General features: G+C 50.4%; 36 protein-coding genes (1 of these 36 running past the window's edge). 18 read left to right on the top strand and 18 right to left on the bottom strand.

Annotated elements, in window-relative coordinates; all coding sequences use genetic code 11:
- Positions 1–82, bottom strand: the start of a protein-coding gene (locus J0A66_RS18160; protein WP_206575273.1) for a hypothetical protein. The gene continues 224 nt to the left of window position 1, outside the view; 82 of the gene's 306 nt are visible here — the first part of the coding sequence; it begins with the start codon at positions 80–82; its stop codon lies beyond the left edge, outside the window.
- A gap of 600 nt (positions 83–682) precedes the next feature.
- Here J0A66_RS18160 and J0A66_RS18155 point away from each other — a divergent pair.
- On the top strand, positions 683–3,493 hold the full coding sequence (locus tag J0A66_RS18155; RefSeq protein ID WP_206575272.1) for a PASTA domain-containing protein: 2,811 nt from the start codon (positions 683–685) through the stop codon (positions 3,491–3,493).
- Between the two features lie 144 nt (positions 3,494–3,637).
- Here J0A66_RS18155 and mltB (J0A66_RS18150) read toward each other — a convergent pair whose 3' ends face one another.
- Entirely contained in the window at positions 3,638–4,636 is a 999-nt protein-coding gene (mltB, locus tag J0A66_RS18150) for a lytic murein transglycosylase B (RefSeq protein ID WP_241264290.1), read from the bottom strand.
- An 803-nt stretch (positions 4,637–5,439) separates the two neighbouring features.
- On the opposite strand from mltB (J0A66_RS18150), the gene J0A66_RS18145 reads away from it, so the two are divergent.
- The 7 genes from J0A66_RS18145 to eda all read left to right on the top strand — a co-directional run bounded on the left by J0A66_RS18145 (position 5,440) and on the right by eda (position 14,259).
- Positions 5,440–6,318 carry an NAD(P)-dependent oxidoreductase gene (locus J0A66_RS18145; RefSeq protein WP_206575271.1) on the top strand — a complete coding sequence of 293 codons (879 nt, stop codon included), beginning with the start codon at positions 5,440–5,442 and terminating at the stop codon, positions 6,316–6,318.
- Between the two features lie 185 nt (positions 6,319–6,503).
- Positions 6,504–8,774 carry a chondroitinase-B domain-containing protein gene (locus tag J0A66_RS18140; RefSeq protein WP_206575270.1) on the top strand — a complete coding sequence of 757 codons (2,271 nt, stop codon included), beginning with the start codon at positions 6,504–6,506 and terminating at the stop codon, positions 8,772–8,774.
- A 6-nt stretch (positions 8,775–8,780) separates the two neighbouring features.
- Positions 8,781–10,988: a heparinase II/III domain-containing protein gene (locus tag J0A66_RS18135; RefSeq protein ID WP_206575269.1), complete on the top strand. Its 2,208-nt coding sequence runs from the start codon at positions 8,781–8,783 to the stop codon at positions 10,986–10,988.
- An 11-nt stretch (positions 10,989–10,999) separates the two neighbouring features.
- The gene (locus J0A66_RS18130) at positions 11,000–11,344 is read left to right on the top strand and encodes a cupin domain-containing protein (RefSeq protein ID WP_206575268.1); all 345 of its coding nucleotides are present in this window, start codon (positions 11,000–11,002) and stop codon (positions 11,342–11,344) included.
- Positions 11,345–11,346: 2 nt separating this feature from the next.
- Positions 11,347–12,654, top strand: coding sequence for an MFS transporter (locus tag J0A66_RS18125; RefSeq protein ID WP_206575267.1), 1,308 nt, complete (start codon positions 11,347–11,349; stop codon positions 12,652–12,654).
- 4 nt (positions 12,655–12,658) lie between these two features.
- Complete coding sequence (locus tag J0A66_RS18120) at positions 12,659–13,591, top strand: sugar kinase (RefSeq protein WP_206575266.1); 933 nt, start codon at positions 12,659–12,661, stop codon at positions 13,589–13,591.
- 50 nt (positions 13,592–13,641) lie between these two features.
- Positions 13,642–14,259, top strand: a complete 618-nt coding sequence (gene eda, locus J0A66_RS18115; RefSeq protein WP_206575265.1) for a bifunctional 4-hydroxy-2-oxoglutarate aldolase/2-dehydro-3-deoxy-phosphogluconate aldolase — start codon at positions 13,642–13,644, stop codon at positions 14,257–14,259.
- Positions 14,260–14,729: 470 nt separating this feature from the next.
- Here eda and J0A66_RS18110 read toward each other — a convergent pair whose 3' ends face one another.
- Positions 14,730–17,711: a TonB-dependent receptor gene (locus J0A66_RS18110; RefSeq protein ID WP_206575264.1), complete on the bottom strand. Its 2,982-nt coding sequence runs from the start codon at positions 17,709–17,711 to the stop codon at positions 14,730–14,732.
- A gap of 504 nt (positions 17,712–18,215) precedes the next feature.
- On the opposite strand from J0A66_RS18110, the gene J0A66_RS18105 reads away from it, so the two are divergent.
- Positions 18,216–19,997 (top strand): sialate O-acetylesterase, encoded by a 1,782-nt coding sequence (locus J0A66_RS18105; protein WP_206575263.1) that lies wholly within the window; start codon positions 18,216–18,218, stop codon positions 19,995–19,997.
- Between the two features lie 297 nt (positions 19,998–20,294).
- Here the strand turns inward: J0A66_RS18105 and J0A66_RS18100 are convergent, their stop codons facing one another.
- Positions 20,295–22,085: a polysaccharide lyase family 7 protein gene (locus J0A66_RS18100; RefSeq protein ID WP_206575262.1), complete on the bottom strand. Its 1,791-nt coding sequence runs from the start codon at positions 22,083–22,085 to the stop codon at positions 20,295–20,297.
- Between the two features lie 672 nt (positions 22,086–22,757).
- On the opposite strand from J0A66_RS18100, the gene J0A66_RS18095 reads away from it, so the two are divergent.
- Positions 22,758–25,712 carry a TonB-dependent receptor gene (locus J0A66_RS18095; protein WP_206575261.1) on the top strand — a complete coding sequence of 985 codons (2,955 nt, stop codon included), beginning with the start codon at positions 22,758–22,760 and terminating at the stop codon, positions 25,710–25,712.
- A 172-nt stretch (positions 25,713–25,884) separates the two neighbouring features.
- Here J0A66_RS18095 and J0A66_RS18090 read toward each other — a convergent pair whose 3' ends face one another.
- Positions 25,885–26,616 carry a FadR/GntR family transcriptional regulator gene (locus J0A66_RS18090; protein ID WP_206575260.1) on the bottom strand — a complete coding sequence of 244 codons (732 nt, stop codon included), beginning with the start codon at positions 26,614–26,616 and terminating at the stop codon, positions 25,885–25,887.
- A 352-nt stretch (positions 26,617–26,968) separates the two neighbouring features.
- On the opposite strand from J0A66_RS18090, the gene J0A66_RS18085 reads away from it, so the two are divergent.
- The gene (locus J0A66_RS18085; RefSeq protein ID WP_206575259.1) at positions 26,969–27,808 is read left to right on the top strand and encodes an alpha/beta hydrolase; all 840 of its coding nucleotides are present in this window, start codon (positions 26,969–26,971) and stop codon (positions 27,806–27,808) included.
- 16 nt (positions 27,809–27,824) lie between these two features.
- On the opposite strand, the gene J0A66_RS18080 is transcribed toward J0A66_RS18085, so the two are convergent.
- The 3 genes from J0A66_RS18080 to J0A66_RS18070 form a co-directional block, all read right to left on the bottom strand.
- Complete coding sequence (locus J0A66_RS18080) at positions 27,825–28,709, bottom strand: EamA family transporter (RefSeq protein ID WP_206575258.1); 885 nt, start codon at positions 28,707–28,709, stop codon at positions 27,825–27,827.
- Between the two features lie 214 nt (positions 28,710–28,923).
- Entirely contained in the window at positions 28,924–30,408 is a 1,485-nt protein-coding gene (gene nhaC / locus J0A66_RS18075; RefSeq protein ID WP_206575257.1) for a Na+/H+ antiporter NhaC, read from the bottom strand.
- A 295-nt stretch (positions 30,409–30,703) separates the two neighbouring features.
- The gene (locus tag J0A66_RS18070; protein WP_206575256.1) at positions 30,704–33,433 is read right to left on the bottom strand and encodes a TonB-dependent receptor; all 2,730 of its coding nucleotides are present in this window, start codon (positions 33,431–33,433) and stop codon (positions 30,704–30,706) included.
- Between the two features lie 597 nt (positions 33,434–34,030).
- On the opposite strand from J0A66_RS18070, the gene ygjK reads away from it, so the two are divergent.
- On the top strand, positions 34,031–36,508 hold the full coding sequence (ygjK, locus tag J0A66_RS18065) for an alpha-glucosidase (RefSeq protein ID WP_206575255.1): 2,478 nt from the start codon (positions 34,031–34,033) through the stop codon (positions 36,506–36,508).
- Between the two features lie 172 nt (positions 36,509–36,680).
- Here the strand turns inward: ygjK and J0A66_RS18060 are convergent, their stop codons facing one another.
- The 7 genes from J0A66_RS18060 to J0A66_RS18030 form a co-directional block, all read right to left on the bottom strand.
- Positions 36,681–38,459, bottom strand: coding sequence for an IlvD/Edd family dehydratase (locus J0A66_RS18060; protein ID WP_206575254.1), 1,779 nt, complete (start codon positions 38,457–38,459; stop codon positions 36,681–36,683).
- Positions 38,456–39,091 (bottom strand): 2-dehydro-3-deoxy-6-phosphogalactonate aldolase, encoded by a 636-nt coding sequence (locus J0A66_RS18055; RefSeq protein ID WP_206575253.1) that lies wholly within the window; start codon positions 39,089–39,091, stop codon positions 38,456–38,458. The genes J0A66_RS18060 and J0A66_RS18055 overlap by 4 nt, the downstream gene beginning before the upstream one ends.
- A 22-nt stretch (positions 39,092–39,113) precedes the next feature.
- A complete protein-coding gene (locus J0A66_RS18050; protein ID WP_206575252.1) occupies positions 39,114–40,022 on the bottom strand; it encodes a 2-dehydro-3-deoxygalactonokinase in 909 nt (302 codons plus the stop codon).
- Positions 40,019–40,780, bottom strand: coding sequence for an SDR family NAD(P)-dependent oxidoreductase (locus tag J0A66_RS18045; RefSeq protein ID WP_206575251.1), 762 nt, complete (start codon positions 40,778–40,780; stop codon positions 40,019–40,021). The genes J0A66_RS18050 and J0A66_RS18045 overlap by 4 nt, the downstream gene beginning before the upstream one ends.
- A gap of 376 nt (positions 40,781–41,156) precedes the next feature.
- The gene (locus J0A66_RS18040; RefSeq protein WP_206575250.1) at positions 41,157–41,864 is read right to left on the bottom strand and encodes a FadR/GntR family transcriptional regulator; all 708 of its coding nucleotides are present in this window, start codon (positions 41,862–41,864) and stop codon (positions 41,157–41,159) included.
- An 82-nt stretch (positions 41,865–41,946) separates the two neighbouring features.
- Positions 41,947–42,852 carry an SMP-30/gluconolactonase/LRE family protein gene (locus J0A66_RS18035; protein WP_206575249.1) on the bottom strand — a complete coding sequence of 302 codons (906 nt, stop codon included), beginning with the start codon at positions 42,850–42,852 and terminating at the stop codon, positions 41,947–41,949.
- A gap of 4 nt (positions 42,853–42,856) precedes the next feature.
- Entirely contained in the window at positions 42,857–44,419 is a 1,563-nt protein-coding gene (locus tag J0A66_RS18030) for a sodium/sugar symporter (protein ID WP_206575248.1), read from the bottom strand.
- A 248-nt stretch (positions 44,420–44,667) separates the two neighbouring features.
- Between J0A66_RS18030 and lacZ the strand changes: the two genes are divergently transcribed.
- From lacZ to amaB, 3 genes are read left to right on the top strand one after another with little or no spacing between them, the layout of a single operon-like run.
- Positions 44,668–47,835, top strand: coding sequence for a beta-galactosidase, LacZ type (gene lacZ, locus J0A66_RS18025; protein ID WP_206575247.1), 3,168 nt, complete (start codon positions 44,668–44,670; stop codon positions 47,833–47,835).
- Between the two features lie 51 nt (positions 47,836–47,886).
- Positions 47,887–50,208, top strand: coding sequence for an aminotransferase class III-fold pyridoxal phosphate-dependent enzyme (locus J0A66_RS18020; RefSeq protein ID WP_241264289.1), 2,322 nt, complete (start codon positions 47,887–47,889; stop codon positions 50,206–50,208).
- Positions 50,209–50,241: 33 nt separating this feature from the next.
- Complete coding sequence (gene amaB / locus J0A66_RS18015; RefSeq protein ID WP_206575245.1) at positions 50,242–51,774, top strand: L-piperidine-6-carboxylate dehydrogenase; 1,533 nt, start codon at positions 50,242–50,244, stop codon at positions 51,772–51,774.
- A gap of 238 nt (positions 51,775–52,012) precedes the next feature.
- On the opposite strand, the gene mltB (J0A66_RS18010) is transcribed toward amaB, so the two are convergent.
- Positions 52,013–52,846 carry a lytic murein transglycosylase B gene (gene mltB, locus J0A66_RS18010; RefSeq protein WP_439098881.1) on the bottom strand — a complete coding sequence of 278 codons (834 nt, stop codon included), beginning with the start codon at positions 52,844–52,846 and terminating at the stop codon, positions 52,013–52,015.
- Between the two features lie 745 nt (positions 52,847–53,591).
- Here mltB (J0A66_RS18010) and J0A66_RS18005 point away from each other — a divergent pair.
- Genes J0A66_RS18005 through J0A66_RS17995 form a run of 3 tightly spaced genes read left to right on the top strand, consistent with a single transcriptional unit; the run spans position 53,592 to position 56,173 of the window.
- A complete protein-coding gene (locus J0A66_RS18005; protein WP_206575244.1) occupies positions 53,592–54,287 on the top strand; it encodes a hypothetical protein in 696 nt (231 codons plus the stop codon).
- Positions 54,284–55,111 (top strand): dCTP deaminase, encoded by an 828-nt coding sequence (locus J0A66_RS18000; RefSeq protein WP_206575243.1) that lies wholly within the window; start codon positions 54,284–54,286, stop codon positions 55,109–55,111. The genes J0A66_RS18005 and J0A66_RS18000 overlap by 4 nt, the downstream gene beginning before the upstream one ends.
- Before the next feature lie 18 nt (positions 55,112–55,129).
- Positions 55,130–56,173, top strand: coding sequence for a thiamine-phosphate kinase (locus J0A66_RS17995; protein ID WP_206575242.1), 1,044 nt, complete (start codon positions 55,130–55,132; stop codon positions 56,171–56,173).
- Between the two features lie 457 nt (positions 56,174–56,630).
- On the opposite strand, the gene J0A66_RS17990 is transcribed toward J0A66_RS17995, so the two are convergent.
- Positions 56,631–57,488: a hypothetical protein gene (locus tag J0A66_RS17990; RefSeq protein WP_206575241.1), complete on the bottom strand. Its 858-nt coding sequence runs from the start codon at positions 57,486–57,488 to the stop codon at positions 56,631–56,633.
- Positions 57,489–57,593: 105 nt separating this feature from the next.
- Positions 57,594–57,671: integrase core domain-containing protein (locus tag J0A66_RS23845; RefSeq protein ID WP_144020606.1), on the bottom strand; the 78-nt coding region annotated here is incomplete at its 5' end.

Below are 57,671 nucleotides of genomic sequence, written 5' to 3'. Positions count from 1 at the left end.
CCACGTTCCATGCCCCTTTCGCGATAAACACAATGATGTCCTTATCATGCTCCACTGCGTAGCTGCCATGCCCCACAAACATACTAAACTCACTCCGGTAAATCAGGTTGCCTGTATAGAAACTTAGCAGCAAGCCAGGGAAAACACAGGCTATAAGCCGTGCCTCGCTGGTATCGGTTGTGCCAGAGATTATGAGTTCTTTCCTTTAGGTGCCGGGCCTGTATATACCATTAGCGTCCGATTCTTTTACAGTTCAGATTGTGGGCGAAATACGTCACCTCAGTTAAGCTGCTGAAATTTTTGGCTTAAAACCCATGCTCGAATGGCCGGTCTGATCCATGCATGCCTATGCGAGGTTCTCAATTTCCGTATTAATGTACTGAGATTTTGTACGACGGCGCTCAGTTCATCGTGAAAGCGTTTTGGACCAAATAAACTGTTTTTAGAAAGATAAACGGGCTTTCTAACAAAATAAGTTTAAGGAAAAAGTTGTCGTTTTTGGCCGACCCCAAGCATTACATCGGGTGCTATCAGAGAGTCCCTTCCAGCAAACAGATACCTATCAACTGACGTAAGTCATGTGATAACGGGGGCTCGACCTATGAATAGCAAACGGACGATATGCTCTGTTGTATTAACATCCTTTACCTTCCTCCTTTTCCTGCTTGGCACAGCACCCTCTGTGCAGGCCCAAACGGTGTTTGCCAGTGACTGCAATTTGGGTTTTAAGAATGTGTTTCAGGATAACGAGCCGGTCTGCGCCACCGGTCAGGCAGGCGGCTCCTTGTTTGGGGCGTCCGGCCTGGTCTGTGTGGTACCACCCGGAGCGGCGCCCAACAACGGCAACGATGTCACAGCCGGTGGTTGTAACAGCACAGGGGGATTTCCGGGAAGTTTCTTCGACCTGATGGTGTGGCTGCCGCCCCTCACCCCCGGCAACTACGACATTGTGGTGGTCAACAATCAGGGCGGCAGTGCCCGGGATGCTATTGCCGTTGTCTCCTCAGGCGGTGCGCCGCCCACGGTGGATGTTGCCGCCATCAAAGCGGCGGCCGGTGCGCAAGCGAACGCCTGGCAGAATACCGCCGACTGGGGCGCCAATCTGTCCAATAACGCGACGGCAATCTCCATTGCCTGGGCTGCGGCCACAGGTGACTGGCTGTCGGTGGCGGTGAACGTGGCTGGCACCCTTGCGGGCATACCAACGGATTATAACGGGGCGGTGTTACAGCAGGGCGGGCAAATCATTGCGGCACTGGCCGGCGGTCAGGCAGCGAAATACAAGACCTTGGAAAATGACCCGCCCGATCCGCAGTTTATGGAGTTTGTTGCCATCGATATAGGGGCGGTCAATACCGAGTTGGCAGCACAGGCCCATCTTTACCTCGGGGTGCCCCTTAGCTATCCCTTCAGTCCCAGAATTTCCGATCCTCTGGATCAGGTCAGTATTGCCCTTGCAAACAGCATGGCGGAAGAGCAGGCGATGGTCTTTTCCCTGACCCGTACCCTGGAGAAATTCCAGGGGGCAGAAGCGGCTGATGATGACTTGTTTACCTTTTTACAGGCCCAGGAACTGACAAAGTACGCCGACTTGCTGGCTGACAGACTTTCTGCCACCAGGCAACTGGCGATGGACTACAAAACTGAACTGGCGGACAAAGGCCTGGCCAGCCTGGTGTATGATGGCGCCGATATCGCCGCCCTGAATACCCGGCTGATCAACAGCGGGCTGACACCGGAAGAGGAACAAAGCTTGCGGGATTCCGGCTTTACCGATGCGGATATTCTGTTCTTATTCGACCGTATCAACGCCTTCCCACCGCCCACTGGCACCTATTCAAGGGGCGGAGGAATAGACAGCATTGTTGCGGCCATCGATACCTTCCTGCCTGCTGTGCAGCAGTTAGGATCGCAAGCTCAGGAGGTGGTCGACCATTTTGCGCCCAGCGTGACATCCGGTCATCCCACTGCCAATCCTGGCGGGCCTTATGTGGGCAATGAAGGTCAGACCTTCAATCTGGATGGTTCCGGCTCCTCCGATCCCACCGGTCAGGCGTTAAGCTTTGACTGGGACCTGGACATGGACGGCCAGTTTGATGATGCCTTCGGCAGCTTGGTCAGCCCTGTGTTTACCACGCCGATGGTGGGCAAAATGGGTTTAAGGGTCACCGACACCGACGGCAACCAGGATATCGCCTACGCCGATTTGGAGGTACAGGAGCTTAACGGGCCACCGCAAATCACGGCCTTCACGCCCGCCGAACTGACGCCGAGTGCCAGTAATCTCAATCCGCTGGGTTTCTCAGCAAGCGCCACTGACCCCGATGCCGACCCCTTGTCCTTCGAATGGCGGCTTGATAACAGCGTTGTCAGCACCGATCCATCGTGGCTGTATACCCCTGGGGTAGGGGAAACCGGCAATGCTATCGTGAAGTTAACGGTGACCGATGCCAGCACTCTGAGTCCCGACGCCATTGAAACCCGCTTTGTGCAGATTCTGGATGAAGTGCTGGTGCCTGATGTAGTGGGATTGCCCCAGGCAGACGCTGAATCAGCCATAACCGCCAGCAGGCTGGAAGTAGGCGTCATCTCTACCGCTCAGGATCCGGTTGTGCCGACAGGAAATATTATCAGTCAAACACCACAGGGCGGCAGTCAGGCCATTGCCGGTGACAGCGTCGATCTCACCCTGTCATTGGGTCCAACGCTGGTACCTGTGCCGGATGTGGTGGGATTGTCTCAGGCTGACGCCGAGGCGGCCATAGTGGCGGCCGGTCTGACCGTGGGCATTGTTAGCACGGAAAACAGCAGTACCGTTCCGGCGGGGGAGGTGATCAGCCAGAATCCCTCAGGCGGCACGGCACTGCCAGGCAGCCCGGTAGATCTGGTGATATCCGATGGACCTGTGTTAGTGGAGATTCCCAATGTAATCGGACTCTCACAGGCTGATGCACAGGCGGCTATTGTAGCCGCTGGGTTGACGGTGGGAGCGGTGACCCAGCAAAACAGCACTACCGTCCCGGTGGGGACGGTGATCAGCCAGAATCCAACCTCGGGTCTGGTCCCTGAGGGCAGCCAGGTTGACTTGGTGGTGTCCCTGGGCGCGGCGCAGATAGCGGTGCCTGATGTAGTGGGGCTGCTGCAGGCCAACGCAGAAGCAACCATCACCAACGCCGGACTGACGGTAGGCATAGTTACCTTCGAATACAGCAATGTCGTGCCACAAGGACTGGTCATCAGCCAGACGCCATCGGATGGCTTTGCAGCGCCGGGCAGCCCGGTTGATCTGGTTGTTTCTTCAGGCGTTAAAGGCGATCTGGATGGGGACGGGGATGTGGATCTGGACGATATCAATCTGATCCTGCAGGCCAGAAATCAGCCCGCGTCGGGCCCTGACGATCCCAGGGATCTCGATGGGGACGGCGTGATTACCGTGCTGGATGCACGCCTGTTAATGTTGACCTGCACCAGAGCACGCTGCGCAGTGAATTAGTCACCGGCCTGTGTGAGGAAAGAGGTTCGGGGGGGTTAGTCCGGGGGCGCCATTAAAGGGTTTTAATGGCGGCCCCAGGACTTTAGCCGGGCCCCGCAGAAGGGTGACCAGGGCCGGCTATGAACCCAGGGGGACATCCATTGGTCAGCCGGCCATGGCCGCCTTAATTTCCTGACTCAGCCGATAGACCGCCATGGCATACAGTGGGCTGTGGTTGTAGCGGGTGATCACATAAAAGTTATGCAGTCCCAGCCAGTATTCATGGCCGTCAGTCAACTCAAACTGCAGCAATTTAGCCGGTGCCTCATCGACCAGCTCTGCCGTTCCATCGATACGCACACCGCCTTTGTGCAGGCTTTGCCAGCTTTGGCTGGGCTTAAGTTTGTCGGTCAGCAGCGATGGGACCTGGGCTTTTTCCACGACGGCCGGATAGGCCACCGCCTCGCCCGGTTTCCAGCCGTTCTTACGAAAATAATTGGCCACGCTGCCGATGGCATCCTGGGGATTATTTAACAGGTCCCGGGTGCCGTCCTGGTCAAAATCCACCGCGTAGTGGCGATAGCTGGAGGAGATAAATTGTCCCCAGCCCATTGCCCCGGCATAAGAGCCGACAACACTGTTTTGGTCCAACCCCTCTTCGCGGGTCATCAGCAGGTACTGAGCCAGCTCGCTCTTAAAAAACGTTGACCGGGGTGGATAGTGAAAGCCCAAGGTATAGAGGGAGTCCAGCACTGCGTATTTACCCTGATAAGTGCCGTAGAAAGTTTCCACCCCGATAATGGCCACAATGATTTCAGCCGGCACACCAAACTGTTGTTCCGCCCGCTGTAAACTCTCCTGATGGCTTTGCCAGAACTCCACCCCTTTATTGATCCGTTTCTCGGTCAGAAACAACGGATGGTACTGGTGCCAGGGCTTGGCTTCCCAGGGCCGTTGAATTGCCTCCAGAATCGCCGGATTGGGCGCTCTGCCGGCAAACAGCCGGGTTAACTCCTCCTGCTTAAACCCATGCTCACTGACCATCTGCTCAATAAATTCCGACACAGCCGTATCCGGCTGTGCCGCCATTGAGGACTTGCTCAGGGCAAGGAGAGAGAGGAGGGCGGCCTGGCCCATCCATCTGAAAAACGGCTTTTTGTGCATAGGGTGTCCTTTAATCTAGAAGGGCCTAACCCCTCAATCTGACTCAAAGATGAGCCCTTGAAACAGAAGAGTAATTTATCACGTTGGATGGGTGAAATGTTATTGAAAGCAAAGAGCATTGGCAGGTTTCTATACGGGGGAAGTAGTGGCTATTGGCGCATGTTGTGACGTTGGATCCAGAGCTTTCTTGGAATTGGCCATGGAGGAGGTAGGCAGGGATGTCAGTATTGGCATCTAACAACTCCCACTCCTTATTGCTCTTTCCCTGGTATTGGATGCGGAGACATCATGTGCAAGCTGCCATAAGCAATTCTGAGAGTGGCCTCTTGGCTTACCAATTTGGTGTGTTGGTTATTACCGATTGGCTAAAGAAGGTCTGTCATTCTGAAATACTAGTGAAGCACCGTTGCCGTCTTTTGGCCTCCTCGCCTGAATAAATCAATCTCCTACTATTTTCATATAAAACAATTGCTTGTCTTGGATTGTCAGGCGTGTTCAGCTCCTTCTTCAGAGATTTTCAAGCCTCTGTATTCCTAGTTCTGTTTACTTCTTGGTCAAGTATGTATGGCTCTTTGATCATACAGTGGTTAAATTATTGGTTGACAAATTGGCAATACATAAATAGTTTACTGATATACCGGGTGGTTAGTTAAAGGATTTGGCCAACCAAAAAGTGGCCGGTATGTATCGAGTTCTATAACTGCACTTTATCTGTTGCGAGAGAGCAATAAAGCGTAGCTGAGCGGACGTAGGTAAGCGTACTTGCACCAGTGGCTATGCGGCAACCAAACTAGGGGTTACTCATGTCAAAACCAGTGATCGGTTTCATCGGCCTCGGCCTTATGGGCGGCAACATGGTCGAAAATTTACAGAAGAAAGGCTATGAGCTGACTGTAATGGATCTCAACAGAGACGCTGTTGCAGCCTGCGTTGCCAGAGGTGCATCCACTGCAAACTCAGCAAAGGAGCTGGCAGCATCTGTCGATATCATCATGCTCTGTCTGACCACCTCGGCCATTGTTGAAAAAGTGGTTTATGGCGAAGAGGGTATTCTCGCTGGCATCAAAGAAGGGTCTGTGTTGGTGGACTTTGGCACCTCTATTCCAGCGTCAACACGCAAGATCGGTGCTGACCTGGCTAAGAAAGGGGCTGGAATGATTGACGCCCCCCTGGGTCGCACCCCTGCTCATGCAAAAGATGGCTTGCTTAACATTATGGCAGCGGGTGACCCGGAAACATTCAATAAAGTTAAACCTGTTCTGCAAGACCAAGGGGAGAACCTGTTCTACCTGGGCGTTCTGGGGGCTGGCCATACGACAAAATTAATCAATAACTTTGTTGGTATGACCACCGTGTGTGCCATGTCTCAGGCGTTTGCAATAGCCGATCGCGCCGGTGTTGACCGGCAACAGTTGTTCGACATCATGTCGACGGGTCCGTCCAACTCCCCATTTATGAAATTCTGTAAAAACTATGCGGTGGACAATGTCAGTGATCTGGGATTCTCACTTGCCAATGCAAACAAGGACTTAGGCTATTTCTTACAAATGGTCGAGGACCTGGGCACCGAGTCAAAGATCGCCCGCGGCTCATCTTCTGATCTACAAGCGGCAAACGATGCCGGAATGGGGAACGGGAATGTTCCTGAGATTTTCGATTATTACCTCAAGCTTGGAAAATAAACCGGAATGTCTCTAAGTCAGAGATTATCCCCGGGCTACGACGCTGGTGCTTGGGATATGTTTTTGAATGCCGACTACTTCTAACGTGCTGATGAGGCGGAACTTGCCAGCACAGAAAGTCAGCTCTCGTCTCATGAATACTAAGCCATGAAGCGAACTTCAGCAGCGAGGTGCAGGGTCTTCTTATGCGTTTTCTCAATGTTCATCTGATAAAAACAAGCTTGATTCTGGCCTTTCTCTTGGTGCCCGAATTGGCTGAGGCCACAGAATACTTTGTAGAAAGCAAAGCAGACTACAACGAGCTTTCATCCAATCTGGTGGCGGGCGACACCCTGGTCCTTAAAAATGGGATCTGGAATGATTTTGAAATTTTACTTTCAGGTCAGGGCCAGCAGAACAATCCCATCACACTGACGGCTGAAACCAAAGGACGAGTCATACTCTCCGGCCAATCAAATCTCAGGCTTGCAGGTCAGCACCTTCTCGTTTCCGGGTTGGTATTCAAAAATGGTTACACCCCCAGCAGCGCCGTCATTGAGTTTCGCACGAATAGTGACGAACTCGCTTTCCATTCACGGGTGACCGAAGTGGTGATAGATAGTTACAACAATCCTGACAAACAGGAATCGGATTATTGGGTGGCCTTGTATGGTAAGCATAATCGCCTAGATCACAGTCATTTTGTCGGAAAGCGAAATAAAGGCGTCACCCTCGCTGTCAGACTGAATAGCCAGAAGAGCCAACAGAACTACCACCAGATTGATCACAACTACTTCGGTTACCGCCCGGTTTTTGGCTCAAATGGTGGTGAAACCCTGCGAATCGGCACCAGTCATTATTCGCTCACCGACTCCCATACGCTGGTGGAGAACAACTACTTCGAACATACCAACGGTGAAGTAGAAATTATCTCAGTCAAGTCGGGGAAAAATACGCTTCGCGGTAATCTCTTTTACGAGTCTCGCGGCACCCTGACACTTCGTCATGGCAACGGCAATATCGTTGAGCAGAACATCTTTGTGGGGAATGGGGTTGAGCATACGGGCGGCATACGCGTCATCAATCAAGATCAGGTTATTCGCAACAATTACCTGGAAGCATTAACCGGCTATCGGTTCGGTAGTGGCTTTACTGTTATGAACGGTGTTGCAGACTCACCAATCAACCGGTATCACCAGGTAGAAAATGCCGTCATTGAGAACAACAGTTTTATAAACGTTCGCCATATTCAGTTGGCTGCCGGCAGCGATGCCGAGCGTACGGCCGTTCCCATCCGCTCTGTGATGAAAGATAACCTGATTATCAATAGCGACAATCAGCAGCCTTTCAGCCTGTTTGATGATGTCAGCGGGATCAGGTTGTCAGGAAACATAGCAAACACCGAAGTGCCGGATGAATTGAGCTACGGTGTTCAACAACAGAGCGTTGCCCTTGAACGGGGTAAAAACGGCCTGCTGTATCCGGTTTCTGAAAAGCTCAATGCTGGTGCCATCCGGGGCTTAAAAGTGCTCTCCAAAAGTGAAGTCGGGGTAAGCTGGTATCCTAAATCCCCCGTTTTGGTGCCGTTCGATTCAGGCAAAGTCCATAGAGTCGAAAATGGCTCCAATGAATTATTAACCGCCATCAATAGCGCTGATTCCGGCGACATCCTTGAGTTGGCCAATGGCCAGTATGACATTCCTAAACTGGTAAAGATTGATAAAACGTTAACGATAAAAGCAGCAAAGCAGGGCCAGGTAAAGCTGACCTTTGAACGTTCCACATTATTCGAAATCCAGGATGGGGGAAGCTTGAAGCTCGATGGTTTAACCCTCTCGGGCGAGCTAAGCCCTGACGCTGCGGGTAACTCTGTTGTTCGGACGCAGAAGTGGGGCATGGTTGAAAACTACCGCTTTGTTATGCTGAATTCGCAGGTTGCTGGGCTGGATATCAACCATTCATTCGACTTTTTCACGACCGGCAAAGGTGCCTTCGCTGACGAAATCAGCCTGATAAATAACACCTTCGATAAGGTGACCGGTGACATCCTGCGACTGAATACCGAAATTGAGGATTTAGGTATTTATAACGCCGAGTATGTCACCTTAAAAGGCAACAGTTTCAGCAAGGTCGCCGGGGCGGTGGTCAAACTCTATCGCGGAGGCACCGATGAAAGCACTTTCGGGCCGCATTTTTTAATGGCTGACAACAAACTCAGCCAGGTCGGTCAGGGCAAGCGGAACAAGAGTAAAGCCAGCCTCTACCTGCATGGTGTACAGGTCACTGACATTACCAGCAACGTCATAGAAAGCTCAGCCCCGATAGTCATTGAACATACAGTAGGGGAGCCAAAAACGGTGATTAAGGACAATCTTTTTGATGATACCGGTACCCCGATAGTGACAGAGCTCAGGGGTGAGGGGCCCCATACGGCGGTAATCGACAACAATAAAACGCTTAACAAAGAGATGAGGTAGAGCCCGATGAAGGTTCCATTGCTCCTGCTGACAACAAAATGGCTGACTCTGACTGCTTTTGCCCTGTTGTTGTCATTCAACGTTCAGGCCATGCATCCTAATTTAGTCATCACACAAACCGATGTTATTGCTATGCGCAATGCCGTCACCGAGCCTGGGAGCTTTACCACAGCTTATTACGCTCTCAAAGCCAGGGTCGACCAGCAGATGCCATTTCCTGTCATAGTGCCGGTACCCAAGGACGGTGGCGGTGGCTATACCCACGAGCGCCATAAGAAAAATTACCAGCTCATGTATAACGCCGGCATTGTTTATCAACTAAGCCAGGATAAGGCCTATGCACACTATGTCCGTGACATGTTGCTGGCTTATGCAAAGTTGTATCCGACCCTGGATCTCCATCCTGCACGAAAAGTCAGATCACAAAACCCCGGAAAGCTGTTTTGGCAAAGCCTGAATGAAGCCGTTTGGTTGGTGCATACCATCCAGGCCTATGACCTGGTTTACGATGCGTTAAGTGGGCAGGACATTGAGAAGATAGAGTCTGAGCTACTCAGACCTGTTGCACTTTTTTTGTCAGAAGGACAACCATCCACGTTCAACAAGGTCCACAATCACGGTACCTGGGCGACTGCCGGGGTAGGTATGGCAGGCTATGTGATGGATGAGCCTGAGTGGGTAGAGAAAGCCCTCTACGATCTGGACAAGTCAGGGAATGGGGGGTTTCTTAGACAATTGGATGAGTTGTTCTCTCCCCAGGGATATTACAACGAGGGACCCTATTATCAGCGCTATGCGCTTATGCCGTTCGTAACCTTTGCCCGGGCCATTGACAATAACGAGCCGCAAAGAAAGATCTTTCAGCACCGAAACGGTGTCTTATTAAAAGCCATAGATACCACTATTCAGTTGAGCTATGGCGGTCTGTTTTTCCCCATCAACGATGCTATCAAGAGTAAGGGGATAGACACCATCGAACTGGTCCATGGGGTCGCACTGGCCTACAGCCTGACCGAGGATCCAGGCTACCTGGATATTGCCGAACGGCAGGGTCAGATCATTCTTTCCGGCGAAGGCCTGAAAGTGGCGAAAGCCCTCGACAAGGGGCTTGCCGAACCTTACCAGTTCAATTCACTTGCGTTCGGTGATGGCAGCGACGGCAAGCAGGGAGCGCTGGTGGTCATGCGCAGTGAGTTGGGCGGCCATCAGGCCCTGCTGTTTAAACCCGCTGCCCAGGGCCTGGGGCACGGCCACTTTGACAAGCTTACCTGGCAATATTATGACCAGGGGAATGAAATCGTCTCCGACTATGGTGCGGCGCGTTTTCTCAATGTTGAAGCTAAATATGGTGGCCGCTACTTACCCGAAAACGAAAGCTACGCCAAGCAAACCGTTGCCCATAATACCTTGGTGGTGGATGAAACCAGCCACTTCGACGGCGATGTCGAGGTGGGCAATCAAAACGCGCCCACACTCAATTACTTTGAAACCAACCAATTTGGCGCAGTCGCCAGTGGGGAAATTCACACCGCTTACCCGGGAGTTAAGCTTGAACGCACCCTTGCTCTGATTAACCTGGTAGAGCTTGAAAAGACCATAGTACTGGATGTATTCGATGTCGGCGCATCAGGTGCGCATCAATTGGACCTTCCATTGCACTACCTGGGCCAGCTCATCGATACGAACTTTGAGCTGTCGGTAAACACAAAACAGCTTTCGGTCCTGGGCTCTGAAAACGGCTATCAACATCTCTGGCTGAAAGGTTGTGGTCAACCAGAGCCCGGACTGGCAAAAGTTTCCTGGCTGAACGACAACGGCCGGTTTTACACCCTCACCAGTTTGGTAAAGGGCGACGAAGAATACCTCTTTACCCAGATAGGCGCCAACGATCCGAACTTTAACCTGCGCAATGAGCAGGCCTTTATCCGCAGGGTAAAGAACAAAAAGCAGCATCAGTTTGTTTCTATACTGGAACCTCACGGCGAATATAACCCCCGTAAAGAATACACCTTGGACGCTCAGAGCAAGCTTACCGAACTTGCTTATACCGGACAGGATGATTTGGCGCTGGTAAAAATCTCCATTGCGGGCATGCACTACCTGGTTGCGGTGAACCAGTCAGCAGAGGGGGCGATCAAGCGAGATTTTCAATATCAAGGCAAGCCCTTTTCCATTGCCGGCCGACTGGCTGTTTATGCACTGAATGATCTTTAGGAGTAAGTCATATGAGTAAGCAAAGTACACCTTTCCTGTTTGGCGATGAAACTGAAATTGAAGATCTTGGTGGTGGTCTGAAGCGCCAAGTGCTGGGCTATAACCATGAACTGATGATGGTCAAGGTTTGGTTTGCCAAGGGGGCAGAAGGTTATGTGCACAAGCATCGTCATTCCCAGGTGACTTATGTGGAAGCCGGAGAGTTCCACTTCAATATAGGTGGTGAGATCAAAGTACTGAAGCCCGGCGACAGCTGCTTAATTCCACCGCATGTGGAGCACGGTGCAGTTTGTCCCACCGGAGGTATTCTGATCGATACGTTCAGTCCCGCCAGAGAAGACTTTCTTAAGGAATGAGTATGAAACTGAAAGGCTTACGCTGGTGGGTCATTGCATTAATCGCCCTGGCGACCATCATCAACTACATCGATCGACAATCGCTCAGCGTCCTCTGGCCGGATATTGTTGAGGACTTGTTCCCAGATAAATCGGCAATGGAACGCAAGCAGATATATGCCAACATCTCCGTTGTCTTCGTCTTCGCCTATGCCTTTGGTCAGGCAATTTTCGGAAAAATATTTGACTGGGTGGGCACACGTATTGGATTCGTCCTGTCCATAGGCGTCTGGTCACTGGCAACTATTGCGCATGCGTTTGCTCAGGGTGTACTTAGCTTCAGTATTTTCAGAGCCATACTCGGGGTAGCTGAAGCGGGCAACTGGCCAGGTGCCACCAAGGGCAATGCAGAATGGTTTCCGGTTAAGGAACGTGCGTTAGCACAAGGAATCTTCAACTCGGGCGCTGCAATCGGTGGCATTATCTCTATCCCGTTAATCGCATTTCTGACCCTGTACTTCAGTTGGCAAATGGTCTTTGTGATTGTCGGTCTGGTGGGTTTTCTCTGGCTGATCCCCTGGTTAGTTCTGGTCAAGGCTCCGCCGGCTATGCACGCCTGGATTACAGAAGAGGAACGGGAGTATATCCTTACCGGCCAAAAGCGGGTGTTGACACCGGAGAAGGCAACGCAATCGGAAGAAGATGACTATAACCCCAGTACCGCTGAACTGTTATCCCGCAAAGAAAGTTGGGGGGTTATTATCGCCTCGGCAGCCATTGATCCGATTTGGTGGCTGTTTGTTTTTTGGATCCCAATTTACCTGAACGAAGTCTACGGCATGGATGTGCAGTCCATCGGCCTTTATGGCTGGGTGCCTTATGTGGGAGCAATGCTCGGTGCCTGGTTTGGTGGCCTATTCGCACAGAACCGGCTGAAGGCGGGTTGGAGTGCGGATAAAACCCGTAAGCTGGCAATCACCCTGGGCTGTCTGATCATGTTGCCCTCCCTCTTAGCCATGGCAGACCCGGGTGAACCCGTAACGGCCGTGCTGATCATGGCGGTCATCCTGTTTGGTTTCCAAACGGCTATTGGCAATGTGCAAACCCTTCCCAGCGATCTCTACAGCAAGAGGGCCGTTGGTACTTTGGCAGGGTTCTCCGGTATGGCTGCCAAACTCGGGGCCGTCGGTCTGACCTCTCTGGTGCCATTTCTCACAGCTGATGGAAACTACACACCGGCATTTGTTATCGGCGCGTCTCTGGCGATAACGGCGGTGGCAGCTGTGTGGATTTTGATACCCACCATCGAACCTTTAAAGAAAGCCGGGTAAGAGCATGGCAAAGATATATTTTCTGGGTGAGTGCTTGGTTGAACTGCGGGAACTGGATGACGCGACAATGGCGCAGTCCTTTGCCGGCGATGTATACAACTCAGCGGTCTATTTGAAGCGCTGTTTTCCAAAGATAACAGTGTCGATGGTCACAGCGATTGGCAGTGACCGGCTCAGCGAAAAAATGCTCACCCGCTTTAAAAGTGAAAACTTAGACACTCAGCTTGTGTTTCGACATCCAAGCAAAGTAGCCGGCATGTATCTCATTGAGACAGATGACGCGGGCGAAAGGCGCTTCACTTATTGGCGCAATGACTCTGCGGCAAGGAAGGTGGTTGAGTTTCTCAGTGATGGCGTTGTTGACCAGTTGGCGACAGCAGATATGTTCTTCTTCTCCGGAATTCCACTCGCGATCATTGAAAAACACAGTCGCAACGCCTTCTGGCAGAAACTGGAATCTCTCAAGCAGGCGGGAGTGAAACTGGTCTTTGACCCAAATTACCGGTCGCAATTGTGGGCACACAAAGAAGATGCAATTGAACAGTTCGACAGGGCATTTCACTTAAGCGATATCGCCTTACCCGGCGTGGAGGATCTGACCGTCCTTTACGGCATCGAATCTGCGCAGGAGGCTGTTGGTTTTTGTCAGCAATATGATCTGGAAGAAATCGTAGTGAAGGACGGGCCAAAATCCGTTGTCACGCTGGCTGGCACAGAACGACTCAGCCATCAGATCAGCCCCGTTACTAATGTCATTGACACCACCTCAGCCGGCGATGCCTTCAATGGTGTTTACCTGGGTGCGCGCCTGTCAGGACGAACCATCGCCGAAGCCGTTCAACTGGGTGCTAAAGCCGCCGGAACGGTAATACAACACCCCGGCGCCATTGCACCATTGGCAGCGTTCAAACAGGCCATGTCTGAAGCAGGCATATAGCTGGTATGGCAGAGCACGGCATCCACTAATAATTAAAGAGATACTCAGACATGACTCGCTTTTCTGAACTGATGTCAGGACAGACATTATTACCCATCATTCAAGCTGATTCGCCAGAACAAGGCGTTCAGATTGCTCAAGCCATGGCCGGGGCCGGTCTCACTCTGGTTGAGGTTGTATTGAGGACCAAAGCTTCCCTGGCAGCGTTGACTGCTATAAAGAAAGAGGTGCCCCAGCTTAAGGTGGGTGCCGGGACTGTGACGGATGCCCAGATTCTGAAGCAGGCGATTGACGCAGGTTCAGATTTTATCGTGACACCTGCGGTGTCAGAGCGGCTTCTTGGTGAGTTGGCCGCTTGCGGGGTCCCCGTATTACCCGGGGTATCTAATACCGGTGAAATTCTGATGGCCTCTGAGTACGGCTTTGCTGAGCTGAAACTTTTTCCTGCCTCCCTGTCCGGGGGAGCCCCATTTCTGGCGGCTCTGTCTTCGGTGTTCCAATCAATCCGGTTTTGTCCAACCGGAGGAGTAAACCAGCAAAATAAGATGGACTATCTGTCACTGAACAATGTGTTTGCAGTAGGCGGAACCTGGGTCGCACCCGCGAAGTGGGTACAGCAGGGAAACTGGAAGGCTATTACCACGGCTTGTTATCACGCGCTTAACTGATAAAAGCCAGGCCAGTACCCTAAACAGTCAGAGTGATTTGATCAACAACCTGCATTGCAACGCCTCTTTCATCAAGTTGGTGGGATTCCACTGCCAATTACTACGCTTTGCTTAATCGTGTCTAACACTGAAGGGGCTGAGCTCACAATTTTTTAAAAAATGGTCACGGATAAGGCTATCTTTGCTATTTGCTTGCCGAGCTGCTTAACGTTTAAGGCAGGAGCTCAGTCCATTTGTTCAACAGGGCCGCTTGACGGAGGGAGTCATTGCTTTGTATGTTCTTGCCAATTGTTAGGCGTTGACTCCAGTTAATGCGGTCACTACCCACGACGTGGCGCTATGCATTTACTTATCGACAAATGAAGCCGCTTCCTTGCGGCGTAAGGTCACTTGTGGAAATGTCCTTCAATAATAGTTGTCGACCTTAAAGAACAATCACCAAATATGAGTGGGTCAGTTTTCCGGCCCGGCTACCTGTATGTGTATCTGGCACTTAGGTAATAAGTTGTGCCAAAAGCCTGGTAATCCCTGAAGCTTCCCATTACGGGCATATAGTCAACCCTGGGTTCGTCAGTGATATTGACTGCGTCGAATTGGAACTTCAGGCTTTTGGAGTAGGTGTAGCTTGCCCTAAGGTTGACCGTATTTACGTCTGGAACATACCGAAGCTGGGAGTTACCGCCAAGAAAAGCTTGGAAGTATTCAGAGCGATAGTTGTATATGGCCTGAATATCAAAATCACCTATGGCATAAAACAGTTGAGCTGATAGCGTATGCTTGGCTGAACCTGATAGGCCGGCAGGCTCAATTATACCTTTTATAACCGTTGAGGTTTCCGGATCGTACTGGTCACCTAATAAAATATCCTGTGTCTTATAGTTAGTATCTGCGTAGTTATACCCGGCTTTAACTCCCAGGCCCTTGAACGGGTCAGGCAACCAGGTAAATGTATGGGCCAGAGACAGCTCGAAGCCCAATAAGCTGGAGGTATCTTCAGTTGATTTGTCCTGCTGCACTGGTACCGTCGCCTGTTGTCCTTCAATCTCGAAAACTTCGTTTCTGATCTCTGGAATAGTGCCCCCCTCAAACTCCTTGTAGTAGGTTGCAAAACTCAGTAGGGAGTCTTCATTCGGGTACCATTCCAACGAAATGTCGTAGTTCCAAGCCCTCAGAGGTTCAATGTAAGGACTTCCTTCAGCGGTCACCCCTGCAATGGCATCTTCTATATTGGTAAATCCATTTTCGTCGGAGTTAGTGCTAAAGTTACGACCGGCCCCCAACGCGCTTGGGTCAGGTCGGGCTAGGGCGCGATAGATTGCACCCCGTAAGAGTACATCGTCCGCCAGTGAATAAACGAGATTCACGCTGGGCAATACATCGACAAAGTCATTTTCAAAGACAACATTTTCGTAACTCTCACCATCAGGGACCAGATTAAATCCGCCAGAGTCACCTATGGGCTGCATTACCAGAGCTGTCCTTAATCCCGTAGATTCAACTTTCGTCTTGACTACCCGGACACCAAAATTTCCTCTTAGCTCTTTGTCAGCCACCAAGGTGTTGTAGCTTGCCATAGCATAGCCGGCAAAGGTTTCTTCGGTCAGATTGACATTTGCCGGGTCAAGCAAGGCATCGTCAGGCACCACCAGGTCGTCGTCACCCACATAGGCATTGAATAAACATAAACTATCGAAAGTAGCGAATTCGGTGATTGCGGCACCGGATGCATCACTGAGAAAATCTTGCTGAGGGAAGGCGGTTCTGCAGGATTCATTTGCTTGTCTATCGATTTCCCTGTCACTTTGCGTGTATTCGACTCTGGTAAAAAAGTCGTCATAACTTAAGCGAGCAAACCGAATGCCGGCATCAATGGAGCTTATTGGACTATCGCCTACCAGGTAGCTTGCATCAAAAGCGGCTGCGGAAACGGTATAGTTACTTTCTGTTTCGTCTCTTAACAGCCTCAAGTCATCACTAAACAGATCATGATTGGTAACATCGAACCTTGGGTCAACGTTAATAATGGGTACATCGGTTCCTTTTGAAAAATCCCATGTGTAATAGACTTTGCCTCCCCATGTTGAAGGAAAGTCTTCATTTTGGGGAAGCTCATTACCATATATATCGGATGTATCAGAGCGCAGCCTGGTACGACGACGCAGGTCATTTCGAACCGTATCTGAATAGGACAGATCAAACTTTAGGGTGAGATAGTTGGTGGCATTATAGGCGATGTTAAATCTCCCGCCTTTATAATCCTCATTGCGGATGAAATAGTCACCTTCGGCAGATAACTGTGAGGTTCCCTCAAAGTAGGTAAGTGCTCCGTTTTCAGCCACTTTCCTGTCAGGTCCTATTCTGCGCGCATCACTGAACGCCAGGTCATGTCTGTCTTCAATATATTCTCTTAGCGATAGTTGGCTATCCATGCTGATGGTAAGCCGGTCCGACGGTTTCCATTGAAGTCCCAGAAATGCTGCATCTCGCTGATCCTTTTCACCTTGCTGTCTGATTCCGAATGAATTCGGCACCAAATAATAAGGGTTGTCGCTGTTCTCACTTCCCGGCGTTAATGACGTGTTTGTACAGCGAGCAAACCTTCCACGTTTGCCATCGCTATCGTTGGGGTCCCCGAGGGCCGCTGGCATAACAGTTTGGTCACAGGCGGACCATGTAGAGCTTGAATAAACTCTGTCCTGAGGGTTAGTGGTATCATTACGCTGTATACCAATCGAAAGACCAATTTCTCCCAGATTTTCGCTTGAATACTGATCAATGTAGGAAAGCGTCAATCGGCTTCCTACCGAATCCCCAAACTCCATCTTGTCTGCGTAAGGGTTATAGCTGCCCTTCACTTCACCACGGATTAGTCTCTTGCCGTAATCGAGCGGTTTGACGGTGCCAATATCAATGGTGCCCGAGATCCCCCCTTCAATCAGGTTTGCCTGCTGTGTTTTGTAAACTGAAACCTGATTAATCACCTCTGATGGAAACTGGCTAAAATTTACTGACCGGTCACCGCTGCCGTTTGATGCTTGGCCGCCATTAAAAGTGGTGTTACCAAGAAACGGACCTAATCCGCGTAATGCAATCTCAGAGCCTCCCCCTTTGCCTCTGTGCCCGCCAGCCCCCGTTATCGTTTCCATTACTTCACTGAGTGACTGGGCGGGGAGATCTCCAATATCCTCGGCGGTGATCGCATCAACTATCGCGTTGCTGTAGCGCTTTGTGCTAATAGAACTTCTGACGACTTGTCTGACACCTTTAACTTCTATGACTTCAGTTGTCCCGTCCTTTTCTCTCTGCTCTTCATCCGTACTCTGTAATGAATCCTCTTGGGCGTCATTTAGCTGAGTTTGTGAATAAGCCACGCCTTGAATCATTGGCACTAACAAGCCAATGGCGAGTATCTGACTAATTCGAGAACTTAATAAAGATTGTTGCACGTGCATAGGTCCGCTCCCTGATCACTGGTGTTTACATTAGCTCAACATATTTTACCAATATGGTTGACAATTGTTGGCGTGCTGTCAACAATAAAATTGTCCAATGTTTTGTCATTGGTAATATCATTGTTTGAGTGTGGTTATGCTTTCCTTTCTTTCATCATGCTGCAGCACTGAAGTGTGGGCAGGGCTTTCATGATGAGAAATGGCTCTATCTGTCGGGTAGAGGGGATGGTATGGTTGATCTTGTACGCAAGGATTATTGGTTAACCAATTGTGTGACTCATCTTTCTAAGGAGTTTGGATTTGAAAAGTAAACGACAAACTAGGAAACCCATAAGAGGCCTATTGTTCTCACTCCTACTTATGGTCTTGGCCGTCCCAGGGGTTAATGCCAAAGAAGCGCAGGTTAAGTTTGGTGACGTGTTTGGGGATAGTATGGTGTTACAGGCCGATAAGCCCGCCACTGTGTGGGGAGTCGCCCCACCAGATTCGAACCTGGAGGTACGTATGAGTACCTTTAATGAAACGATTGTGGTCCCACCCTCAGGCGACTGGCAATTGCAGCTTCCCGTTCAGTTGGCTGGTACCAGAGAAAAGATAGAGTTACTCCAAGACGGCCAGATAAAGTCCACACTCAACGATGTGCTGTTTGGTGACGTGTGGCTATGCAGCGGTCAATCAAATATGGGCTTGAAAGTCAGAAAAGCAGCTAATCCTGAGAGAACGGCTAAACAAGGCGAAGAGTACCCGATAAGGATCATGGAAGTTGCCCGGAATTCGACTGTCCATGCCGAAAAGACGCTTAAGCAAGCCATCCCATGGTCCCAGGCCTCGATTAAAAGCTTGCCCAATTTCTCATCAGTGTGCTGGGAATTTGCTAAAACAATCTATCAAGCTACAGAAAGGCCTCTGGGTCTGGTGCACTCTTCTTGGGGGGGAACGACGATAGAGGATTGGATTAGCCATACTTATCTTGCTGCAGCTGGTGAAGATGACGAAGTACTGGATACGCTCAGTTTATACGCCGCTGAACCTGAAACAGCTATTGCCAACCTGGTACAGGCGACAGAAAAGTGGGCCGATGAGAATGATAAGGGGATTCGTGCCGAATGGTATCAACCCGATCACAAGGAAAGTCGTTCTTGGTCTGCCATTTCCCTGCCCGCAGTTTGGGAGAGAACCACTATAAAGGAGTTAGCAAATTTCAACGGGGTGATTTGGTTTAGAAGAACTTTCACAATCTCCGCCAAGGATACTGAAAAGCCTGCGGTGCTTCGTCTGGGCAGAATTAATGAAAGGGATACAGTTTGGATAAATGGCCAATTGATCGGTCAGACTTTCGAACCTAATCTTCAGCGTGAGTATTTACTTCCCTCAGGCTCCCTTCAAGCGGGGGAAAATACCATAGTCATCAGAGTTATTGATGAAAGAGGCTCTGGAGGTTTTTCAGACTATCCCAACAGATTCGGTATTTTTGCTCCAGGACAAGAGCTTACTTCGCTGCGTGGTCAATGGCATTACAAAATATCGGCGAGTGCGAAAAGCATAGCCCCGCCTCCCATTGTACCTTGGATGGCACCGCGAGGTTACACCACTCTTTACAACGGAATGATAAGTCCTCTGGGTAATATCACATTAAAAGGGGTGGTCTGGTATCAAGGGGAGAGCAATACGGGCTATGCACAACGCTATGAAAAGTTGCTTCCAACCTTAATCCAAAACTGGAGGGCGCAATTCCAGGATAATGAGCTTCCGTTTGTTATCGCGCAACTACCCGGGTTCGGCAACTATTCGGACCGAGCGGGCTTTTCCCGCTGGGCTGAGCTTCGAGAAGCGCAATACAAGGCTGCCGAGCAAGATCCCCATGTAGGCCTGGCCGTGTTGATTGACAGAGGTATGAATGATGATCCACATCCGTCACACAAGCAGGAGCCGGGAAAGCGGATGGCAATTGAAGCATTGAAACTGGCCTACGATAAGTCGTTACCCTCCTCTCCCTATCCTGTATCTGTGGATAGAAAAGGTGAATCGCTCATAGTGAAGTACCCAAGTGAGGTGAAATTGAAGGCCATGGGGGCAGATGTCGCCATAGGGTTTCAGATTTGTACAGTAAACGAAGCTTGTGAATTTCGTTCGGGGAGAGTGAAGGATAATGTAGTGCAGATTCCATCTGCAGCAAAAAATATCACCCATATCAAGTATGCCTGGCAAGACATGCCCATCGTCAATTTGTATGGTATTGAAGGCCTGCCCGCAGCACCCTTCAACCTCAGAGTGAATAAGCAATAAAGCTGGGTAATTTGTATTAGCCCTGACCTGATCTGACACTTGCCAATTTTGCGGCGTCGATGTCAGATTAGGTTTGAGCTAAGCGCTTTTCTGTCCCAATCCATTTTCTATCAGTTAATCTTTTCAGCCTCACCAATTGAGCGAGAAGTTGGTCCGTTACTGGCATTCTCAGTTGTTTCCTACAGTTGAGAATGCCACTTACACCGATGTCTTTACACCTTCTACGTCCACCATTGTGTGGCAGGTCCTGGCCACTGGCAATGCTGTCCGGTTTTAGCTGGTCAGACGCGTCCTGAACTAGTAACTGTAACCGTCATGGGTTTTACTCAGACTGTAGAAGGTAGCCTGAACATAGTCATTGCCATCACCCGTATTGTTCTGGTTGTAGACGCCGGCTTTAAAGTACATGTATTGATCGGTGCCATCGTGATAACCACTGTTACTCATATCCACGCTCTGCACTACATCTGCCTTACCGTCCCGATATATAGTCACAGTTAATTGGTTGGCGACCACCTTGATTGAATAACTAAAGATTTCACCCAAGGCAATACCGTCGGCAGGTTCTGATGCGGAGCTTGAGCGGTCACCTATCATGTTATACCACTGTTCGCTGTTGCCGTTACCTGGCTCATGAGCGAGGTAGACAGAGCCCTTGCTGTGGCCGGGCAGCAGGCGGTAATAAAGGCGGGCAGGCTCATCATTTTTAGCATGTATTTGCCCGATGATAACCCGGCCTCTTTGACTGGTATCACCGGTTGTGGTGACGTGGTCAACCTTCAATGTGGCGTTTAATTCGCCGTCGATACCGCCGGCAGCACTCTTATCCGAAGAGGAATAACTGGAAAATACCCAATTGTTATCATTAATTCCCTGGGTGCTTATGCTGGTATCGCCGCGACGCAGCATTTCCCTTAATTCCGACCGGGTGTAGCTGGTGTTGGTAGAGGTTTTAGGGGCATCTATGGGCGCTTTAAACACCATCCCTCCGTCGCTTCCAGTGTAGAACCAGTCGCTATGTTCATAGCCGCCAGACAGCTCAATATCTTTGATAGTGTCAGATTTGCCGTCATTATTGTTGTCAACCGGTACGCCCAGGCTCCAATCCAACAAATCAAAGTTTCCTGAAGGCGGAAGGTTGGGATCGAGACTACCGGGAGCTGGTGGTTCGGGATCCGTTGAACCTTCTGTGCAGCCGCCGATCTTGGTTTCAATAATACTATTCCAGGTATTGGAGCTGTTGCCGTAACCGGTAATACGCACGTAGCGGGCCTCGGACTCCAGCAAAGCGTGCGTCTCATAACTGGAGCTGGAACCACTGGACTGCCCGTTAACAAGTACAGATGTCCAGTTAGTGTTATCTGCGGAGGTATCGATATCGAAGTACGCACTGCGACTATCTCCTTTGTACCAGAGAGCCTGGATTTCATTCACTTTCGACAACTGACCCAGATCATAACTAATCCACTTACCGTTGCCGTCTGAGGACCAACGGGACGAATCAGCCAGGTCCCCGTCAATGGTATTGGCTGGGACATGGCCATCGTTTGTGCCATCGTCAGATGCGCTGCTTATTGCCAGGTCACTGACACCAGTGCAATCTACATTTCCAACAGGAGGATCAGGATCGACGCCGCCATCAGTCGTTTCCAGAAAAAAGTCATCAACACGTCCTTCCGCTCCGTCGTAAGCTGCGAACAGTGTGACAGAGGTCGCAGAGCCGGAGTTAAACTCCACAGCCACCTCCTCAAAAGAACTGCCACCGCCAGTGGTGCTATGCTCAGTTCCACTGACCATTGCCCCAATCTTGCCAGAGCCTTTAACGTAGACTGATAATCTGTAGTCGGTGTTGGCGTCGACAGACACTGTTTGCTCTACCCTTCCTGCGGAGCCCGTGATTTTTGCAGAGCTGTTGCCAGAATAGGATTCGCCAGAAATAGCCGATGGATCAGTGTCAGTCCAGTCGTCCCAGCCGGATTCAAACCCGGGGTTGTTAATCGGGACGCTGACTGCGTGAGCTGATGTGGTGACAGCCAGCAATACACCGGCAGCACAACAGCTAAGCGAAAATCTGTTTAGTTTATGCATCTTGCTTTCCTCTATGTTTGTTTTTGTTGTCTGTGAAGCTCGGACTCCTATGTATATTGCTTAACCAGCTACTCCATAGTTCAAATAACAAACTGGTAACAATATTAGAACAACATTAGAGCAGATTGGTAATCCAAACAAGTTTACCAAATTCAATTTCTGGCACTTTGTGTTGGTCCGGCCGGATGGTTTAAGCATTCGGCGTGCATCAGATGAATGAGGCATTGAAGCCGCAGCTAGTCTCAGGCCTCTGAAACGGCTCGCATCACGCGTATATCGCGCTGAAAGACGGGGTGAGAAAAACGCAAGACTCTCAATCAATGCACCGGGTCACGACGCCGTCGCCATCCTGCTTTACCGCTGACCCGGACTTCTCAGATTCCTTTTTTCGTCCCTTTTTATGACATAACTAATTGTTTGTAATGGATTATTCCTGTGTTGCCATATGGTTATCTGATATCTTCATGATATTGGTAATAACAATAAGTTGGCCAAATGGTAAACCAAAGTGTTGACCGAATGTCTGTCATGTTGTAAATATAACGTAAGTGATTTGTAAGTGCCGTTTGTCGTTCATTCTCCGAACGTTGGCATTCAAACAGGTTATTAGATTCACGTCGCAGTCGTGGCAGAAGAGTTTGATCTTGGTTTAAACATGAACAGGAAATGATAATGGGACACACACTATCCAAAATCACCTTGGCGATACTGTCTACAACAGCGCTGGGCATCGCATCTACTGCCAGCGCCCAGCAGCCAGAACCGAATGATGTGGAGGTCATCGAGGTATCCGGGATCAGAGGCTCATTAACAAGTGCCCTGGCAGAAGAACGAAATGCACCTAATCTGATCGAAGTTATTCAGGCAGTCGATATCGGCAAGCTTCCTGACCAGAACCTCGCGGAAGTACTGGAAAACGTAACGGGTGTGCAGATAACCCGGGAGGCTGGTGTCGGCACAGGTGTACAAATCCGGGGTACCAATGCTAACCGCACTGAAATAAACGGCGTTTCAACCGTCGGCTCTGGTTCCGGTCGCAGTGGCATTGCGTTTGAAGATGTCTCGGCTGCCATTATCTCTGCTGTGGAAGTGATAAAAGCCCCACAAGCTAAGACAATTGAGGGTTCGGTTGGGGGGACGATTAATTTAAGAACGATTCGGCCACTCTCTCTGAGCGACACGTTGGCCTCTGTGAGAGTTCAGGGGGAGCATAGCAGCCTCTCCACTGACGGTATTACCCCGAGAGTGTCGGGTGCATGGGGTGACAACTGGGATACCGATAATGGTCGATTTGGTGTTGTGGTCAGCGCCAGTTATGCGGAACAGGACGTAACGGCTTTCCGGCCCCGGGTAGACCGTGATAACTCAGTGGCCTCCGATAGTGGCGCAGCCAGCGCCCAGGCATTTCACTTCCTGCCAATACAGTTCCTCAACCAGGACTACGATAACTACGAATACGAAACGGTCAACTTCGCCGGTACGCTCGAGTGGGCGCCTAATCAGGACACCAAGCTGTTTTTTGATGCCATCGTCAATGATCAGGAGCGAAGAGAAGAGAGCTCAAGGGTACAGGCCTCAGGCGTAAGTGATCTGATTGATGTTTCAGTGCCAACGGCCTTCGAAACAGTCGATTTTGGTTCACTGGATGGGGTTGATCTCGGCAGCATTCAGGCGGCACTTCGGGGCGTTATTCCCGTCGAAGAGGGAGGGGCGGATCCTAACCTGCGTTTTTCAAGCGATACCAATTCACGTCTGACCAAGAGCGAAATTTTCAGGCTGGGCGGAGAGTGGCAAGGTGAACGCCTTTCCGTGCGGGCTGAAGCTTCAACTTCCAGGTCTGACTCCACCACTCCCAGTGTCAATACCACACTAAACTTTATTAATCCGAACGCGGCCCTCAATTCGTCAAATGAAAACGGAACGCCGTTTGCGTATGACTTAACCGGCGGTTCGCTGGCGTTTGGCATTGCCTTTGACGAACAAAATGCCCCAACCCCGGCGCAACTGCTTGATCCTGCCAATGTGGTATTGCGAGATATCGCAATAGGCAGAAACGTTACTGAAAACGCCGAAGATGCCTTTCGCGTTGACCTTAGCTACGACTTTTACTGGTCTGCTTTTACCACACTTGATTTCGGTTACCGTTATAGCAAAGCATCGAGTCTCTCTGACCGCATTACATCGAACGTAGGGTTAAGGCGATTGGCTGACAGTCCCAGAGGAAACCTGTTCGCAGATATCCTCACCGCCGGGCCTGATAATTTTAATGATGCTGATGGCCGATCCCTCTATGTGCGTGACTTTCTGGTTATCAACCCAGAGCTTGTTGCCTCTGATCCGGATGCGGTTATCGCTGCACTGAATGCGGCCATTGAGGCTAATAATGCCATCACAGGGTCTAACAGGGCGCCTATCAGCTCGCCTACCTCTCAAGTTAATGCGTTTTTTGATATCGAAGAAAAAACAGATGCCCTTTATGCGCAGGCGAATTTTGAAGCTGGGATCTTTCGAGGCAATGTGGGACTAAGGTATCTGGAAACCGAAGTGAATTCGTTGGGTAACTCAGTTACCGAGGATGACGACGGAAACGAACTGGTTACGCAGGTGGTAACCACTGCCGACTATGATTTTTTGTTGCCGAGGTTAAATCTTGTTGCGAATCTTAGTGACGATGTCATCGCTCGTGGTGCCTGGTCAAAGGATATCAGACGACCTAATTTTGATGACCTGTCCACCTCGGTATCTTTCTCAACCAGCCCCAACCCTGCGGTGGCGATAGGCAACCCGGGATTGGAGCCCGAGGAGGTAACCTCCTTTGACTTGGCGGTTGAGTGGTACTTTGCACCGGCCAGCGTGTTTAGCGTGGGTATCTTCCACAAGAAACGCAAAGACCTGCACGTAATGCGTCAAATAGATCCCTATGAAGATCCTGCTACTGGATACCGCGATATAACCGGCCCGGTTTGTGAGCAAGGCGGTATCTTCAACCCGATTGCCGATATTAATGTGTTTGGCCCGAACCCAGGGGTGGGAGTCTGTGTGCCCACTTCAACAACCATTAACGACACCGGCGAAACGACTCAGAAAGGGATTGAGGTGGCAGTTCAATATGATCTTTCGGATTTTGAGGATGAACTGGGTTGGGCGTCCGGCTTTGGGGTGATCGCCAACTACACTAAACAGGAGTTCTCTGGTGGTGAGGCGGTGGATAGCGCCACTAGCCGCGCAAACGCCGTCTTTGCCCTGACCACTGGTATTGATGATATTGAAGTGACAGCCAGACAGTCACTGATCGATTTGTCTGAGAACGCCTATAACTTCACCCTCTACTACGAAAAATATGGCTTGTCAGCCAGAGCCCGCTACACCTGGCGTGAAGCATACCGCTCCACTGATTTTGGCAGCACGTCAAGCTTTCCCTGGGGCTTTCCGGTGGTTCAAGAGGACAGGGGACAGCTTAATGCCAGTGTCAGCTATGACGTAAATGATCATCTGAATGTTGGTATTGAAGCGGTTAACCTGACCGAATCAGATGTTCGGCAGTCTTGTGTCAACGAAGGGGCCTTGCTTTGCTTCCAAGGCTTAACGGATCGCCGTATTACCTTCGGTGCCAGCTACAGGTTCTGATACCAACTCCGGAAGCCGGCGATAAGAGATTGCCGGCTCCCTCCACCCCGGGGAGCCTCAAAGAGAAGAAGCAAGCGCATGGCTTGCTTTTTTGCTTTTCCAACAAAAAAAGCAGGCTCCGGTGGGCCTGCTTTTTATGCAAATAGAAGGTGCCGTGGCTCAGGGACACACCTTACTGAGTCAAGTGGGAGATGGAATAAAGACCCCGGGTCTCGTCCGTTTTGCGCTTGATCTCTTCCAGGGCCTTCGCCTCGCTGGCCTCAAACAGTGCGTTAATCAGACGATTAAAGTGATTGTGCATGGCTTTGCGTGCGGCGGATGAGTCGCGCTTGGCAATGGCCTCATATATAGCGGTATGCTCTTTGATTCGCTGCTCGACGCTCTGAGAACAAACATCCTGATACGCTGCTATCACCTCAGGCTCAGTCCGTCTGACTTTCCACAGATTCTTTATGGACAGAACTATCGCATTGTTGCGTGTTGCCTGAGAAATAATCTCATGGAACCTTTGATCAGCCGCGTCCGCTTTTTCTGGAGATGCCATATCATCCAGCGCCTGTTTGAGGGAGGCCAGCTCTGTGTCACGTATGGTGGCTGCGGCTAAAGCGGCCGCCTCGGCCTCCACTAATGCCCGGGCCTGGGTGAGCTCAAATGCACTGATTGATTTTAGCGCACGGTCTGAATTCTCAGAGTCGGTGACATAGACCCCTGACCCCGTCTTTACTTCCACTCTTTCTCTGACTTCCAGCGCTATGATGGCTTCACGTATGGTTGGCCGGCTGACATCGTAAGTTTCGGCAAGCTCCCTTTCCGCCGGTAGACGGCTGCCAGCCGGGTAAACGCCCTTATCAATCAAAGCTTCCAACTTCTCAACAACTGTCCAGAAACGCCTGCGTTTCTTCATGATGGGTATCCCTCAGTATCTTGTCATGAGTAATATATGTCCTTGCGCCGATTGTAGCTTGAATCCTTTAACCTGCGCAAAAGTCTGATTATTCGCTGAGCTATGACAACTTTTCATGCTCCAAAGCTTGAATTGGTAATTTAGGTTTTGTCAATTGGTAAGATACAATTGGTGGCCTTGGTTTTCAAATTGGTTTTGTGTATTCGGATTGTTTTTTTGGGTTTCAAAGCGTTAGTCAAAATTCCTGGATACGCCTACCCGATCCGCTGTCACAGCCATACAGCCAGGACGTGTACCCTTAAACAATTCCTTTGCACTCTTAACTTGCAAACAGCTTACAAGGACAGAAAACATGATGCTCAATGCTCGTTACTTACCGCTTTTGGTGATTGTCACTTTTGGCTGCTGTGTTTTGCCGTCTTCGGCTCAGGTCGCCCGCGGTGAATTGCCCGTCGAACCGCTGAACGTAGGCCAGAGTTTTATTCTGCAGTCTCAGGTACTGTCTGAGCCAAGGCGCATCAACCTGTACTTTCCCCAAGCCTATCTTGAGCAGACCGAGCAGGCCTTTCCGGTTTTATATATGCCGGATGGTGGCTTGAAGGAGGACTTTCTGCACATAGCCGGCCTGGTGCAGATAGGCTCGCTGAATTGGACCACCCGCCCCTTTATTCTGGTTGGCATAGAAAATACTGACAGGAAACGGGATTTAACCGGTCCCACCACCAATGAAGAGGACAAGAAGATCTCGCCTTTGGTCGGCAAGTCAGCCGATTTCAGAAAGTTTATCCGCAACGAGTTGATGCCAGCGGTTAACAGTCATTACCGTACCTCTGGGGAGAGCGCCATTGTCGGAGAGTCGCTGGCCGGCTTATTTGTGGTTGAAACCCTTTTGCAGGAGCCGGACCTGTTCAACACCTATATTGCAGTAGACCCGAGCCTTTGGTGGAACACCGGTCATCTGGTTGAAAAGGCCCCTGAACTGATCAAGCAAAACCTAACACAGCCCATTCGGGTTCATTTGGCAGCCAGCCGCCAACCGGGCATAGTTGAGCCAACCCGAGACCTTGCCGCAACATTAAAGCAAGCACCCGGTATTGATGCATCGTTCACGGAGTTTCCTGATGAAACCCATCTGAGCGTTTACCATCCTGCTGCACTCGAGGCCTTTCGCCGGGTATTTGCCCGGGAGTAACCAGAGTAGGATACTGCTAGGGCAACTGCACTGCGGGGCGAAGACCCGGCAGTTTTCTACCGAATACGCACAGCACCAGGCCGGTCATAATGGCGATGGCGCCGAACAGCTCGTGCCTTTGCAACTGCTCGCCGAGTAACCAGGCTGAAGAGGCGATTCCCACCACCGGTACCAGCAGGGCAAAGGGTGTAACCGTGGCCGCCGGATACCGCAGCAGCAGGCCGCCCCACCAGGCAAAGGCCATCAGGGTGGAGACATAGCTGACAAACGCCAGAGACAACCAGGCATCCAGCGAGGCATTGGCCAGCAGCGTCAGCGGATCGGGAGTTTCCAGCCACAATGACAGCCCCAGCAAGGGCAGGGGCGGCACCAGGCACACCCAGATCAAAAAGTGCAGGGCATTGACGCCCTTCACCCGCTTGGTAATCAGGTTGGCAAAGGCCCAGAACAGGCCGGCCAGCAGGATCATGCCAAGCCCCAATGGGGTCACCCCGCCGGTGGCGGTAAATACAAACACCGCAAAGCCCGCCAGGGCCACCAAAATTCCGGCCGTCTGGTGTCGACCGATAGTTTCACCCAGCAGCACCATACTCAGCAAAATGGTAAAAAATACCTGGGCCTGTAGCAGCAAAGAGGCCAGACCGGCGGAAATATCCGATTCCATGGCCATAAAGACCAGGCCGAACTTCAGCACACCCAGAAACAGGCCGACGCCGAGAATATTCCACCAGGAGGTCTTGGGACGGGGGATAAAAAATACCGCCGGAATGGCCGCCACCGCAAAACGCAGGGCGGAAAACAGTAGGGGCGGCAGCTCCTGCAGGCCGAACTTAATCACCGAAAAGTTAAGCCCCCAGATAGTCACCACTCCCAGCGCAAGCAACAGATCACGGAACGACATTGGCAGACTCCCTTTTGGCAACAAGCGCCATCCTAAAAAGGAACGACCTGCCGCACCAGCAATAAATACTAATGCTGTTTATAAGCTGTGCTATCGGTTTGGGTAGGTGCTGGCCTTTCCCGTAAATACCTTAGTTACTTGCCGACGAACTTCGTGATAAAAACCTTAGTTTCTTGGGCAAGGTCGAATAAGAACCCGAGATTAGGTCTTGTAACTACCTGCCATTCTCAACAGCCTGACCTTTGGAATTGTTTTCAAGATTTGAGACCGAGGCATATGTTCGCTTTACTCCGAGCAACGCCAGCAAAATTCCCATCAGCGGAGTAAGCCAGTTAAAGAAGGCATATACTGCATAGTCTAGCGGATTTACCAGCAGTACTGATTGCATATAGGCACCACAGGTATTCCAGGGGATGAGTGCTGAGGTACAGGTGCCCCCATCTTCCACTGCACGGGACAGGTTTTCAGGGGTTAGATTGCGTTTATCGTATTCGGGTTTAAACATGCGGCCAGGCATCACAATAGCAATGTACTGGTCAGCCGCAACTAAGTTCGTACCAAAGGCAGTACCGATAGTGGTAATAACCAGTCCCGATGCTGACTTTGCCATTTTTAGGAGCGTTTCAACGATCCGCTGTAGCAAGCCAGTGGCTTCCATCACTGAACCGAAGGTCATCGCAGAGATGATCAGCCAGATGGTGTTCAGCATAGAGCCCATACCGCCGCCACTAAGCAGATCCTTTAACAGCGGATCCGGCGTATCCAGACTGACACCGGCAAACATAGCTTGCCATACCACAGTGATGGTTCCCCCCAGCTTACCAAGGTCGGGGGCAGCCTGAGCCTGGATAAAATCCTGTTGAAAAAGCACCGCCATGATAGCACCAGACACCGCGCCTATACCGATGGCTGGAAAGGCGGGCATCTTGCGAAAGGCCAGAAACAGCGTGATGGCTAAAGGTAAAAGCAGATACCAGGCGATGTGGAACTGGCCTGACAAACTATTTAGCAAAGCCTCCAGTTGTGTGGGCTGTCCGTCCTGTCTGTCCTGTAAACCAAGGCTCAGAAACAGCACCAGGGTCAGGGCATAGCTGGGCAAGGTGCTATACAACATAAAACGGATGTGGGTGAACAGGTCGGCTCCGGCTACAGCCGGAGCCAGGTTGGTGGTATCGGACAAAGGAGAAAGCTTGTCGCCAAAATATGCGCCGCTGACAATAGCCCCCGCACAAATCACCTCAGACAAGCCCAAGCCGCTTGCTACGCCCATCAACGCCACTCCGATGGTAGCGGCCACGGTCCAACTGCTGCCGATACTTAAGGCAACAATCGCACAGATAATGGAACAGCTAAGGTAAAAGTAGTCAGGATTCAGCAGCGTTAAGCCATAGAAAACCATAGTCGGCACGGTACCGGACAGCAGCCAGGTACCGATCAGTGATCCTACAGCCAAGAGAATCAGTATCGCCCCAAGTGTCAGGCTGATCCCCCTGACGATAGCCTGTTCGATCTGCTCACGGCCATAGCCGTTGTGCTGACCAATCAGCGTCACCACCCCCGCGCACAATAGCAGGGCAATCTGATTAGGACCTGAAGAGGAATCGTCGCCAAAATAATACACCGCCATAAAAAGCAAAAGCAACAGAGCGATAATAGGTAGCAAAGCCTGCAACAAGCTGGGCTGACGAGGTTGCGACATAAATGACATCTTCTCCTTAGTCGGCTCTCATTTATATTACAAAAATTTAACGTTAACAATATAAATACTATAAATAGCACTATATGTTTCGCGTCAGGTTGACCCTGAGTCCAGATGACCAACAGTTCCCCGGCAGCAACAGGTCTGTTTGAACAAAACGGGGATAGCCGCTTCAAGACTTGGCTCTTCAGGAATGGGTCTGGCCCCAATACTAAGCGGCCATTAAAAAGGGCGCTTATGCGCCCTGAGTACAGAAAAAAGGAAAAGGCCGCGCCACAATGCGCGACCTATCAGGCTAGAACTTGGCCCGTACGCCAAGGGCATAGCGTGGACCGGTTTCTATTACCTGCAAAGTCTGGTTGGCGTATTCGGCGCTTTTCACCGTCAGTTCATTGGTCAGATTGATACCTTCGAAGAATACAGTCCAGGTACTGTCAAGGTCGTAGCTACTGCTGATATCCAACTGCTTATAGTCGTCCACATAATGACCATCACGTTGACGACTGCCACTTGTCACCGGTTTGGTCTGCAGGAAACGGGCACGGTTGTTGTAGGCCAGACGCAACTGGAAGCCATCCTTCTCATAAAACAGGATCAGGTTCTGGGAATCTCCCAGGCCAATAAGCGGCAAATTGTCCTCGCTGGACTGGCTGTCCACTTTAGTAAGGTTGAAAATTACGCCCAGGCCATCAAAGGGTTCCGGCAGGCTGCTGAACATATGCTGGATGGCAAACTCGTAACCATCTACCTCGGTGTTGTTTTCATTTACAGGGCGGGATATCTCGTAGTTGTAACTGCCGCTGGGCAGCACCAGGGTTTCGGGTACCACACTTGTACCCAGGTAACCGTCGATATCTTTGTTAAAGTAGGCCAGTGCCACATAACTGCCTTCGTCGTAGTACCACTCCAAAGACAAATCCAGATTCTTGGATGTATAAGGGGCAAGTAGCGGATTGCTACCCGAGCCAGTCAGCCCGTCAATCTGACCGTCACCATAACTGGTCAGCGGGCTCATTTCGTTTAGCTCGGGACGGGTAATGGACTTGGACCAGGCCAGGCGACCAATCAGATCATCGGTGAAATTAATATTCGAATTCAGACTGGGTAGCCAATCCTGATAGCTGTTACTAATTTCCACCGGCACATAGTCATCGGAATACACCGCAAATACTTTGTTGGGTTCATTCTGGGAAGGTTGCAGGTCCAGCAGTGCAATCTGCTTGCCACTAGAGGTGCTGGTGGTATCCACGTAGCGTAAACCGGCGACCATATTCCAGAACATACCGTTTAATTCGCCCTCAAGGTTAAAGTCTGTGTAGAGGGCAATCACCTCTTCATTAACTTCGTAGGCGGACTGATCAGGGACCCGGCCAAAACCGTTGCGGCTCAGTACCGCTCTGGCCGCTTCGGGATCATCCAACATCGCGATTACCTCATCCTGGCTCAGATAGGCCATGATCTCGTCAGTATCAAAAGTGGGCCACTGATTGACCGGTGTGCCCGAGGCACCTGACAGGAAGCCATCTGCGTCAAACAGTCTGAACAGGGATTCGGGTAATGGAATGCGCGTGCTGTTGTCGGCAAATATCCATGGTAGTGGCCCTTCTGTTTCGCCGTAAACCTTGCCCAATGTGCGATCGGTATATTGGGCGCCGAACTGGATTTCAACCAGAGGACCTAATTCCACTATCAGGCTGTTGTCAAATTTCGCACTGAAGACGTCATCGTCCAGTTCTGTACCCTGAAGTGAGGTCCAACCGGCGGTTAGCGAATCACCTGGCCTGAGCGGATCAAAGGTCATGGTGGGTACCTGCTGGCCCTGGCGACGATCATAAGAAAACTCTCCGGGGCGGCCCACCACTACATCTGACCATCCCTTGCCGGGATCCGACTCGGCTTTGGAGCCACTGATATCCAGTTCACTATGCCAGATGTCATTTACTTGCCAGTCGACATTCAGACCATAGGCATCCAGTGTGCTGGAGGCGTCGGACTGGCGGGCCATGGATTCCACGTATACATCGACAAAATCCGCGTAGATAAGCGTATTGTTGGCGTCCAGCTCCGGGTTTCTGACGTTATTCGGGGTAAACCAGGAAGGATAGATATCCTGGCGTCCACTCACATCATAATTGGAATGCATATAGTCGGCAGTGATTGTCATATTGGCATTCGGAGCGTACTGCAATACCAGTGTGCCGCTGTTGCGCTCTCGCTCTTCGTTTTGCACTATCTGGTCATAGTTCCGCGGAAAATAAACCTGGCCATAGTCCTGGCCATCCAGTGGATCGGTAATTTTGAAATAGTAGGCCGTGTTGGCTTCTTCGTAGCGGCTCTCTCGTTGGTAGTTGGCAAAGGACAGCAGCACGCCGAATTTATCATCATTAAATGTGTTGCTTATCACACCCGACAACTGTGGTTTCGCCTTGCCGGTCATGTCGTCATACATGGCCTTTACACTTGCAACAGCCTGGAACCCTTTGTTGTCAAAAGGACGCATTGTTGTAATGTTGATCGTGGCGCCAATCGCGCCATCCTGTACCGATGCAGACTGGGTTTTGTGTACTTCCGCTCCGTTGATCAGTTCGGTCGGCAAAATATCAAAGCTAAAAGCGCGTCCGCCAGGTGTGCCATCCCAGTTCATGGAGGAAGGATCGCCAACGGTTGCCAGGATACGCCCATTGAGTAAAACAGAGTTAAATTCGGGGCCCATTCCGCGTACGGTTACCAACTGTCCTTCTCCACCCTCGCGATCGATGGATATGCCGGTAATACGTTGCAGAGACTCTGCGACGTTTTGATCAGGAAATTTTCCGATGTCCTCAGCAGAGATGGCATCAACCACATTGGTGCTCTCACGTTTGATATCCATCGCCCGGATCAAACTACCTTTGATGCCCTTTACACTGATTACCTCAACATCCTGATTGTCCTCTTGCGCCTGAGCTAAGACAGGCAATGTTAGTCCCAGATTGCAGGCCACCATGAGTGGCAGGTATGCGAGTTTGGGTGTTCCGGCTTGCATAGTTATTCCTCTTGTTATGAATGAGTGCTCAAATTTTTACTGCTGTGTCATCTGGGGTGCGGCAAGACGCACGGGCCATAAAACAATCTGTAAGATTTAAACTATTTATACTATAAAACTGACAATCGTATTTTACAATCGATTAACACAAGAATTTTTTACTTGACTGAACTCGATAGCCTTTTAAGGGCGTTTACCGTTCTGAACATGCGGTCTTCAGGGGCACCACCCTTCATCAAAGAGGTCCACCGGCGCTGGAAGCAATAGGTTGTTGGGAGGCATGGGCAGATCAGTTCAGGCGTATTCACTGGAGGCAGGAAAAAGATATCAGGAGCGAGCTAGAGGGTAGCAAGCATCAAAACTAGGTAGGAGTAATCCGGCCACCTTTTATTATCCCCTGCAGTCTGGCAAAGCAGGTCACGGCCACACCAATGTCCACTACCAAAGTGATCGGCTATTCCAACAACCAAAGCCGGACTTGATCTTGAGTATTTCTTAATTAAAGTATTTATAGTATAAAATGTTGGGGGCGGGCGTTGCAAACGCCAACATGATTTAATTCCCGTTGTTTCTCACCCTATCCACAGAGGTAAGCTGATGTTGAGGTTGGTACTCACTAAGGTTTTTCCCATCATATTGTTATTCAGTGCACTTTGGATATCAGCCTGCGCATCTCCATACCAGTACCCACCTTCCCAGAGTCACAACCCGTCCCAGTGGTCGACATTGGATAGGCACGGAAGTCCAAAGGCAATGAGAATGCTTGATCAGTTTGGTAACCAAGCATTTAACCCGTTTTTTGATATGGGTTCTTGGCACGGCTTATTACAACCTGCAAACATCGAAGATTATGGCGCCTTCACCGGGCCAATGATTGTTGCCGAAGAGTTTGGCTTGTACCTGGCCGGCCATCTGGATAAGTTGCAGATCCGGGACAGCTTAAGTGGCAAGCAGTTTGAATATGCCCTTGCCACCACCACATTCGAGAGCCCGGGGGGCGAACTGCATCAGCGCTATGTATGGCCTGAGTTGGAATTGCATCTCAGTCTTTACTTTGTCACTCCCCGAACCGCATTGGTAAGCACCCGGGTTATCAACAAGCTGAACAAACCCTTGCATTTAGACCTCGGCTGGCAGGGCAGATTACTGAACGCTTGGGAGGAGGGGGTGACTGTGCAGGCGCAATTTCCTGACTGGAAGCGTTCGCTACAAGCCACTCCTGAGGGGGTCACGTTTCTGTTTGGTAAGGTACGCAGCACCTGGAATATGCTTTTGTCGGGAGAAAGCGGCTATCACATCCGCCGCTCGATACCCACTGAGAGTCGAAAAACAGATAGCCTGGCTTATCTGGCAACCAGTGACCTTAAGGTTGGCAGCAAACAGAGCCAGCAGATTTTCACCAGCCATAGCTATGTACACAATACGCAGGAGTGGGAAGCCGAGAAAAAACGGCTTGAGCGAATATTTTCCAATCCCCGGCACGCTATTGATGCCAGTCGCGAGCGTTGGCAGGCATACAGGTCTAAGGGATTAAAAGCCGGCGCTCTGCTGCCAGACCGTCTTGCCGAAAAAGCCATGCAAACCCTGTTGAGTAACTGGCGGGGGCGGGCAGGCGAGCTGAAACATGATGTGGTGACGCCTTCTGTCACGGCCCGGTGGTTTAACGGTGCCTGGGCTTGGGATAGCTGGAAACATGCTGCTGCCATGGCACATTTCGCCCCCGCAATTGCAAGGGACAACCTCTTGGCTATGTTTGACTATCAGGTGCACAGTGATGACCCTCTGCGACCTCAGGATGAGGGTATGGTAATCGATGCAATCTTTTACAATAAGGATACCCCCCGTGGCGGCGACGGTGGCAATTGGAACGAGCGTAATACCAAGCCGCCACTAGCCAGCTGGGCGGTTTGGGAAATGTATGAAGCCACCCGGGATATTACTTTACTGAAAGAGTTTTATCCCAAATTGGTCGCATACCATCAGTGGTGGTACAGAAACCGCGATCATAATCATAATGGTTTGGCTGAATATGGGGCTACACGTCATCCCCTGCACAATGACCAAAAAGGCAATATCCTTTTTGATGTAAAGCCGCAGAAGCAGGGGGAAATGAGAGAAGACATCATTGCATCCTGTCAGGCTAAATCCCAGGGATGGTATCAATGTGCAGGCACGGAGTTGTATGAACAAGTGCTGTCCTCTGGAGAGTATCAAGATCTGGATATAGGGGCTCAGCATGGGGCTGGCTGGGAATCAGGCATGGACAATGCTGCCCGCTTCGGCTTTATTAATCACGATCAGCTAACGACCTACGCGAGCAAAAAGTACAACGGTGATCGGCACAAAGCCAGAGCAGACTGGCAGGTTCGCTTTTTTGAGAATCGGGATGACGATGGAAAACTGTTGGGCTTTTCCATCGATCAGGAATCGGTTGAGCTCAACGCTTATCTCGCTATGGAAAAGAGATTGCTGGGACAAATGGCCAGCGAACTGGGATTGACAGACCAGGCCCAACAGTGGGAGAACCAAAGCCATAGGCTGGCCGCGAGGGTAAACCAGTGCTTTTTTGACTCCAACACAGGTTTCTATTACGACCGCCAGATTGGCCCTCAAAAAAGTGACTCAGTGAACTGTGAAGGTAAACTGCTTACTGCCAGAGGCCGCGGGCCGGAGGGCTGGGCTCCATTATGGGCAGGCATTGCCGAACAAGCACATGCCGATGCCGTTGTCCGCTATATGCTCTTAGCAGATGAGTTCAATACCCAGGTTCCCCTGGGAACGGCTTCATTGAGCAACCCAGCTTATCATCCTGATATTTACTGGCGCGGAAGGGTTTGGTTGGATCAATGGTACTTTGGCGTGATAGCCCTGAACGAATATGGATACGAAAAAGAAGCGCGCACGCTTTCCATGAAACTGCTGAACAACGCCGACGGGCTATTGCAAACTAGCGCCATACGTGAAAATTATCATCCCCTTACAGGGGAAATGCAGGGCGCAACCAATTTTAGCTGGAGTGCGGCTCACCTGTACCTTCTTTACCTAAAATTGCAACCAACGGGTGGTCATCATTGAACGGATTGCGCAGCTATAAGGAAAGTAGTCTTATAGTCTTGCGCATTTGTACCAATCAGAAGGAATAGGGCCGATTTTTGGTGGCCGGTGCCGTCTATATCGGCAGTTAATAAGAAAGAGGTCCTTCAACCAGCCTGCTTGTCGAAGGACCACCATACTGCCTTTAATAGAACTAGTGCGAGTGCCGAGGCTGGTTATCGCGTACATTCTGATACTTCAGCATTTCCTCAAACACTGCTCCTTCATCCAAATTGGAGACTTTGGCCCGATAGATTTCCTGCCACCAGGTTTGATTGGCTGGATACTGTCTGTTTAAATCCAATTGGGCTCGGCGTGCGGCCAATTCATCACAGTCAAGCAAAACGTTAACTGTACCTTTGGTTAGGTCGATCTGTATGCGATCACCTGTTTTTAACAACGCCAGACCTCCCCCATCCGCCGCTTCTGGTGATGCATTCAGAATAGAAGGGGAGCCGGAGGTACCGCTTTGTCGTCCGTCGCCCATAGTGGGTAATGAGTTAATCCCCTTGTCCAACAAGGCCTTGGGAGGCTGCATGTTGACCACTTCCGCTGAGCCGGGATAGCCTTTGGGGCCGGCATAACGCATCACTAATATACAGTTTACGTCGATCGCCAACTCAGGGTTATCTATCTGGGCATGGTACTCCTCCGGACTGTTAAACACTATGGCGCGGACTTCAAAGCAATTTGGTCTGGCGGGGTCTGACAAGTAACGCTGCTGGAACTCCTTATCAATAGCAGAAACTTTCATTATGGCCGAATCAAACAAGTTGCCCGTTAATACCATCAGACCAGCCTGCGCCTTGAGGGGAGTGCCAATCTTGCGTATCACATCGGTATTGTACAGTGGCGCACCCTGGCAGTTTTCACCAATGCTTCTGCCTGTAACCGTCAGAGCAGAAGCATGTAGCAGACTGGCGTCCAGTAACTGATCGATCACTGCCGGCAAGCCGCCAGCATTATGAAAATCCTCACTCAGATATTGGCCGACGGGCTGACAGTTCACCAACTGGGGAATATGCTGGCCGATGGTCTGCCAATCCTGAATCTTGATACCAATGCCCGCATGGGCGGCAATGGCATTAATATGAATCGGGGCATTAGTGGAACCGCCAAGTGCTGAGCATACGCGAATGGCGTTTTCAAAGGCTTGTCGGGTCAGGATTTTCTGCGGGGTGAGATCTTCCCAGACCATATCTACTATCCGTTTACCGGTTTGGTAGGCCATTTGCGACCGCTCCCGGTAAGGGGAGGGGATGGAGGCACAGCCTGGCAGCATCATACCCAGGGCTTCGGCCAGGCAGTTCATTGTCAAAGCTGTCCCCATGGTATTGCAATGTCCTGCAGACGGCGCTGAGCTGGCTACTTCAGCGATAAAATCGTTGTAACTGATATCGCCCTTGGCCAGGCGTTTTCTGGCATCCCAGATAATAGTGCCAGATCCTACGCACTGACCTTTGTAGCGACCGTTCAGCATGGGCCCCACCGAGAAGGCGATGGCTGGAATATTCACGCTGGCAGCACCCATCAGTAAGGCGGGGGTGGTTTTATCACAACCTGTGGTGAGCACTACGGCATCAATAGGATAGCCATGCAGTATTTCGATAAGCGACAAGCACTGCAGATTGCGGTCCAATGCTGCTGTGGGACGACGACCTGTTTCCTGAATCGGGTGTACCGGAAATTCAATGGGAATACCTCCGGCGTCCCGGATTCCGGACTTTAAACGTTCGGCGAGCTGGACGTGACCGCGGTTACAGGGCACCAGATCCGAACCGGTCTGGGCTATACCAATAATAGGCTTACCCCCTTGCAGTTCTTCTATGGTCAGACCGTAATTCAGGTATTTTTCCAGATAAAGGGCTGTCATATCCGGATTGGACGGGTCGTTAAACCATTGCCTGCTACGCAGTGGTATGTCCTTCTTCATGGCTGGCTCTCCTGAGACTGACTAAGGGAAATAAAGCAGTTCATCAATGTCTCCGCATTGCGTTTAAAGGCTTCGGCGCTGATTCCCGGTTGAAAGAGAGAACCACCCAGGCCAAAACCACCACAGCCCGCCATCATGTAGGCGGCCATATTGCTGCCATCTATACCGCCTACCGCACAGACTAAGGTGCCGGCGGGCAGTATAGTTCGGATTGCCGTGATGACCGCTGGCGGGGTTAACCCGGCCGGGAAGAACTTCAGCGCATCAGCACCGGTTTCCAGGGCGAGCAGGGCTTCGGTGGGAGTAATGCACCCCGGCATGGTATACATACCTGCTTGCTTGCTGGCACGAATCACTTTGGCATCGGTATTGGGGGCGACCATCAATCTGCCGCCTACCGCCCGGATAGCCTGTACTTGTTCGACGCTGGTAACCGTGCCCGCTCCTATTAACACATCCTGGCCGAACTCCTGCGCAAGCAGGCCGATGGATTCCAGTGGCCGAGGTGAGTTCATCGGGACTTCGATCATCTGATAACCGGCATCTACCAGAATATGACCCAGGCTTAAGCATTCGTGTGGTTGAACCCCTCTTAGGATGGCAACCAGTGGCAGATAAGAAGACCCAGACATGTGCTACCTCTGAAACATAGGATTACTGACTTGTGGCCAGGCGGTGCAGGCCGGTTAGCACCGCCATGTCGCCGGAAACGGTTCGGCAAGGTAACTGGTAAAACTCCAGAGCCTTCTGATAGCGACGGTTAAGTACCTCACTGCCAACCACCAATAGAGGCCTGCCATTGGTCAGCAGGCCCGGTTCATCCAGCCCCTGGCTGACACCCAGAATTTCACTGCCTATGACCAGCCCGGATAGGAAACTGCCGGCCTGCTCGGCTTCCAACTGCCCGGTAACAACGGCAGCCCTGGGTCTGAACAACAGGTGCAACAGCCCGCGTACGTCCCCTGCCTGTTCCAGGCCAAGCATAAACGCTGCCTCATGGTGGACATGGGGATTACACACCCCTGCCAGCGAACTGTGGCGTGTCAACTGGGCGAATAACTCACCTGTAAAGAAAGTTGAAAACTCTGTGATCGCACCATTTTCGGCCTTGGCCCATTTGCTGTGGGTGCCAGGAAGACAAAGCAGGGCATCGGGAGTGTCGGTTAAATGTAGGGCGCCAATGATCTGTGTTTCCTCACCGCGCATAACATCCTTCATGCCGTCGCGTCCTGTGCATTGCAGGCCTGGCACCAGTTGCAGGTTCTGATGCAGATGACTATTCAGATTGACCAGGGCCTTGCTCAGATCCTCTACAGCGGCCGGGCATGGCAAATATGGCACTTCCTGCCAACCGTTACGGCTGCCAACCATGCCCGCCATTAATACTTTGTCTGCAAGGGGCCGCCAGGAGCCACAAATCTGTTGAACATACTCAGCAAAGTCCTGGCCCTGCATGGTCAGGACGCCCCGGTCAGTGGTCACCTGGGCCAATACCTGGCCGTTGTTATCCAAATGCCAGGCGCGGAAGCTGCTGGAGCCCCAGTCGATGGCCAATAACGTCATACCCTGCCACCGTCTATGACCATAGCTTGGCCAGTGAGCATTCGTGAGGCCTTGGAGGCCAGGAATAGGGCTGCTTCGGCAATATCCTGCTCATTTATGCAGTCTTTGATGGCTTGTTGGGATAGACACTGTGCAATGGCTTCCGGGGTTGCCCACAGTTGCTTTTGTCTGGCAGTCATCACCCAGCCTGGCACCAATGTGTTGACGCGGATACCCTCTGGTCCTAGCTCACGGGCAAGGGCTTTGGTCAGACCTAAAATGGCGGACTTGGCCGCCACATACGCCGGATAACCCGTCAGGCCAAGCAAGGCTGAGTTGGAGCCGATGTTAATGATGCTGCCATTGCCTTGGGCCGACATATGTGGGAAAGCCGTCTGGGACGCAAAAAAATGTGGCCGCAGATTGATATTCATGCTGTCGTCCCATTCATCTGGGGTCAGGGTGCTTACATCATGACGATTGTCGCTCGCAGCATTATTAATCAGTACATCCAGGCCACCCATTTCCCTGATCGCACTTCCCATACACCCTTGCAAGGCCTGAATGTTTCGAATATTGCATGGCTGAAAGTGTGCGCTACGGCCAAATTTATCCTGCAAATGAGCAAGCAGCTGCTCGGCGGCATCGGCCTGGATATCCACAAAGGCAACGCGTGCACCTTGTTCAACAAAGGCACAGACCAGAGCTGCACCTATGCCGGAACCACCACCAGTTACGAATACCCTGGCACCGACCAGATCTTTAAACTGTCCAAACATCTGTGTCTCCTTGCCTTTTTGCTGATATATTATTTATAGTATAATTATACATTGAGCAAATCAACTTATTAAATGAGAAGTATATGAAAACTCAAGCAACCGAAGCTCACTGCCCCGACTGCCAGGCTTTACAGGAAGATACTAAGGAATGTAAAGGCTTAAGCACCAACACGACTGCTCAAAAGCAGTAACTCAGCACGACAAGGTGTTTGGCGTAAAAGCCTTCAGTGGGATAGTGGATTGTGACCTGATCAACTCAAGTTAAGGATGGCCGCTCGCAGATAAAAGGATTGCCGGTGGCCTGCTGGATTTTGCATCAACTGCAGTAAACGCTTTGCATTTTGCCAGGCCCGGCGAATCCCCGAGTATTCTTAGGTCAAGCCTTGATCCTTTCCTCGATTAACTGCAGTGCTTCTGATTCCATGGTATAGGAGGTTTGGTGAGCCAACTGAGGGTCCCCTGCGGCAATGGCATCATAGATTTTGCGATGCTCCAGGTAGCTGGCCGTATCCACCCCTTTAAACTGATTGGTAAAGCGGATACTGACTTTTAACGCCGTTTCAATAAAGCTGCGCAACTGCACAAAGAAGGGATTCTTACTGGCGCGCAAAATGGCCGAATGGAAATCAATGTCTGCTTTCAGTGGGTCTTCCATCCCGTCTTCCGCAGCCTTCATGCGCGACAAGGCCTCGCCAATCGTCTTTAGATCCTCTGGGTTGGCATTCTTGGCTGCCAGGGCCGCAGCTTCCGGCTCTATCGCCAGTCGCAATTGTAAGAAGTCCCTGAGGGTTTTCAGGCTGGGCGTACTTGAAAGTATCCAATCCAGTACGTCAGGATCGAACAAGTTCCAATATTCCCGGCTTTGCACTGTAATGCCTTTGCGGGGACGGGAAACTAGTAGCCCCTTAGAGGCAAGCATTTTAACTGCTTCACGTGTAGCGGTGCGGCTTATCTGGTAGCGAGTGCAGATCTCGGCTTCTGAGGGTAAGCCTTCCCCCACTGCAAATTCTTCGCGTACTATCGCTTTGCCTAGCTCATACACCAGTTGCTGCGTGAGATTATTGTTGTTTGTTGTTTGGAGCATGCATTTGCACCGTATTTATATACTATTTGTATGTTAATAGAGTCAGGTAGTGGATACCAGTTATCTGCTTGTTTTTCTCATGCTATGGTAATCCCTTCCTGACAAGGCCTTCTGCGCAATACACCGGTTCGTCAAGCCCTTTCGCGTCTACCTTGTAGATAAACAGATCGCCGGCATAGGGTTGTTGTAGACGCTGCTCCTCGCTCAATTCGTCCCACGCGCTGGTTACAAAAAGCAGATTACCCTCTTTGCCTCCCAGCGCCACACATGTTGGTTGACTCACTGGCATGGGGAGTTGGCCCAACTCTTTGCCGGAGGAGGAATAGCACACCACCCGGCTCCCGCCCCATTGGGCATTCCAGACTCTTCCTTGGCTGTCCACACAAGAACCATCCGGGCTTGACCCTGACTCAGTTTGAACAAAGGACTGTCCCTGTTCCGGCATGGCTGCAAATCGGTACTGCCGGATTAATCCCAGGGGCGAGTCTGCGTGGTACATTTGCTTACCATCAGGACTCCAGCATAGACCGTTGGATATGTATACACCGCCAAAAGCCTTGGTTAGCCGGCCTTGTTGATCCAATCGATACAAACTGGCGCTGGGATTGGTCAATGTATTTTCTGCCATCGAACCAATCCAGAAATTTCCGTCAGGCCCCACTTTACCATCGTTAAATCTGTTGCCGGGACGCTCCATCTCCCCCACATGCAGAAGATGCACATCACCGGATTGTGGCCAGTACAATGCCAGCGCATGTACAAATGCCACCACCAGGCAACCGGGCACATCAGTAAACCCAAAAGCACTGATAGCATTTGGCGGGGTAAAGTACTCTGTGTCGTTGTCGGCCAGGCTATGTCGATATAGCCTTTTACCCTTGATATCAGTCCAATAAACAGAGTCCGTTTCCCGGTGGTAAAGTACACCTTCGCCAAGACGGTTTTGTACCGGCAGGCGGGCGATTAATTTGGCGTTAGGGATAGCCATCCTGTTACCACCAGGTGATATACAAGGCTGCGAGAATAGCTATGATTGCCAACGTGGCCACATTGTAAGAGGCAGACGTCGAGAACTGCACGCCATCAAGCAGGTTTTGTCCCCGGACCTGAATTTTTTTATCCAGCTTGGAAACCAGCACGGCCAGCAGTAAGCAACTGACAAACACCACCCCTACCCGGTCAATGAAGGGCAACTGCGGCATCATGACTTTAAGCAGCAATGACAAGGCAAAGGAACCAAACGCTGCGGATAAAGCACCTTTGGTGGTGGTTTGTTTCCAGAACATACCCAGCAGGAACAGAACCACAATGCCAGGAGTAAAGAACCCGGTAAATTCCTGAATATACTGGAAGGCTTGATCCAGTTGTCCCAGCAACGGCTGGGCACAGATAACCGCCAACAACATGGCCGTGACGCTGACGATCCGCCCTACGCTAAGGTAATGGTGCTCAGATTTGTCTTGACGATAATGGGTATATATATCCATGGTAAAGATTGTGGAGATACTATTGGCCATGGAGCCAAGAGAGGACACAATCGCTGCCACCAGCGCCGCAAATACAAACCCCTTGATGCCCTCAGGCATCATACCTAGCAGCATAGGGTAAGCTTTATCTGCTGGTTCCAGTCCCGGGTGCAGCACATAGGCGACGATACCCGGAAGCACCACGATAATAGGCATCAGAAGTTTCAGAAACGCAGCAAACACAATCCCTTTTTGTGCTTCTTTAAGGGATTTCGCGGCAAGGGTGCGTTGAATGATGTACTGGTTGAAGCCCCAATAGGACAGGTTCATGATCCACATACCCCCGATCAGTACGGACACACCTGGCAGACTCATGTAATGTTCATGGTCGGCACTTAAGATCATGTTGAATTTCTGTGGCGCCTCATCCAGCAGGGTACTAAAGCCACTGATCACGCTGCCCTCTCCCAACATACCCAAGGTTATATAAGTAAGCAGCAAGCCTCCCGCTACCAGCACTACAACCTGAATAATATCCGTGTAGGCTACAGCTTTAAGGCCTCCGTACAGGGAGTAGGTCAGTGATAGCAAAGCCAAAAACACCAGGCCGGCTGTCATATCAATGCCTGTAATCGTATTGATAGCGAGTGCCCCTAACCACAATATGGAAGTGAGGTTGACAAATACGTATACCCCCAACCAGAAAATCGCCAGCGTCAGGCGCACCTCATGACCAAAACGCTGCTGCAGAAACTGCGGCATGGTGTAAATGCGATGCTTTAAAAAGACGGGCAGAAAATACTTACCCACGATAATCAAGGTAATGGCTGCCATCCATTCATAGGACGCAATAGCCATGCCGATGGCGTAGCCCGAACCTGACATGCCGATGATCTGTTCGGCGGAAATATTGGCGGCGATGAGCGATGCTCCAATGGCCCACCAGGGCAGACTGTTGCCTGCCAGAAAGTAGTCCTTGGTATTTTTCTGATGGCCTGCTTTTTCCCTTGATACCCAAAAAGCCACAAAAACCAACATCACCACATAGGCGGCGAACAGGGAGATATCGAGCGAGGACAACGACGACATGCTTTTCTTATCCGGTTAATTTATTGTTAGCAATTAATGTATTATTTATAGTATATATTTACAACCGGATTTTATCCCGCCGCTCTTCGTTGGGTCGCCAGGAGACTTGAATACTCAGGGATTCGGCTGATTCGTTGATTAGTTGGCTAAGTGGGCAGCCAGTCAAATTGCATGTTAATTAACTTAGTGCCCCTTGTCAGTGAGTTAATTTTTTGTATTATAAATAGTACTAAATGTCGGGGAATATTATGAATAAAGCCATCAGCATCGTGCTGGCCGGGATACTGTGTTATCCGGCTCTAGCCACCTCCCGAGCGCCCTGGGAAGACCATCAGGTGTTTGCAATCAACAAGCTGGATCCCCGCGCCAGCGGTTTTGCTTACTCCAGTGTGGCGGCAGCCCTGGTAGACGACTATCAGCGCAGCGCAAACTATTACTCTTTAAATGGCCTATGGCAGTTCAACTGGCAGCGCAGCCCTAAGGATGCTCCTGAAGGGTTTGAAATGCCGGGGTTTGATGACAGCCTATGGGAACAAATCCGGGTGCCAGGCAATTGGGAGGTGGAAGGTTTTGGCTATCCCATCTACCTGGATGAACGTTATCCTTTTGAAGCCAAGTGGCCCGATGTGCCCACTGACTACAACCCCATCGGCTCCTACCGTAAAACTTTTGAACTACCCGAAGACTGGCAGGACAAGCAGGTCATTATTCATGTTGGGGGGGCCCGCTCTTCATTGGAAATCTGGCTGAATGGTCATTACATAGGCTTTAGTCAGGGAGCCAAAACTCCGGCTGAGTTTGATTTAACCCCCTATCTGCAAGGTGATAAGAACCTCATTGCCATGCAAATTCGCCGGTGGACCGACGCCAGCTACCTCGAAAGTCAGGACATGTTGCGGGTATCAGGCATAGAGCGCGACGTGTTTTTGTATGCCACTCCCAAACAGCATTTATATGACTTCCATGTAAGGCCAACCCTGAGCTCAGATCTGAGTGAGGGTAGGCTGGCCCTGGAGGTGGATCTGCGCAATTATGCCGGTCCTGCTGATGTATCGGTGCAATATCAGTTGTTTGACCCCAGCCGGGAAATGCAGGTGGTAGCCAGTGAAGAGCAGTCAGTCAGTCTGAATAAAACCGGATCGTTACAGTTCGCCGCCACCTTGAAAGAGCCAAGGTTATGGAGCGCTGAAACGCCGAATCTGTATACCCTGGTGATGACCATGAAAGATGCAGATGGCCAGGTGCTGCAAAGCGTGCGCGAAGATATTGGCTTTCGCAATATTGCCATTGAAGGTGGCCAGTTGAAGGTCAATGGCAAAGCCATTTACATCCGCGGCGTCAACCGCCATGAAACCGACCCGCGTCGCGGGCACGTGATCACCCGTGAGTCCATGGAGCGGGATATCAAGTTGATGAAGCAGCACAATATTAACGCGGTGCGCTCCAGCCATTATCCAAATGATCCTTATTGGTATGATCTGACCGACAAATACGGCATGTACGTTATTGATGAAGCCAATATCGAGTCACATCCACTGGCTATCAAGGAAGACACCCAGCTTGGCAATGAAATGAGCTGGCTGCCGGCCCATCTTGAGCGTACCAGGCGCATGTTTGAGCGGGATAAAAACCACCCGTCCATCATCGTCTGGTCACTGGGTAACGAAGCAGGAGAGGGAAAGGTTTTCGAAGCCACCTACAACTGGCTGAAAGCGCACGACGGCAGCCGCCCAGTGCAGTATGAACCGGCAGGTACGGGGTATTACACTGATATCTTTGCCCCTATGTATCCCAGCATTGAACGGCTGGAAGAATATGCCAAAACCCACAAAGATCGTCCCGGCATTATGATCGAGTACGCTCACGCCATGGGTAACTCCGTAGGTAACCTGCAGGATTACTGGGATGTGATCGAAAAGTATGATGTGCTTCAGGGCGGCTATATCTGGGACTGGGTAGATCAGGCCCTGGAGTATACCAACGACAAGGGCCAGAAGTTCTGGGCCTATGGTAAGGACTTCCATCCCGACCTGCCTACCGACGGCAACTTCTTGAACAACGGTCTGGTTAACCCTGATCGCGAACCCCATCCCCATTTGCTGGAAGTCAAAAAGGTTTACGAACCGATTAAGTTTAAAGCCCTGGATATCAGCAAAGGCCAGTTTGAGGTTCGCAACAAATTTATCTTTGCGTCGCTCGAGGGCTACGATCTGGCCTGGCAGATTAACGCAGATGGTGAGCTGATCGCCAAAGGGCGCGAGCCTATGCCCGACGTGGCCGCCGGCGGCACTGCCAAAGTGAAGCTGGCTCTGCCGGTGCTGCCTGAATCGGCCAGCCAGGAATATATCCTGACCCTGTCTGCACGTCTGAACCGTCCGATGGGCCTACTGGATGATAACCACGAAGTGGCTTTTGAACAGTTCACCCTGCCGGTAAAAATGCTGTACCTGCCCCAGCCGACGGCCAAGGCACAGACGTTGGTTATTGATAAGGGCAGCGAATGGTTCAAGGTGAGCAATGATCGGGTGCAACTGGCTTTTGATGCGGCCAGTGGCTGGCTAAGCCACTATCAGGTGCAGGGCAGGGAGCTTTTAAACGCACCGTTGAAGGTAAATTTCTGGCGTCCGCCTACGGATAACGACCTGGGTAATGATATGCCGCAGTGGGCCGCAATATGGCAGCACGCTCAAGACAGACTTCAACTGCAAAGTTTGAGCAGCAAATCCATTAAGGCCGATGTACTGGTGACCGCCCTATACCACAGTCCCGACTTTAAAGGCAGTTACCAAGTTGAATACCGGATCGCCGCCAATGGCAGAATCGCCGTCAGCAGCAGTTTGGATCTGGCGGATGCTCAGACACTGCCTAAGCTGCCCAAGTTCGGCATGCAGTTGCAAACCCCTGGCGAATACGCTTTTGTCAGCTGGTTTGGTCGGGGTCCTCATGAGAGCTATGCCGATCGTTACCGCTCGGCGCGGGTTGGTTTATATCAGGCCCATGTCCGCGATCAGATCCATCACTATGTCCGTCCGCAGGAAAATGCCAATAAACAGGATTTACGCTGGATTGCTCTGACCAATGAACAAGGCGCAGGCCTGCTGGCAGTGGCCGATGGTCTGATGTCGGGGAGTGCATGGCCTTACCTGCAATCGGATATTGACTTCTATGCGGGTGACAGCGAAGCCTCCGCTTCTGGCCTGGTCCCGGTGACCAGCAAGCATGGTCGGGAAGTGCCAATGCGCGATCTGGTCACATTAAACCTGGATCACAAGCAAATGGGCGTGGGCGGGGATACCTCCTGGGGCCGGCCGGTCCATGACAAGTACAGTCTGCCACCTCGAGACAGCCAGTATGGCTTCACCCTGATCCCGTTGGCGGCAGGGGCTAACCCGGCTCAGTTGGCCAGAACAAAATAAACGGCAGGCCCTTAGGGCTTGCCTCTGTCGGATGCTTTGGAAGGAAAGATGATGACGGCGCGACTTTTGGATGCAGATATCGCCCTGTATGTGGCGGAGCATTACCAGCTTGAGGGCGAACTGACCCGGCTGCCAGGTTACTGTGACCTCAACCTGCTGATGAAAACCGCTGGGGGCCAACAATACATAGTGAAAGTTGCCGGCGATGGCGATGCGCCCGTGTATCTGGACTTGCAGAGCCAGGCTATGAATCATCTGGCCGGGTGTGGTTTGTCTGTGCCCCAGGTGCTAAGCGACACGCAGGGCCGCACCTTAGGCGAGATTGCCGACAGCGCTGGGGCGTTGTTTCCTATCCGGGTGCTGAATTACCTGCCCGGTCAGTTTTATGCGGATTTGCCCGAAGGACAGGCGTTTCCTGAGCTGTGGCAGCATCTTGGGGCGTTTATGGGGCTTTTGGACAAAGGCCTGAGCGATTTTCGCCATCCGGGCCTCAATCGCTACCTGGACTGGGATCTGGCCTTTGGTCTGGAAGTGTGTCGCGATAAACTGGATGCCCTGGAAGGAGACAGGCGCAAGCTGGTTGAAGGCTTTTTACTGCAATACCAGACCCAGGTTAAGCCATTCTTGTCGAAGTTACCGGCCGGACCCATCCACAACGATGCCAATGACTACAACCTGCTGGTGGATGATCTGACCAACCCCACGCGGATCAGCGGCCTGATTGATTTTGGCGATATGTGCTTCAGCCAGTTGGTGAACGAGCTGGCGATTGCCTGTGCCTACGCAGTGCTGGACCAACCCGATCCCGTGGCTGTGATCCGTGCCGTGACAAAGGGCTATCAAAGCCAGCGCCCCCTTAATGAGGATGAACTGAAAGCGCTGCCTTATCTGATTTGTCTGCGCTTTTGTGTAAGCGTATGTAATTCTGCTCATGCTATCCGCCAAACCCCTGACAATGAGTACTTGCTGATTTCGGCAAGCCCTGTGTGGCAGGCGCTGGCGCAGTTTAAATTGTTGGATCTGGCGGTTATTGGTCAAATCCTGACTGGCGAGTGTCTGGGCGTCAATCATAGCGGGCGAAGTAAAGCGGCACTTATGGCCAGTCGGCAAAGCCACTTCAGTCCGACCCTGAGTCTGAGCTACAACGAGCCGCTGAAGATTGTGCGTGGCCTCGGTGCGTACCTGTTTGATGAGCAGGGGCGAGACTACCTGGATATGGTCAACAACGTCTGCCACGTGGGCCATTGTCATCCCAAAGTGGTGGCGGCGGCCCAGCAACAGATGGCGACGCTCAATACCAACACCCGTTATCTACATGACAATCTGGTCAGCTACGGCGAAAGGCTGCTGGGCTATTTCCCCGACAAACTGGCGGTGTGTTTTTTGGTGAACTCCGGCAGTGAAGCCAACGAACTGGCTTTCAGACTTGCACGCTGCGCCAGCAAAAGTCGCGAGCTGTTGGTGGTGGACGGAGCTTACCATGGCAATACCAATGCCTGCGTTGATGCAAGCCCCTATAAGTTTGATGGTCCGGGGGGGGAAGGCGCTGCTGCTCACATACACAAAGTAATGCTACCTGACCCCTACCGTGGCCCTTATGCCGGTTATGGCCCAAAGACAGGTAGTCAGTATGCGGCTGATATCAAGCGGGTACTGGCAGATCTCAGTTGGCAGGATAAAAAGCCCGGCGCTTATATCTGCGAGTCGGTACAAGGGGTCGCCGGACAGATCGTGATGCCGCAAGGCTACCTGACTTCGGTGTATGAACAGGTACGCGCTGCCGGAGGGGTATGTATTGCCGACGAAGTGCAGATAGGTTTTGGACGGGTTGGCGAGGCCATGTGGGGCTTTGAGACTCAAGGCGTGGTGCCGGATATCGTCACGCTGGGTAAACCCATAGGCAACGGACACCCCATGGCCGCCGTTATCACCACCCGCAAGGTGGCAGACGCCTTTGTTACAGGGATGGAGTACTTCAATACCTTTGGTGGCAACCCTGTGTCCTGTGCCATTGGCCAGGCGGTACTGGAGGTGATTGAAGAACAGCAGTTACAAGCCCATGCCAGGCGCACCGGTGATTATTTGCAGAGCAAGCTCAAAGAGATGGCGCATGAGTTTGAACTTATTGGCGATGTGCGTGGCCTGGGGCTGTTTATCGGCGTAGAGCTGGTGACCGATAGTCACAGAAAGACCCCGGCCACCGCCCAAACCAAACTCCTGATTGAACACTTTAAGACCCAGCGCATACTGCTTTCCAGCGAGGGACCGTTCAACAATATTCTGAAGATCAAGCCGCCCATGGTATTTGGGCAACCTGAAGCAGACCGCTTCCTCGACACCTTACGCAGCGGTCTTAGGGGCCTGGGTCAATAACCCCGCCCGGTAACGACAAGAAGAGGATTAACGATGAAATTTCTCAAGCAACTGAAGCTTGGCGCCAGCAACGCCGGTGCCAGCACGGGCCAGCAGTGGCTGACTGATAACAGTGCAGAGCCACTGGCTATTCACTCGCCGGTTGATGGTGAACTGATTGCCAAGGTCAGCCTTTGTACCCCTGTCCAGTATCAGCAAGTGATTGAACAGGCGCAGCAGGCCTTTGTTAGCTGGCGTAAGATTACTGCGCCTCAGCGAGGGGAAATAGTGCGTCAGATTGGCCAGGCACTGCGAGAATACAAGCAGCCGCTGGGTGAGCTGGTATCTTATGAAATGGGCAAGTCACTGCAGGAAGGCCTGGGCGAGGTGCAGGAGATGATCGATATCTGTGATTTTGCCGTTGGCCTGTCCCGTCAGTTATGCGGCTCTACCATGCACTCTGAGCGTCCATTGCACCGTATGTACGATCAGTACCATCCGCTGGGTATTGTCGGTGTGGTCTCGGCCTTTAACTTCCCGGTGGCGGTATGGTCATGGAATGCCATGATCTCTGCGGTTTGCGGTAACGTGACGGTGTGGAAGCCCTCAGAGAAAACCCCGCTGACTGCCATTGCCTGTCAGCATATTTTAAAAGAGATTCTGGCCCGCAATAATCTGCCGGAAGGGGTATTCTCACTGGTGGTGGGCACCGGCGCCGAGATCGGTGAGCTGATGCTGGATGACAAGCGTATTCCGTTGATGTCGGTGACTGGTTCGACCCGTGTCGGTCGTCATGCCGGGCAGAAAGTCGCTGCCCGTTTTGGTAAGAGCATTCTGGAGCTGGGCGGTAACAACGCCATTATTATCACTCCCAACGCCGACCTGAAAGTAGCCATACCTGGTGTGGTGTTTGGTGCGGTGGGAACAGCCGGTCAGCGCTGCACTACTACTCGTCGGGTGATTGTGCATGAGTCGGTGTATGACAAGGTAAAAGACACCCTTATCAGCGCGTACAGCAAGCTGCGTATCGGTAACCCCTTGGATCAGAATAATCATGTAGGGCCACTGATTGATCAAAACTCTGTCAGGGCCTTTAGTGAGGCACTGGACAAAGTGCAGGCCGAAGGGGGGAAGTTGCTATGTGGTGGCGACGTCCTCAGTGGAGAAGGTTATGCGTCGGGCTGTTACGTCAGGCCTGCTATCGTTGAGGCCGAAAACCACTACCAGATGGTGCAGGAAGAAACCTTTGCGCCCATCCTGTACCTGATTAAGTACACTGGTAAAGTGCAGCAAGCCATTGATCTGCAAAACGACGTGGCTCAGGGGCTGTCGTCCGCCATCTTTACCCAGAATATGCTCGAAGCCGAACAATTCCTGGCTCACTGGGGGTCAGATTGCGGTATTGCAAATGTGAATATTGGTACCTCTGGCGCGGAAATTGGCGGTGCCTTTGGTGGCGAAAAGGAAACCGGCGGCGGTCGCGAATCCGGCTCTGATGCCTGGAAAGCGTACATGCGCCGTCAGACCAATACCATAAACTATTCAACCGCCATGCCCCTGGCTCAAGGGATCAAGTTCGATCTGTAAACCCATCTGCCGGGCGGTGCCCGGCCACATCAAATGGGTGGGCAGAAATCGCAGAAGCGGAATTTATCCGTCCAAGTCAGCCGGACCTCCAGCCGGAGGATGACCTCGCCCATCTGCTGCCATGATTCTTCAGCAGAAGCCAGGAAGGAGCCGGGCGCTTACAGAGCAGTCACCCCAGTTCGGTCTGTCATCCTTGTGGTTCATTTTTACTGTTTCAGGCAAGGGATATCTTTGTGCATCAGCCGGCCATGGCCGCCTTAATTTCCTGACTCAGCCGATAGACCGCCATGGCATACAGTGGGCTGTGGTTGTAGCGGGTGATCACATAAAAGTTATGCAGTCCCAGCCAGTATTCATGGCCGTCAGTCAACTCAAACTGCAGCAATTTAGCCGGTGCCTCATCGACCAGCTCTGCCGTTCCATCGATACGCACACCGCCTTTGTGCAGGCTTTGCCAGCTTTGGCTGGGCTTAAGTTTGTCGGTCAGCAGCGATGGGACCTGGGCTTTTTCCACGACGGCCGGATAGGCCACCGCCTCGCCCGGTTTCCAGCCGTTCTTACGAAAATAATTGGCCACGCTGCCGATGGCATCCTGGGGATTATTTAACAGGTCCCGGGTGCCGTCCTGGTCAAAATCCACCGCGTAGTGGCGATAGCTGGAGGAGATAAATTGTCCCCAGCCCATTGCCCCGGCATAAGAGCCGACAATACTGGTGTTATCCAGGCCCTCTTCGCGGGTCATCAGCAGGTACTGGGCTAACTCGCTTTTAAAGAATTTTGAACGCGGCGGGTAGTGAAAGCCCAGGGTATACAGGGAATCCAGCACTTCGTACTTGCCCTGATAGGTACCATAAAAGGTTTCCACCCCGATAATGGCGACGATAATTTCGGCCGGAACGCCAAAGACCTGTTCAGCCCGCTTAAGGCTGTCCTGATGGGTGTGCCAGAATTCCACGCCTTTTTGCACCCGCTTCTCGGTCAGAAACAGCGGATAGTACTGATGCCAGGGTTTGGCCTCCCAGGGCAGCTGAATGGCCTGATTCGGTACCCTGTCAGCAAGCAGCTGGTCAATTCGCTCTGGTCAAACCCATGTTCGCTGACCATTTCCTCTATAAACTGCGTAACAGCCGCGTCCGGCGAGGCCGCCAGGGAAGACGCACTGAAGGTCAATAACGAGGCCAGGGCACTATGGCCAATCCATCTCAAAAACGGCTTTTTGTGCATAGGTTATCCAACTGCTGTGAAGGGGAAAGGAATCCCGCTGTGGCTCAGTTATGAGCAGTTAAATCAGAGCCGGATTCTATCATTTCAGGCTTGAAAAGTTTATTAAAAACAATGGTTTTTGAACTTATGGACAGGCCTTCTGGGTGGTAGGAGTATTGTGTGCCTGGACGATGACTTGGGGTTAACCACAGAGACACTGAGGGGATAGCTGGTCATCTGAACATAAACTACAACACCACTATCCGAAAGTATTGGAAGGAAAAGGGTTTTGACAGGTTTATCTATGGGGGAGAATAATGGCCTTCTGTTCCTGTCTTGATAATGGAGCTAAAGTTTCGTTGGGAATGAAAAACAGAGTCACAAATGGCACAAAGCAGGGATGTTTGTTCAGGTATTAATTGTCCGTCCCCTTTTTCCCGGTGAACTGTTCTTCAGAAAATCTTTTCATGTGCGAATTTCCTCTCGTTGCGGAGTTTACTAAGATCAAATCGGGTGGACTAGTGGAGAGAAGAACACCAAGATTAAAGATAATGTGCGTGTTGACGAAAGACACGTATGAAATGTAGCAAGGTTATCGAATATAAGGATGGTAAATGAATAATTTGGCCATATATAAAAGTCGATTTATGAAAAGTAAGGTCGATAGTCAAACCTTAAATTGGCGAGCTATTGAGGAAGTTGTTGAAGATGTTTCGAACAAATCGTTGGTGAATTGTCTGGATCTAATACTTTCGGATGACCAACTTCTCGAGGCAGCCGCTCGTCGATCACATAGACATCAACTAGGCTTTTTAAAATTTGTTTTACTTGCAAATGACCCAACATATTGTTTACGTATGCATTTGTGGGATGATGAATCCATTAATATTGAGGAAGACATCCATTCACATTGTGCACACTTCAGCTCTCGTATCGTTTTCGGAGCGATACAAGAGAACTCTTATGAGCTTATCCCTGGAGATGCTTATAAGTGCTTTCTTTATAGCTTTGAACAATCGTTAGGTCACTGTGTTGCAAAAGAAAATGGCACAACAGGAGTAGTTCGTTCTGGAAGTAGAGTGTTGACAAAGGGCAATATTTATCGAGCAGAATCAAATAGTTTGCACAATATTAGTCAAGTCAAGCTGGGTACATTGACAGTCTCAGCTTGGGGAGTAAGAGAAAGAGAGGCATTAGTATTAAAAAATAGACAGGCTATCCCAAAGGATTGTCTAGTTTCAAGCGGAATAGATTTAGAAGAGCTCCGTTCAAAGCTGAGCAAAATAAAGAATAGGATTGAAGATATATGACTCTGCCTGACCACGTTATCAGTCTGTTATCTGAAAAAAAAGAGGACGGATTGATCTCTCCATTTAAAAACGAGCTTTTGAGGGCAAGCTCTTACGATCTAACTGTTGGTGAAGAATACTATATAGGAAAAGAAGGAGTTTTCTCCTCTATAGAGACAGAGCGTATAAGACGAAACCAATCTTTTAAAATCCCACCACACGCGGTCTGTTTTATTCTTACTGAAGAAACTATTAATCTACCGAAAGATATTACTGCTAAAGTATCTCTTAGAATGACCCATATCTATGCTGGAATAATTTTGACATCACAACCGCCATTTGATCCAGGCTATAAGGGCAAGGTTATCTTAATGCTTTATAACCTTTCATCAAAATCAATATGCATGAAACGAGGGGAAAGGATTGCGACTATTGAGTTTTCTCGTCTTGAAAAAGCTTCGATGAGTTCTAAGGTCCACAGATCCGTATCAACTATAGAAGAGCAATTAACTCAGCCAATAATTAGTAGCTTGAGTGAAATTGCTAGAGCGTCTAAGTCTGCTAAACGAACAGTTACTTGGTTAGCTAGTAATACTCTCGTTTTCGTAACTCTCATCGTAGCTGTGCTTGCTGTGCCAGGATTCTTTACATATAAGGGGTTGTCCGAACGCTTGGATGATCAAAAGGAGAAAATTGTCGAAATGAAAAATATGATCGAAAAATATGAAAGTGGAATGGATACATACAAGAAAGAGATCGACTATCTTAATCGAAGTCTGGGTAAAATCAAACCTTCGTTGATAGATATGGAAGTAAAAGAAGCCTCTATTACACCTCAGAATTAGCAATTAAAAGTAACGATTATGACTACGATGTCGGAGATTGGCGAGAAAGAATTCATAAAAGGCTTACTTCCAAGCTTGAGCGTAGATTCTTCCTTTGTAAATGGGTTCGGGCATGATGCTAGTATTATTGATGTTGGATTAGATCAATTAATCGCTTGCAAAATAGACAGGGCTCCATCACCAGTTTCATTAAAGCATGGCATAGGAGATGCAAAAACTTGGGGGCGGCTGGCTGTTGTGGCAAATGTTAGCGATTTGCTATCTGTTGGTGCCGTTCCCAAAGCGCTAATGCTGTCACTTGTACTACCAGATGATTTTGACGTCATTAGTGCTAGAGAAATTGTAATGGGATGCGAAGAAGCTTGTAGAAGTCATGGTATTGCATTTGTTGGAGGAGATACTAAAGAGGGAGATGCAGCCCAAGTCATTGGAGCAGCATGGGGAACATTATTGCGGGGGACTCAGTTTGGACGAGGCTCCGCGATGCCTGGTGATTATCTATTTATAGCAGGAAGACTTGGTGCTTTTTCTGGCAGCATGGCATTAATGAATAAACGCATATTTGATAAAAAAATTCCCAATTATTATACAAATGTGCTCACACACCCAATGGCTAGAGTTATTGAAGGCCGCTATATGAGGGAATCTCGGAAAGTTGCATTTGCTTGCGACCTCAGTGACGGTCTTTCAGAGGCTATACGTATCTTCTGTAAAGAAGGAGTGGGTATAACTCTACATGAGAAATGCTTACCAATGCACACTATAGCTGAAGAGGCGTCCTTTCGAACAGAAGTGCCTCTCTGGCAGTTTGCGCTAGGGGTGGGTGACTGGGCAATTGCCTGTGTTGTTCGCCAAGAAGAGGCAGCTTCCTTCAAAGCATTGATGCCTAATGGGCTAGAAATATTTCAAGTAGGTCGATTTGACGAAACTGGTCTTATACAGATTCAAGATAAAAAAGGTATAAAAAGAGAATTGCCGCCTTTAATAAATGAGCACTTTCGCCAACGCGCAGAAGACGATACTGGTTATCTTCATGAGTTGTTACGATCTCAATCAGAGTAAAACTTTGGATTTAAACTAGGTTGCTAGTCGATAGCTTATTTCAAGAAATAATGACAGCCACAATAGAGCACTTACATCTAACTTCACAACCGGATATTTTAATAAAGGTGGGTAAATGAAGATCTATTCTATTTGCTGGATTAAGCCTGAGAATGTGAGGTTCGATGGTTCTTGTTTTGTAATCAAAAGCGATCAGGAAAAGTCATTGAGAAAAACTATTTTTTAGGACTGTCCTATACTATACACTAAATATGATTGGCTTATTTGTGTTGTACAAGAGAGTAAATGCTAGCTTTTTTGAAATTAGAGCCTTGACTAATTTTGCCCCGGGCAGCTGTTAAAGATATAGACTGATAGTTTATTTGTACTATTGATTACGGCTAATTTATTTTTCAGATACTGAATAGGGCTGCGAAGCAGCCCTATGTTCCATAAAAGAAAAATCTTAATAATAATTCTATTTATCCTTGGGGTTTGTAGGAACTTCTTTTTCTTTAGGGGGGCTAGGGATTTCTGAAATTGAGTTGGGATCTTCCGTGGACTTCTGAATCTGTTGCATTTCACTAACTGCATTGCCGAGATGTTCAAAAAGTTTTGAAGTAAGTTCCCTATTTGACGCGGCTCCTCCAAATGCAGTGGCTAACCACTTCAAACCAGGATCGGAAACTATTTGGAGAGACTCTGATGTTTCTTGCAAACCTGCAATTAGAGTACATTTTGAATTGTAGTCAATTGCATCATTTATAGATTGCTGTATATTATAGTCAGAAGTAACTTGAATGCTCCTTCTCTGAATTTCATCTCTTTTCTTCTTTCTAGCGATTTCCATAGCTTTTGTAAGTACTTCCACTACCTGGTTTCTGAAGTAAGCATCATTCCACTCAGCTCTTATGCCACTTGTGATACCAGACAGACCAGCAAATGCCCTTGCTTCGTCAACTCCGGTAAATATAGCTCCTAAGCCTCCTGCAACTGTTGCTAAAGAACCAAAGGCAAAGTTTGACTGGCTGAATACACCGTTTAATCTCCTTCTAAAGAGATCACAGGCAGCATCACTAGCTATCATAATTGAGGATTGTACTTCATTTCTTCTAATCCTTTGATACTCAAAGTATGACGAATTTTCATGTGCTACTCTCAACTTTTCAATAGCGTTAGTTTTTTGAATATTAATAATGTCTTTTTGTATGCTGCTCACAAAATCTCCGTAGAAACTTGATTCACCATTGGTAGAAGTTTCGAATAACTTAGCAAGGGTATTCAATCTATCAGTCTGCCTTTCAACAAATGCTACGGTTACATTGTTTACGGCCAATTTCTCCTTTTGATCTTTCGGAAGTTCTTCGTAGTACTCATAGGAATTGAATCCATCTGACCTTTCCCCGAGATTAGTACCAATCCCTCAATGAGATTTTCCTGCTTAAGCTGCCTGTTTTGCATACTCAACAGGCGACATGTAATTCAGTGAGCTATGCGGGCGAACATGGTTGTAATGCTC

The organism is Bowmanella dokdonensis (genome assembly GCF_017254865.1).
GTDB lineage: Bacteria > Pseudomonadota > Gammaproteobacteria > Enterobacterales > Alteromonadaceae > Bowmanella > Bowmanella dokdonensis.
The sequence above is the reverse complement of the archived record's forward strand: the minus strand, read 5'-3'. Positions and strand labels throughout refer to the sequence as shown.

Coding starts and splice junctions, on each gene's coding strand:
- mltB (WP_241264290.1), bottom strand. CDS start 4,636: ATGCACAAAAAGCCGTTTTTCAGATGGATGGGCCAGGCCGCCCTCCTC.
- J0A66_RS18145 (WP_206575271.1), top strand. CDS start 5,440: ATGTCAAAACCAGTGATCGGTTTCATCGGCCTCGGCCTTATGGGCGGC.
- J0A66_RS18140 (WP_206575270.1), top strand. CDS start 6,504: ATGCGTTTTCTCAATGTTCATCTGATAAAAACAAGCTTGATTCTGGCC.
- J0A66_RS18135 (WP_206575269.1), top strand. CDS start 8,781: ATGAAGGTTCCATTGCTCCTGCTGACAACAAAATGGCTGACTCTGACT.
- J0A66_RS18130 (WP_206575268.1), top strand. CDS start 11,000: ATGAGTAAGCAAAGTACACCTTTCCTGTTTGGCGATGAAACTGAAATT.
- J0A66_RS18125 (WP_206575267.1), top strand. CDS start 11,347: ATGAAACTGAAAGGCTTACGCTGGTGGGTCATTGCATTAATCGCCCTG.
- J0A66_RS18120 (WP_206575266.1), top strand. CDS start 12,659: ATGGCAAAGATATATTTTCTGGGTGAGTGCTTGGTTGAACTGCGGGAA.
- eda (WP_206575265.1), top strand. CDS start 13,642: ATGACTCGCTTTTCTGAACTGATGTCAGGACAGACATTATTACCCATC.
- J0A66_RS18110 (WP_206575264.1), bottom strand. CDS start 17,711: ATGCACGTGCAACAATCTTTATTAAGTTCTCGAATTAGTCAGATACTC.
- J0A66_RS18105 (WP_206575263.1), top strand. CDS start 18,216: ATGAGTACCTTTAATGAAACGATTGTGGTCCCACCCTCAGGCGACTGG.
- J0A66_RS18100 (WP_206575262.1), bottom strand. CDS start 22,085: ATGCATAAACTAAACAGATTTTCGCTTAGCTGTTGTGCTGCCGGTGTA.
- J0A66_RS18095 (WP_206575261.1), top strand. CDS start 22,758: ATGGGACACACACTATCCAAAATCACCTTGGCGATACTGTCTACAACA.
- J0A66_RS18090 (WP_206575260.1), bottom strand. CDS start 26,616: ATGAAGAAACGCAGGCGTTTCTGGACAGTTGTTGAGAAGTTGGAAGCT.
- J0A66_RS18085 (WP_206575259.1), top strand. CDS start 26,969: ATGATGCTCAATGCTCGTTACTTACCGCTTTTGGTGATTGTCACTTTT.
- J0A66_RS18080 (WP_206575258.1), bottom strand. CDS start 28,709: ATGTCGTTCCGTGATCTGTTGCTTGCGCTGGGAGTGGTGACTATCTGG.
- nhaC (WP_206575257.1), bottom strand. CDS start 30,408: ATGTCGCAACCTCGTCAGCCCAGCTTGTTGCAGGCTTTGCTACCTATT.
- J0A66_RS18070 (WP_206575256.1), bottom strand. CDS start 33,433: ATGCAAGCCGGAACACCCAAACTCGCATACCTGCCACTCATGGTGGCC.
- ygjK (WP_206575255.1), top strand. CDS start 34,031: ATGTTGAGGTTGGTACTCACTAAGGTTTTTCCCATCATATTGTTATTC.
- J0A66_RS18060 (WP_206575254.1), bottom strand. CDS start 38,459: ATGAAGAAGGACATACCACTGCGTAGCAGGCAATGGTTTAACGACCCG.
- J0A66_RS18055 (WP_206575253.1), bottom strand. CDS start 39,091: ATGTCTGGGTCTTCTTATCTGCCACTGGTTGCCATCCTAAGAGGGGTT.
- J0A66_RS18050 (WP_206575252.1), bottom strand. CDS start 40,022: ATGACGTTATTGGCCATCGACTGGGGCTCCAGCAGCTTCCGCGCCTGG.
- J0A66_RS18045 (WP_206575251.1), bottom strand. CDS start 40,780: ATGTTTGGACAGTTTAAAGATCTGGTCGGTGCCAGGGTATTCGTAACT.
- J0A66_RS18040 (WP_206575250.1), bottom strand. CDS start 41,864: ATGCTCCAAACAACAAACAACAATAATCTCACGCAGCAACTGGTGTAT.
- J0A66_RS18035 (WP_206575249.1), bottom strand. CDS start 42,852: ATGGCTATCCCTAACGCCAAATTAATCGCCCGCCTGCCGGTACAAAAC.
- J0A66_RS18030 (WP_206575248.1), bottom strand. CDS start 44,419: ATGTCGTCGTTGTCCTCGCTCGATATCTCCCTGTTCGCCGCCTATGTG.
- lacZ (WP_206575247.1), top strand. CDS start 44,668: ATGAATAAAGCCATCAGCATCGTGCTGGCCGGGATACTGTGTTATCCG.
- J0A66_RS18020 (WP_241264289.1), top strand. CDS start 47,887: ATGACGGCGCGACTTTTGGATGCAGATATCGCCCTGTATGTGGCGGAG.
- amaB (WP_206575245.1), top strand. CDS start 50,242: ATGAAATTTCTCAAGCAACTGAAGCTTGGCGCCAGCAACGCCGGTGCC.
- J0A66_RS18005 (WP_206575244.1), top strand. CDS start 53,592: ATGAATAATTTGGCCATATATAAAAGTCGATTTATGAAAAGTAAGGTC.
- J0A66_RS18000 (WP_206575243.1), top strand. CDS start 54,284: ATGACTCTGCCTGACCACGTTATCAGTCTGTTATCTGAAAAAAAAGAG.
- J0A66_RS17995 (WP_206575242.1), top strand. CDS start 55,130: ATGACTACGATGTCGGAGATTGGCGAGAAAGAATTCATAAAAGGCTTA.